This window comes from Citrobacter sp. wls619, from assembly GCF_005281345.1.
Lineage (GTDB): Bacteria > Pseudomonadota > Gammaproteobacteria > Enterobacterales > Enterobacteriaceae > Citrobacter.
This window is the reverse complement of sequence record NZ_SZXJ01000064.1, coordinates 1-57,671: the sequence shown is the minus strand read 5'-3', so window position 1 is coordinate 57,671 and position 57,671 is coordinate 1. Positions and strand designations below refer to the sequence as shown.

54 protein-coding genes and 4 tRNA genes (1 of these 58 running past the window's edge) are annotated in these 57,671 nt (G+C 53.3%); 45 read left to right on the top strand and 13 right to left on the bottom strand.

Translation table 11 applies throughout. From position 1 onward, the window contains the following. The 12 genes from rfbA to FDX19_RS13885 form a co-directional block, all read left to right on the top strand. Positions 1–273: the end of a glucose-1-phosphate thymidylyltransferase RfbA gene (gene rfbA, locus FDX19_RS13940; RefSeq protein WP_137383179.1), read on the top strand. The gene continues 609 nt to the left of window position 1, outside the view; the window shows 273 of its 882 coding nt (coding positions 610–882); the start codon falls outside the window, past its left edge; its stop codon occupies positions 271–273. Continuing rightward, positions 251–928 carry a dTDP-4-amino-4,6-dideoxy-D-galactose acyltransferase gene (gene rffC, locus FDX19_RS13935; RefSeq protein WP_137383178.1) on the top strand — a complete coding sequence of 226 codons (678 nt, stop codon included), beginning with the start codon at positions 251–253 and terminating at the stop codon, positions 926–928. Before rfbA ends, rffC begins: the two co-directional genes overlap by 23 nt. A gap of 4 nt (positions 929–932) precedes the next feature. After that, the gene (rffA, locus tag FDX19_RS13930; protein ID WP_137383177.1) at positions 933–2,063 is read left to right on the top strand and encodes a dTDP-4-amino-4,6-dideoxygalactose transaminase; all 1,131 of its coding nucleotides are present in this window, start codon (positions 933–935) and stop codon (positions 2,061–2,063) included. Position 2,064: 1 nt separating this feature from the next. Then, positions 2,065–3,315, top strand: coding sequence for a lipid III flippase WzxE (wzxE, locus tag FDX19_RS13925; RefSeq protein ID WP_137383176.1), 1,251 nt, complete (start codon positions 2,065–2,067; stop codon positions 3,313–3,315). Continuing rightward, positions 3,312–4,391, top strand: a complete 1,080-nt coding sequence (locus tag FDX19_RS13920) for a TDP-N-acetylfucosamine:lipid II N-acetylfucosaminyltransferase (protein ID WP_137383175.1) — start codon at positions 3,312–3,314, stop codon at positions 4,389–4,391. Before wzxE ends, FDX19_RS13920 begins: the two co-directional genes overlap by 4 nt. Then, positions 4,388–5,743: an ECA oligosaccharide polymerase gene (gene wzyE, locus FDX19_RS13915; RefSeq protein ID WP_137383174.1), complete on the top strand. Its 1,356-nt coding sequence runs from the start codon at positions 4,388–4,390 to the stop codon at positions 5,741–5,743. The genes FDX19_RS13920 and wzyE overlap by 4 nt, the downstream gene beginning before the upstream one ends. Beyond that, complete coding sequence (gene wecG / locus FDX19_RS13910; RefSeq protein ID WP_005133328.1) at positions 5,743–6,483, top strand: lipopolysaccharide N-acetylmannosaminouronosyltransferase; 741 nt, start codon at positions 5,743–5,745, stop codon at positions 6,481–6,483. Before wzyE ends, wecG begins: the two co-directional genes overlap by 1 nt. A 279-nt stretch (positions 6,484–6,762) precedes the next feature. Next, the gene (locus FDX19_RS13905) at positions 6,763–8,148 is read left to right on the top strand and encodes an amino acid permease (RefSeq protein WP_137383173.1); all 1,386 of its coding nucleotides are present in this window, start codon (positions 6,763–6,765) and stop codon (positions 8,146–8,148) included. Positions 8,149–8,250: 102 nt separating this feature from the next. Then, positions 8,251–8,327, top strand: a tRNA-Arg gene (locus FDX19_RS13900). A gap of 56 nt (positions 8,328–8,383) precedes the next feature. Then, positions 8,384–8,459 (top strand) — tRNA-His (locus FDX19_RS13895). A 20-nt stretch (positions 8,460–8,479) separates the two neighbouring features. Further along, positions 8,480–8,565: transfer RNA gene (locus FDX19_RS13890), tRNA-Leu, on the top strand. A gap of 41 nt (positions 8,566–8,606) precedes the next feature. After that, positions 8,607–8,683, top strand: a tRNA-Pro gene (locus FDX19_RS13885). 424 nt (positions 8,684–9,107) lie between these two features. Here FDX19_RS13885 and hemY read toward each other — a convergent pair. From hemY to hemC, 4 genes are read right to left on the bottom strand one after another with little or no spacing between them, the layout of a single operon-like run. After that, positions 9,108–10,307, bottom strand: a complete 1,200-nt coding sequence (gene hemY, locus FDX19_RS13880; protein ID WP_170974384.1) for a protoheme IX biogenesis protein HemY — start codon at positions 10,305–10,307, stop codon at positions 9,108–9,110. Positions 10,308–10,309: 2 nt separating this feature from the next. Further along, positions 10,310–11,494, bottom strand: coding sequence for a uroporphyrinogen-III C-methyltransferase (gene hemX, locus FDX19_RS13875; RefSeq protein ID WP_137383171.1), 1,185 nt, complete (start codon positions 11,492–11,494; stop codon positions 10,310–10,312). A 21-nt stretch (positions 11,495–11,515) separates the two neighbouring features. Next, on the bottom strand, positions 11,516–12,256 hold the full coding sequence (gene hemD / locus FDX19_RS13870) for a uroporphyrinogen-III synthase (protein WP_137383170.1): 741 nt from the start codon (positions 12,254–12,256) through the stop codon (positions 11,516–11,518). Then, entirely contained in the window at positions 12,253–13,194 is a 942-nt protein-coding gene (gene hemC / locus FDX19_RS13865; RefSeq protein WP_137383169.1) for a hydroxymethylbilane synthase, read from the bottom strand. The genes hemD and hemC overlap by 4 nt, the downstream gene beginning before the upstream one ends. A gap of 395 nt (positions 13,195–13,589) precedes the next feature. Between hemC and cyaA the strand changes: the two genes are divergently transcribed. Continuing rightward, positions 13,590–16,136: a class I adenylate cyclase gene (cyaA, locus tag FDX19_RS13860; RefSeq protein WP_137383196.1), complete on the top strand. Its 2,547-nt coding sequence runs from the start codon at positions 13,590–13,592 to the stop codon at positions 16,134–16,136. A gap of 75 nt (positions 16,137–16,211) precedes the next feature. Here cyaA and cyaY read toward each other — a convergent pair whose 3' ends face one another. Further along, positions 16,212–16,532, bottom strand: a complete 321-nt coding sequence (cyaY, locus tag FDX19_RS13855) for an iron donor protein CyaY (protein ID WP_137383168.1) — start codon at positions 16,530–16,532, stop codon at positions 16,212–16,214. 137 nt (positions 16,533–16,669) lie between these two features. On the opposite strand from cyaY, the gene FDX19_RS13850 reads away from it, so the two are divergent. The 8 genes from FDX19_RS13850 (at position 16,670) to corA (ending at position 23,689) form a co-directional block, all read left to right on the top strand. Beyond that, on the top strand, positions 16,670–16,873 hold the full coding sequence (locus tag FDX19_RS13850) for a lipoprotein (protein ID WP_005133315.1): 204 nt from the start codon (positions 16,670–16,672) through the stop codon (positions 16,871–16,873). Positions 16,874–16,909: 36 nt separating this feature from the next. Continuing rightward, positions 16,910–17,734 carry a diaminopimelate epimerase gene (gene dapF / locus FDX19_RS13845; RefSeq protein ID WP_040230073.1) on the top strand — a complete coding sequence of 275 codons (825 nt, stop codon included), beginning with the start codon at positions 16,910–16,912 and terminating at the stop codon, positions 17,732–17,734. Then, the gene (locus FDX19_RS13840) at positions 17,731–18,438 is read left to right on the top strand and encodes a DUF484 domain-containing protein (protein WP_137383167.1); all 708 of its coding nucleotides are present in this window, start codon (positions 17,731–17,733) and stop codon (positions 18,436–18,438) included. Before dapF ends, FDX19_RS13840 begins: the two co-directional genes overlap by 4 nt. Beyond that, the gene (xerC, locus tag FDX19_RS13835) at positions 18,435–19,337 is read left to right on the top strand and encodes a tyrosine recombinase XerC (protein WP_137383166.1); all 903 of its coding nucleotides are present in this window, start codon (positions 18,435–18,437) and stop codon (positions 19,335–19,337) included. Before FDX19_RS13840 ends, xerC begins: the two co-directional genes overlap by 4 nt. After that, a complete protein-coding gene (gene yigB / locus FDX19_RS13830) occupies positions 19,337–20,053 on the top strand; it encodes a 5-amino-6-(5-phospho-D-ribitylamino)uracil phosphatase YigB (protein ID WP_137383165.1) in 717 nt (238 codons plus the stop codon). Before xerC ends, yigB begins: the two co-directional genes overlap by 1 nt. A 64-nt stretch (positions 20,054–20,117) precedes the next feature. Then, complete coding sequence (gene uvrD, locus FDX19_RS13825; protein ID WP_137383164.1) at positions 20,118–22,280, top strand: DNA helicase II; 2,163 nt, start codon at positions 20,118–20,120, stop codon at positions 22,278–22,280. Positions 22,281–22,527: 247 nt separating this feature from the next. Then, the gene (gene ysgD, locus FDX19_RS25315; protein WP_212723238.1) at positions 22,528–22,584 is read left to right on the top strand and encodes a YsgD/CorL family protein; all 57 of its coding nucleotides are present in this window, start codon (positions 22,528–22,530) and stop codon (positions 22,582–22,584) included. Positions 22,585–22,738: 154 nt separating this feature from the next. Next, positions 22,739–23,689: a magnesium/cobalt transporter CorA gene (gene corA, locus FDX19_RS13820; RefSeq protein ID WP_003017920.1), complete on the top strand. Its 951-nt coding sequence runs from the start codon at positions 22,739–22,741 to the stop codon at positions 23,687–23,689. Positions 23,690–23,762: 73 nt separating this feature from the next. Here corA and rarD read toward each other — a convergent pair whose 3' ends face one another. Both rarD and yigI read right to left on the bottom strand, forming a co-directional pair. After that, a complete protein-coding gene (rarD, locus tag FDX19_RS13815) occupies positions 23,763–24,656 on the bottom strand; it encodes an EamA family transporter RarD (protein WP_137383163.1) in 894 nt (297 codons plus the stop codon). Positions 24,657–24,707: 51 nt separating this feature from the next. After that, positions 24,708–25,175: an acyl-CoA thioesterase YigI gene (yigI, locus tag FDX19_RS13810; RefSeq protein WP_005133301.1), complete on the bottom strand. Its 468-nt coding sequence runs from the start codon at positions 25,173–25,175 to the stop codon at positions 24,708–24,710. 165 nt (positions 25,176–25,340) lie between these two features. Between yigI and pldA the strand changes: the two genes are divergently transcribed. The 3 genes from pldA to rhtC all read left to right on the top strand — a co-directional run bounded on the left by pldA (position 25,341) and on the right by rhtC (position 28,811). Beyond that, positions 25,341–26,210 (top strand): phospholipase A, encoded by an 870-nt coding sequence (pldA, locus tag FDX19_RS13805; protein WP_137383162.1) that lies wholly within the window; start codon positions 25,341–25,343, stop codon positions 26,208–26,210. Between the two features lie 87 nt (positions 26,211–26,297). Further along, positions 26,298–28,127: an ATP-dependent DNA helicase RecQ gene (recQ, locus tag FDX19_RS13800; protein ID WP_137383161.1), complete on the top strand. Its 1,830-nt coding sequence runs from the start codon at positions 26,298–26,300 to the stop codon at positions 28,125–28,127. 63 nt (positions 28,128–28,190) lie between these two features. Continuing rightward, positions 28,191–28,811, top strand: coding sequence for a threonine export protein RhtC (gene rhtC / locus FDX19_RS13795; RefSeq protein ID WP_003828942.1), 621 nt, complete (start codon positions 28,191–28,193; stop codon positions 28,809–28,811). A 45-nt stretch (positions 28,812–28,856) separates the two neighbouring features. Here the strand turns inward: rhtC and rhtB are convergent, their stop codons facing one another. Continuing rightward, complete coding sequence (rhtB, locus tag FDX19_RS13790) at positions 28,857–29,477, bottom strand: homoserine/homoserine lactone efflux protein (RefSeq protein ID WP_137383160.1); 621 nt, start codon at positions 29,475–29,477, stop codon at positions 28,857–28,859. Positions 29,478–29,587: 110 nt separating this feature from the next. Here rhtB and pldB point away from each other — a divergent pair, with 110 nt between their 5' ends. From pldB to FDX19_RS13775, 3 genes are all read left to right on the top strand, one after another. Further along, positions 29,588–30,604, top strand: a complete 1,017-nt coding sequence (gene pldB, locus FDX19_RS13785; RefSeq protein WP_137383159.1) for a lysophospholipase L2 — start codon at positions 29,588–29,590, stop codon at positions 30,602–30,604. 15 nt (positions 30,605–30,619) lie between these two features. Further along, positions 30,620–31,420, top strand: coding sequence for a sugar/pyridoxal phosphate phosphatase YigL (yigL, locus tag FDX19_RS13780; protein WP_137383158.1), 801 nt, complete (start codon positions 30,620–30,622; stop codon positions 31,418–31,420). An 80-nt stretch (positions 31,421–31,500) separates the two neighbouring features. Continuing rightward, positions 31,501–32,400, top strand: coding sequence for a carboxylate/amino acid/amine transporter (locus FDX19_RS13775; RefSeq protein WP_137383157.1), 900 nt, complete (start codon positions 31,501–31,503; stop codon positions 32,398–32,400). On the opposite strand, the gene metR is transcribed toward FDX19_RS13775, so the two are convergent. Beyond that, entirely contained in the window at positions 32,288–33,241 is a 954-nt protein-coding gene (metR, locus tag FDX19_RS13770; RefSeq protein ID WP_137383156.1) for an HTH-type transcriptional regulator MetR, read from the bottom strand. The genes FDX19_RS13775 and metR overlap by 113 nt on opposite strands. 235 nt (positions 33,242–33,476) lie before the next feature. Here metR and metE point away from each other — a divergent pair, with 235 nt between their 5' ends. Continuing rightward, on the top strand, positions 33,477–35,738 hold the full coding sequence (gene metE / locus FDX19_RS13765; protein ID WP_137383155.1) for a 5-methyltetrahydropteroyltriglutamate--homocysteine S-methyltransferase: 2,262 nt from the start codon (positions 33,477–33,479) through the stop codon (positions 35,736–35,738). A 77-nt stretch (positions 35,739–35,815) separates the two neighbouring features. On the opposite strand, the gene FDX19_RS13760 is transcribed toward metE, so the two are convergent. Continuing rightward, on the bottom strand, positions 35,816–36,622 hold the full coding sequence (locus FDX19_RS13760; protein WP_137383154.1) for a dienelactone hydrolase family protein: 807 nt from the start codon (positions 36,620–36,622) through the stop codon (positions 35,816–35,818). A gap of 265 nt (positions 36,623–36,887) precedes the next feature. Here FDX19_RS13760 and udp point away from each other — a divergent pair, with 265 nt between their 5' ends. The 9 genes from udp (at position 36,888) to tatD (ending at position 44,829) form a co-directional block, all read left to right on the top strand. After that, positions 36,888–37,649 carry a uridine phosphorylase gene (gene udp / locus FDX19_RS13755; protein ID WP_006686084.1) on the top strand — a complete coding sequence of 254 codons (762 nt, stop codon included), beginning with the start codon at positions 36,888–36,890 and terminating at the stop codon, positions 37,647–37,649. A gap of 140 nt (positions 37,650–37,789) precedes the next feature. Further along, positions 37,790–39,220 carry a DNA recombination protein RmuC gene (gene rmuC / locus FDX19_RS13750; RefSeq protein WP_137383153.1) on the top strand — a complete coding sequence of 477 codons (1,431 nt, stop codon included), beginning with the start codon at positions 37,790–37,792 and terminating at the stop codon, positions 39,218–39,220. A 94-nt stretch (positions 39,221–39,314) separates the two neighbouring features. Then, complete coding sequence (ubiE, locus tag FDX19_RS13745) at positions 39,315–40,070, top strand: bifunctional demethylmenaquinone methyltransferase/2-methoxy-6-polyprenyl-1,4-benzoquinol methylase UbiE (protein WP_137383152.1); 756 nt, start codon at positions 39,315–39,317, stop codon at positions 40,068–40,070. A 13-nt stretch (positions 40,071–40,083) separates the two neighbouring features. Then, positions 40,084–40,689, top strand: coding sequence for a ubiquinone biosynthesis protein UbiJ (gene ubiJ, locus FDX19_RS13740; RefSeq protein ID WP_137383151.1), 606 nt, complete (start codon positions 40,084–40,086; stop codon positions 40,687–40,689). Further along, positions 40,686–42,326: a ubiquinone biosynthesis regulatory protein kinase UbiB gene (gene ubiB / locus FDX19_RS13735; RefSeq protein WP_137383150.1), complete on the top strand. Its 1,641-nt coding sequence runs from the start codon at positions 40,686–40,688 to the stop codon at positions 42,324–42,326. Before ubiJ ends, ubiB begins: the two co-directional genes overlap by 4 nt. A gap of 78 nt (positions 42,327–42,404) precedes the next feature. Beyond that, positions 42,405–42,659, top strand: coding sequence for a Sec-independent protein translocase subunit TatA (tatA, locus tag FDX19_RS13730; protein WP_003017888.1), 255 nt, complete (start codon positions 42,405–42,407; stop codon positions 42,657–42,659). Between the two features lie 3 nt (positions 42,660–42,662). Next, on the top strand, positions 42,663–43,211 hold the full coding sequence (gene tatB / locus FDX19_RS13725) for a Sec-independent protein translocase protein TatB (RefSeq protein WP_137383149.1): 549 nt from the start codon (positions 42,663–42,665) through the stop codon (positions 43,209–43,211). A 2-nt stretch (positions 43,212–43,213) separates the two neighbouring features. After that, positions 43,214–44,005, top strand: coding sequence for a Sec-independent protein translocase subunit TatC (tatC, locus tag FDX19_RS13720; RefSeq protein ID WP_137383148.1), 792 nt, complete (start codon positions 43,214–43,216; stop codon positions 44,003–44,005). Positions 44,006–44,046: 41 nt separating this feature from the next. Next, positions 44,047–44,829, top strand: coding sequence for a 3'-5' ssDNA/RNA exonuclease TatD (gene tatD / locus FDX19_RS13715; protein WP_137383147.1), 783 nt, complete (start codon positions 44,047–44,049; stop codon positions 44,827–44,829). Between the two features lie 6 nt (positions 44,830–44,835). Here tatD and rfaH read toward each other — a convergent pair whose 3' ends face one another. Then, positions 44,836–45,324 (bottom strand): transcription/translation regulatory transformer protein RfaH, encoded by a 489-nt coding sequence (gene rfaH / locus FDX19_RS13710; RefSeq protein WP_137383146.1) that lies wholly within the window; start codon positions 45,322–45,324, stop codon positions 44,836–44,838. A gap of 166 nt (positions 45,325–45,490) precedes the next feature. On the opposite strand from rfaH, the gene ubiD reads away from it, so the two are divergent. From ubiD to FDX19_RS13690, 4 genes are all read left to right on the top strand, one after another. Then, a complete protein-coding gene (gene ubiD / locus FDX19_RS13705; RefSeq protein WP_040230095.1) occupies positions 45,491–46,984 on the top strand; it encodes a 4-hydroxy-3-polyprenylbenzoate decarboxylase in 1,494 nt (497 codons plus the stop codon). A gap of 40 nt (positions 46,985–47,024) precedes the next feature. Then, the gene (gene fre, locus FDX19_RS13700; RefSeq protein WP_137383145.1) at positions 47,025–47,726 is read left to right on the top strand and encodes an NAD(P)H-flavin reductase; all 702 of its coding nucleotides are present in this window, start codon (positions 47,025–47,027) and stop codon (positions 47,724–47,726) included. 248 nt (positions 47,727–47,974) lie between these two features. Beyond that, positions 47,975–48,889 carry an ROK family protein gene (locus FDX19_RS13695; RefSeq protein ID WP_137383144.1) on the top strand — a complete coding sequence of 305 codons (915 nt, stop codon included), beginning with the start codon at positions 47,975–47,977 and terminating at the stop codon, positions 48,887–48,889. Between the two features lie 10 nt (positions 48,890–48,899). Beyond that, a complete protein-coding gene (locus FDX19_RS13690) occupies positions 48,900–49,880 on the top strand; it encodes a LacI family DNA-binding transcriptional regulator (RefSeq protein WP_137383143.1) in 981 nt (326 codons plus the stop codon). A 178-nt stretch (positions 49,881–50,058) separates the two neighbouring features. Here the strand turns inward: FDX19_RS13690 and fadA are convergent, their stop codons facing one another. After that, a complete protein-coding gene (fadA, locus tag FDX19_RS13685) occupies positions 50,059–51,222 on the bottom strand; it encodes an acetyl-CoA C-acyltransferase FadA (RefSeq protein ID WP_137383142.1) in 1,164 nt (387 codons plus the stop codon). Positions 51,223–51,231: 9 nt separating this feature from the next. Next, positions 51,232–53,421 carry a fatty acid oxidation complex subunit alpha FadB gene (fadB, locus tag FDX19_RS13680; protein WP_137383141.1) on the bottom strand — a complete coding sequence of 730 codons (2,190 nt, stop codon included), beginning with the start codon at positions 53,419–53,421 and terminating at the stop codon, positions 51,232–51,234. Positions 53,422–53,610: 189 nt separating this feature from the next. Here fadB and pepQ point away from each other — a divergent pair, with 189 nt between their 5' ends. The 4 genes from pepQ to hemG are packed head-to-tail and all read left to right on the top strand — an operon-like array spanning position 53,611 to position 57,603. Further along, on the top strand, positions 53,611–54,942 hold the full coding sequence (gene pepQ / locus FDX19_RS13675) for a Xaa-Pro dipeptidase (RefSeq protein WP_137383140.1): 1,332 nt from the start codon (positions 53,611–53,613) through the stop codon (positions 54,940–54,942). Next, positions 54,942–55,556, top strand: coding sequence for an IMPACT family protein (locus tag FDX19_RS13670; protein WP_137383139.1), 615 nt, complete (start codon positions 54,942–54,944; stop codon positions 55,554–55,556). The genes pepQ and FDX19_RS13670 overlap by 1 nt, the downstream gene beginning before the upstream one ends. A 38-nt stretch (positions 55,557–55,594) precedes the next feature. Then, entirely contained in the window at positions 55,595–57,046 is a 1,452-nt protein-coding gene (trkH, locus tag FDX19_RS13665; RefSeq protein ID WP_003017848.1) for a Trk system potassium transporter TrkH, read from the top strand. A gap of 11 nt (positions 57,047–57,057) precedes the next feature. After that, positions 57,058–57,603, top strand: a complete 546-nt coding sequence (gene hemG / locus FDX19_RS13660) for a menaquinone-dependent protoporphyrinogen IX dehydrogenase (RefSeq protein WP_137383138.1) — start codon at positions 57,058–57,060, stop codon at positions 57,601–57,603. Positions 57,604–57,671 lie beyond the last annotated feature (68 nt).

The window sequence follows — 57,671 nt, the reverse complement described above, 5'->3', positions numbered from 1 at the left end:
TACCTTGACGATGGCAATCTGACCGTTGAGCTGCTTGGCCGTGGCTTTGCCTGGCTGGATACCGGTACGCACGACAGTCTGATTGAAGCGAGCACGTTTGTGCAGACGGTAGAGAAACGTCAGGGCTTTAAAATCGCCTGCCTGGAAGAGATAGCATGGCGCAATGGCTGGCTGGATGATGACGGTGTAAGACGTGCCGCCAGTTCTCTGGCCAAGACAGGCTACGGCCAATATTTGCTGGAGCTTCTTCGTGCCCGTCCGCGCCAGTATTGAGTCTCTGGATTGGGAAAATACGTTCTTTGGCGTGAATAGCGCCATCGTACGGTTTGACCCGCACGCACCGTTCCTGACAGCAGACGTTTTACAGCGCTGGGAACGGGTGCAGGCAAAAATTCCTGCTGCAAATACGTATGAATTAGATGCTTTACAGCAGTTGGGCTTTTCACTGGTCGAAGGTGAGATGGACTTTGTTCTGCCGGTTACGTGCGCCCGTGAAAATCCCGGCGCACAGGTGGCGCAAGCTGCGGATATTCCGCTGCTGCGTCGACTGGCCGGAGAGGCGTTCGCCCAAAGTCGTTTCCGCGCACCGTGGTATCCCGTGGAGGCCAGTGCGCGTTTTTATGCACAGTGGATAGAAAACGCTGTGCTGGGCACGTTCGATCATCAGTGCCTCATTTTTCGCACACAGACAGGTGGGATTCGCGGTTATGTCTCACTACGTGACGTCAATGATACTGATGCACGTATTGGCTTACTGGCTGGTCGTGGTGCGGGTGCCGAACTCATGCAGGCTGCGCTTTGCTGGGCGCAGGCTCGCGGTAAAACAACATTGCGGGTGGCGACCCAGATGGGCAACACCGCCGCGCTTAAACGTTATATACAGAGCGGTGCCAATGTGGAAAGCACCGCGTACTGGTTATACAGGTGACAAAATGATTCCATTTAACGCACCGCCGGTGGTGGGAACCGAGCTTGAATACATGCAGTCAGCGATGAGCAGCGGCAAGCTGTGTGGCGATGGTGGTTTTACCCGTCGTTGCCAGCAATGGCTGGAGCAGCATTTTGGCAGTGAGAAAGTGCTGCTGACGCCTTCCTGTACCGCATCACTGGAGATGGCGGCATTATTGCTGGACATCCAGCCCGGCGATGAAGTCATCATGCCCAGTTATACATTCGTTTCTACCGCGAACGCATTCGTGCTGCGTGGCGCAAAAATCGTCTTTGTCGATATCCACCCGGATACCATGAACATTGATGAAACGCTGATTGAAGCGGCGATTACCGAGAAAACCCGCGCTATTGTGCCGGTGCACTACGCCGGGGTTGCCTGTGAAATGGATACCATTATGGCGTTGGCGTCACAGTACAACCTGTTCGTGGTGGAAGATGCTGCTCAGGGCGTCATGTCGACCTACAAAGGCCGTGCGCTGGGGACCATTGGGCATATTGGCTGCTTTAGCTTCCATGAGACCAAAAACTATACCGCAGGCGGCGAAGGCGGGGCGACGCTGATCAACGACCGTAAATTAATTGAACGTGCAGAAATCATCCGTGAAAAGGGGACGAATCGCAGTCAATTTTTCCGCGGTCAGGTTGATAAATATACCTGGCGTGATATTGGCTCCAGTTATTTGATGTCCGATCTCCAGGCTGCCTATCTGTGGGCGCAACTGGAAGCGGCGGAGCGTATTAATCATCAGCGCCTGGTGCTGTGGCAGAATTATTATGATGCCCTCGAACCGCTGGCGCGTGCCGGGCGTATTGATTTGCCCGTCATCCCGGAAGGTTGTGCACAGAACGCTCATATGTTTTATATCAAGCTGCGCGATATTGACGATCGCACGGCGTTGATTAACTTCCTGAAAGAAGCCGAAATTATGGCGGTATTCCATTATATTCCGCTGCATGATTGTCCGGCTGGCGATAAATTTGGCGTGTTTTCCGGGGTCGATCGTTACACCACCAAAGAGAGTGAACGTCTGCTGCGTCTGCCGCTGTTTTACAACCTGTCGCCGGTTAACCAGCGCACAGTGATTACGACCTTACTCAACTACTTCTCCTGATATGTCACTGGCTAAAGCGTCCTTGTGGACGGCTACCAGTACGCTGGTAAAAATTGGTGCGGGTTTGTTGGTGGTAAAACTGCTGGCGGTCTCTTTCGGCCCTGCGGGTGTGGGCCAGGCGGGAAACTTCCGTCAGATGGTCACCGTGCTTGGCGTGTTGGCGGGCGCTGGGATTTTCAACGGTGTCACGAAATACGTTGCGCAGCACCATGATGACCCGGCGCGGTTGCGTCAGGTGGTGGGGACTTCATCCGCAATGGTGTTGGGATTCTCTACGCTGATGGCGGCGATTTTTCTGCTGGCGGCCGCGCCAATCAGCCAGGGATTGTTTGGTCATACGCATTTTCAGGGGTTGGTACGCCTGGTTGCGCTGGTACAGATGGGAATTGCCTGGGCAAACCTGTTACTGGCGTTGATGAAAGGGTTCCGCGATGCCGCAGGTAATGCGCTATCGCTGATTATTGGTAGCCTGGTCGGCGTCGTGGCCTACTACGGCTGCTATCGGTTGGGCGGATACGAAGGTGCCTTGCTGGGCCTGGCGCTGGTACCTGCGTTGGTCGTTATCCCTGCCGCTATTATGCTGATTAAGCGCGGGGCGATCCCCCTGCATTACCTGAAGCCCTCGTGGGACAACGGCCTGGCAGGGAAACTCAGCAAGTTTACGTTGATGGCGCTGATTACCTCCGTAACGTTGCCAGTGGCATACGTGATGATGCGAAACCTATTGGCGGCGCAGTACAGCTGGGATGACGTGGGGATCTGGCAGGGGGTGAGCAGTATCTCTGATGCGTACCTGCAATTTATTACCGCTTCATTCAGTGTGTATCTGCTGCCAACGCTGTCTCGCCTGACTGAAAAGCGCGACATCACGCGTGAAGTGATCAAGTCGCTGAAATTTGTATTGCCGGCAGTTGCCGCCGCGAGTTTTACCGTCTGGCTGTTACGTGATTTTGCTATCTGGCTGCTTTTCTCCGCTAAATTCACCGCCATGCGTGATTTGTTTGCCTGGCAACTGGTGGGGGATGTACTGAAAGTGGGTGCCTACGTATTTGGCTATCTGGTGATCGCGAAGGCCTCGCTGCGGTTTTATATTCTGGCCGAAATTAGCCAGTTCATTTTGTTGACGGCATTTGCCCACTGGTTGATCCCCGCGCACGGTGCTCTGGGCGCGGCACAGGCTTATATGGCAACGTACATCGTCTATTTTTCTCTTTGTTGTGGCGTGTTTTTACTCTGGCGTAGGCGGGTATGACTGTACTGATTCACGTTCTGGGATCGGATATCCCTCACCATAATCAAACCGTGCTGCGGTTCTTCAACGACGCGTTGGCTGCAACAAGCGAGCACGCGCGCGTGTTTATGGTTGCCGGTCAGGATACGGGATTTAGCGAGAGCTGCCCGGCATTATCACTGCGTTTCTACGGCGGAAAAAAGGCGCTGGCTGAAGCCGTTATCGCCAAAGCTAAGATGGATCGCCAGCAGCGTTTCTTCTTTCACGGGCAGTTCAATACTAGCCTGTGGCTGGCATTGCTGAGCGGGGGGATTAAACCTGAGCAGTTTTACTGGCATATTTGGGGTGCCGATCTGTATGAAGTCTCCAGTGGGCTGAAATTCCGTCTGTTTTACCCGATTCGTCGAATGGCGCAAAACCGCGTGGGTTGTGTCTTTGCCACGCGAGGCGATCTGAGCTATTTCGCTGAGCTGCATCCGCGTGTACGCGGGGAATTGCTCTATTTCCCAACCCGTATGGATCCGTCGCTGAACAATATGAGCAATGAGCGCCAGCGAAGCGGGAAAATGACGATCCTGGTCGGAAACTCTGGCGATCGCAGTAATGAGCATGTAGCCGCGCTACGCGCTGTTCATCAGCAGTTTGGTGATACGGTGAACGTGATTGTGCCAATGGGTTACCCGGCAAATAATGCAGGCTATATTGATGAAGTGCGCCAGGCGGGTCTGGCGTTATTTAGCGCCGATAATCTGCAAATTCTCAGTGAAAAGCTGGAGTTTGATGACTATCTGGCGCTACTGCGTCAGTGCGATCTGGGTTACTTTATTTTTGCCCGTCAACAGGGGATTGGCACATTGTGTCTGCTGATTCAGGCGGGGATCCCGTGCGTGCTCAACCGTGAAAACCCATTCTGGCAGGATATGGCAGAGCAAAACATCCCGGTTCTGTTTACGACAGATGTACTCAATGAAGGCATCGTACGCGAGGCGCAGCGCCAGCTGGCATCGGTTGATAAAAGTGCAATTACTTTCTTTAGCCCGAATTATCTGCAACCGTGGCATAACGCGCTGCGCATTGCCTCAGGAGAAACCGTATGAGTCTGATGCAATTCAGCGGTCTGCTGGTGGTGTGGCTGCTCTCAACTTTGTTTATCGCCACGCTGACCTGGTTTGAATTCCGACGCGTGCGGTTTAACTTCAATGTTTTCTTCTCATTGCTGTTTTTATTGACCTTTTTCTTTGGTTTTCCGTTGACCAGCGTGCTGGTATTTCGCTTTGATGTGGCGGTGGCCCCGCCGGAAATTCTGCTGCAGGCGTTGCTGTCCGCTGCCTGCTTCTACGCAGTGTACTATGTGACCTACAAAACACGCCTGCGGAAACGGAGCCCGGAGAGAACGCGCAAACCGCTGTTTACCATCAATCGCGTTGAAGCCCATTTGACCTGGATTATCCTGATGGCGATTGCGCTGGTGAGCGTGGGCATTTTCTTTATGCACAACGGTTTCCTGCTGTTCAGGCTGCAATCCTATAGCCAGATTTTCTCCAGTGAAGTCTCCGGGGTGGCTCTGAAACGCTTCTTCTACTTCTTCATTCCGGCGATGCTGGTGGTCTACTTCCTGCGTCAGGACAGCAAAGCGTGGCTGTTCTTCCTGGTGAGTACCGTTGCATTTGGGTTGCTGACGTACATGATTGTTGGCGGAACCCGCGCCAATATTATTATCGCGTTTGCCATTTTCCTGTTTATCGGCATTATTCGCGGCTGGATTTCGCTGTGGATGCTGGCTGCCGCGGGGGTACTGGGTATTGTCGGGATGTTCTGGCTGGCGCTGAAGCGCTACGGGATGAACGTCAGCGGTGATGAGGCGTTCTATACTTTCCTGTACCTCACGCGCGATACCTTCTCGCCGTGGGAGAATTTGGCGCTATTGCTGCAAAATTACCACAATATTGAGTTTCAGGGGCTGGCGCCGATCGTCCGTGATTTCTACGTCTTTATACCGTCCTGGCTGTGGCCGGGCCGACCGAGCATTGTGCTCAATTCCGCGAACTATTTTACCTGGGAAGTGCTGAACAACCACTCGGGCCTGGCTATCTCCCCGACGCTGATTGGTTCGCTGGTGGTGATGGGCGGTGCCTTGTTTATACCGTTAGGTGCGATTGTGGTCGGCCTAATTATTAAATGGTTCGACTGGTTGTATGAATTAGGTAACCGGGAAACTAATCGCTATAAGTCAGCGATTTTGCATAGTTTCTGTTTCGGCGCCATTTTTAATATGATCGTTTTGGCACGTGAAGGGTTAGATTCGTTTGTCTCGCGAGTGGTCTTTTTCCTCGTGATTTTCGGCGTCTGTCTGTTGGTGGCAAAATTGTTGTACTGGCTGTTTGATAGTGCGGGACTCATCCATAAACGAATAAAGTCGGTGCCCCGGACACAGGTTGAAGGATCGTAATGACAGATAACACAACTGCGCCGCTGTATTCACTGCGCGGATTAGAACTGATTGGCTGGCGCGATATGCAGCATGCGCTGAATTACCTGTTTGCTGAGGGACGCCTCAGGCAGGGGACGCTGGTAGCAATTAACGCCGAGAAAATGTTGACTGCGGAGGATAACCCAGAGGTTCGGACGTTGATCGAGGCCGCTGAGTTTAAATATGCGGATGGGATCAGCGTGGTGCGTTCCGTGTGCAAAAAATTCCCGCAGGCGCAGGTATCACGTGTGGCGGGGGCCGATCTCTGGGAAGCGCTGATGGCTCGCGCCGGGAAGGAAGGAACGCCCGTATTCCTTGTTGGCGGTAAGCCTGATGTTCTGACACAAACAGAGGCAAAATTGCGCGCACAATGGCACGTCAATATTGTTGGCAGTCAGGACGGCTATTTTACCGCCGATCAGCGTCAGGCGCTGTTTGAGCGTATTCATGCCAGCGGCGCACAGCTTGTTACCGTGGCGATGGGGTCGCCGAAACAAGAAATTTTTATGCGCGATTGTCGCCAGGTCCATCCACATGCGCTGTATATGGGCGTGGGTGGCACCTACGATGTGTTTACCGGCCACGTAAAGCGTGCGCCCAAATTCTGGCAGAGCCTGGGATTGGAGTGGCTGTATCGCTTGCTGCTGCAACCGAGTCGTATCACCCGCCAACTTCGTTTATTACGTTATCTCCGCTGGCACTATACCGGCAATCTCTGACATCACCTCTGCGTTGTTCAGTAGCGCGTTATGCTAAACGCGCTACTTATTCACAACATAATCGCTGCTTTCTCGCACAATCTATTCATTTTTTGAATGCTTTAATTGCCATTTAGGCGATTTTAAGAAACCATTCGCAACAATCATTGCAGTGCCGTGGTGTTTTTGGCGCCAACCGTAAAGCGGTCGGTGCTGAATGGCCTGTTATGGCAAAAAAACGATGTACCCATAACGATAACCGGTAATACCGGAAACAATGCAAACACGACAAGAGGATCTATGGCAGAGAATAAATCTGAGCTACAGCGTGGGCTGGAGGCTCGTCATATCGAATTGATAGCCCTTGGGGGGACCATTGGTGTCGGACTGTTTATGGGGGCTGCCAGTACCCTGAAATGGGCGGGACCGTCGGTTTTGCTGGCGTATATCGTCGCTGGGCTGTTTGTCTTTTTCATCATGCGCTCTATGGGTGAGATGCTGTTCCTGGAGCCGGTCACCGGCTCATTCGCCGTTTACGCTCACCGTTATATGAGCCCCTTCTTTGGCTATCTTACCGCATGGTCATATTGGTTCATGTGGATGGCGGTGGGGATCTCGGAGATTACCGCTATTGGGGTCTACGTGCAGTTCTGGTTCCCGGAAATGGCGCAATGGATACCCGCGTTGATTGCGGTGGGCCTGGTGGCGCTGGCAAACCTGGCAGCAGTTCGCTTGTATGGTGAAATCGAATTCTGGTTTGCCATGATTAAAGTGACCACCATCATTGTGATGATTGTCATTGGCGTAGGGGTTATTTTCTTCGGCTTTGGTAACGGTGGTCAGGCGATTGGCTTTGGCAATTTGACCGAACATGGCGGCTTCTTCGCGGGTGGCTGGAAAGGGTTCCTGACAGCGCTGTGTATTGTGGTTGCTTCCTATCAGGGCGTGGAGCTGATCGGCATCACGGCAGGTGAAGCTAAAAACCCGCAGGTCACGCTACGTAGCGCAGTAGGTAAGGTCCTGTGGCGTATCCTGATTTTCTACGTGGGGGCGATTTTTGTTATCGTCACTATCTTCCCGTGGAATGAGATTGGCAGTAACGGCAGCCCGTTCGTTCTCACTTTTGCCAGGATTGGTATTACGGCAGCCGCTGGGATTATCAACTTTGTGGTCCTGACGGCCGCGCTGTCTGGCTGTAACAGCGGGATGTACAGCTGTGGTCGTATGCTCTATGCGCTGGCAAAGAATCGCCAGTTGCCTGCCGCCGTCGGAAAAGTCTCTCGTCACGGCGTGCCGGTCGCTGGCGTGGCGATCTCTATCGCCATCTTGCTGATTGGCTCGTGCCTGAACTACATCATTCCCAATCCGCAGCGGGTGTTCGTTTATGTCTATAGCGCCAGCGTGCTGCCGGGCATGGTGCCGTGGTTTGTTATCCTGATTAGCCAGTTGCGTTTCCGTCAGGCCCATAAGGAAGCGATAGCCAGCCATCCGTTCCGTTCCATTCTGTTCCCGTGGGCGAATTATTTGACGATGGCATTCCTGATTTGCGTATTAATTGGGATGTACTTTAATGAAGATACCCGGATGTCGCTTTTTGTTGGCATTGGTTTCTTGCTGGCAGTAACGCTCATTTATAAGGTTTTTGGCCTGAATCGCCATGGTGTAGCCCAAAAACTGGAGGAATAAGCGACAAAACGCACAAAGCGTGACCAAACGATAATTTATTTTAAAAAAGCACTAGACAGCAGACCGAGACCTCCGTAATATCCAGCCCCGCAACGGCGCTAAGCGCCCGTAGCTCAGCTGGATAGAGCGCTGCCCTCCGGAGGCAGAGGTCTCAGGTTCGAATCCTGTCGGGCGCACCATTAAGTTAGGTGCCGGAGCTGCGGTGGTTTTAATACCGCGTAAAAGATTTGCAGTGGTGGCTATAGCTCAGTTGGTAGAGCCCTGGATTGTGATTCCAGTTGTCGTGGGTTCGAATCCCATTAGCCACCCCATTAATTTAAAGTTGTGAAATGCGAAGGTGGCGGAATTGGTAGACGCGCTAGCTTCAGGTGTTAGTGTCCTTAGGATGTGGGGGTTCGAGTCCCCCCCCTCGCACCACGACTTAAAGAATTGAACTAAAAATTCAAAAAGCAGTAAAACGGCGAGTAGCGCAGCTTGGTAGCGCAACTGGTTTGGGACCAGTGGGTCGGAGGTTCGAATCCTCTCTCGCCGACCAATTTTGAACCCCGCTTCGGCGGGGTTTTTTGTTTTCTGTTCCTCACTTTTGTACCTCTTCTCCCCCAAATGTCATGAAGTCCTAAAAAGCCGCAATCCCTGGTTTTTACAGTGCAATCACCGCATACGCTGTGTAATAATATGCGGGTAGATGCTCATTCCATCTCTTATGTTCGCCATCAGGTCTCATAAACTCAGGAATGATGCAGAGCCGTTTACGGTGCTTATCGTCCACTGACAGATGTCGCTTTAGCTTCATCAAACACCATGGACATAACGTTGAGTGAAGCACCCATTTATGTTGTCATACAGACCTGTTTAGCGCCTGCTCCTTACCGAGCGGGCGTTTTTTTATGCATATCCGTCCGGAATGATTTTGTGTAGATGATTGCCCGGCAGGCGAAGCGCCACCGGGCAAGAGGGAATTACTGCGGGGGATTGTTGTTCTGCAAGGTCAACATCAGGCCATCACGACGCATTGTTGCAGCCTCTTCCGGCTGATGCAGTCTGTCCAGCGCGTCAGCAAGCCAGGCGTAGTCGTATGCATCCGGGCGTTGTTTAAGCGCGGCACGGAAGGCGAGCGTAGCTTCCTGCCATTCACCGTGCTTCATCAATGACTGACCAAGCGTACTCCACAGCAGTGGGCGGTCGCCCACCACTTTAATTTGCTGGCGCAGTACTTTTTCAATCTGTTCCGGGTTGTTGGTTTTCAGACGAGGGATCGGCAGCACCAGGCGGTCGTCATACTGACGTTTCAGACCATCGATGATGATTTGCTGTGCCGTATCGTGATCGTCACACTCAATCAGATGTTCTGCCATTGCCACCTGCAGGGCAACCTGATGACGAGTCTTACGGCTCTGGTTTTTCCACCATGCGCGTAATCCCTCGCTGCCCTGATCGGCGCGAACCTGATCCATCAGACCCACCCATGCCTGCTGTTCCAGCATCGCACGGTGTTCTTCGTCACCTACATGCGCTTTCGCCATTGATGGAATGATATCCAGCAAAGAACTCCACGCGCCGGTGCGAATGTAAGCCTGTTCCGCCAGGCGCAAGACTTCCGGATGGCGTGGCGTCACTTCCAGCAGTTTGTCTACGCTGTGGCGTGCGGCATGGTTTTCATTACGGGCCAGCTGCAAACGAACGCGGGCGATTTCGACTGGGATCGTATCATTTCCGGCGAGTTCAGCTGCGCGTTCAAGGTGTTGATTAGCGCGAGCTTCATCACCACGCTGCTGAGCCGCTTCTGCCGCCAGAAGGTAATTCACCACCGGCTGTTCTGCGTGATCGGCATTTTTTGACATCAGCTTTTCAACCTGCTGATAGTCGCCTTCTGCCAGTTTAAGCAGCGCCTGCTCGGTCTGCTTACGCGCACGACGGCGTTTACGCCCCACAAACCAGCCGCGGGTATGCGCACCAGTACGGAATATACGGCGCAGCAGCCACTCAATCGCAAAAAGAATGACCATCGCGACGATCAGAATGATCACCAGACCCGTCACGCTGGTTTCGATGTTGTAGTTATCCGTCTGGATCAGAACATAACCCTGATGACCAGCAATCATCGGACCAACGACGATCCCGGCGATCAACAGTACAAAGAGTAATAATACTTTTAGCATCATTATTCTCCCTGCGGCGCGGTTGCCGGAGCATCTGCCTGAGGTACTGGTGCAGGTGCGGCTTCAGCCGGTGATGTGGATGGCTGGGCCAGCAAATTACGCACGCGAGTCTGCATTAGCTTCTCAAGAATAACCTGGCTCTGCAGTGTTTCCGGTACGTCCATGCTGATGCTTTGCTGGCTCAGCTGATCGACCTCTTCGAGGAACGCTTTTGTCGCCGCATCGTCAGTGTCGTAATAGGCGCGAACCCACGTGGAGACATTTTCCAGCGCCTGGCGGTATGTTTCTTCCTGATGGCGAGGTACGGCTTGCGCCGCCACGAGCAGGCGTGAACGGATGTTCTCACGGAGGTAAACATCCTGGTTTGGCGCCAGTAGCGGGACGGCGGTTTCATCACGACGGCGAATGGTGATAAAGCTGTCCATAAAGTTCTGCCAGCTTTTTTGTAGATTGACGCGCCATTCGCTAATGGAGCTGGAAAGCTCGCTGCTGTCCGAATCCATCGGTGAATCATCGGTATCGTTATCAGCCAGACGCAGGTTATCAATTTGGTTAGCGAGCTGGTTTACCTTGAGGATAATGCCGTCATAGTCGACCTGAGTTACCGCAGAGAGGCTGGCGATATCGTCGGTAATCGCGCGACGAGCGGCAATTAAACTGGGGTCATTCATGTCAGCCAGGCTGGCGTCTGCGCTTTTCAGCAACGCTGCGGCGGTGGTAACGTCCTGATCGCTCCATAATTTACGCCCCGCCAGTTTCACCAGAAAATCGGCCTGCGCCAGCAGCCAGGTTTTGGCATCGCTTCCGGAGATAGTGGCGATTTTTTGCTGAACCTCATCAAGCTGTTTGGCCAGTGCAGTCTGCTGGCGATTGGCTTCATCCAACTGCGTTGCCTGCTGCTTAATAATGCCTTCCAGCTCGGCCTTTTGGGTTTCTTGCGCTTTTTGCAACGCCATGAGCTGGTTTGCCAGCGCATCACTGGTTGCTGTCTGCGTAGTGGCCTGCTGTTTCCCCCAGCCATACAGCCCCACGCCTGCCGCCAGCGCAATAGCAATCGCCACAGCGCTTAGAATCAGTGCGGTACTGTTCTTACTCTTTTTTTCAGTGTTGTTGACTGGCTGTGATGTGGTGTCCACGGCCTCCCTGGTCTCTTCAACCACGGCGGAGGTTTTTTCTTGTTCCGTCATTATGGCATCCCATTATGAGAGTTATTGTAATGCGCGTAGTAGCGCATCGTTGTCGGCGTTATCAGCGACCTTAATATCTTGCCAGCCCAGTTCCCGGGCGAGGTTCGCCAGACGCTCACTGACGACCAGCAGCCGACAGCGTAGTAACCAGTGCTCACGATACCACTGCGGAATAAGCGCCCAGAGCTGCTGTAGCATCTCTCCGCTGGTGACAACCACCGTCTTCACCCCGCGTGATTGCCAGCGCATCGCTTCCTCCGCGCCATCGTAATGTTTTGCACTGCGTTGATAACATTCACAAAAATCGATATCAGCTCCGCGTGCAGTCAGGGTTTCACCTATCAGCTCGCGGCCACCGTTGCCGCGTAATATCAGCGCGCGTTTTCCCGCAATATTTTGTAATTCAGGTAATTGTAGCAAGACTTCGCTAATTTCCCGATCCAACGGATAGTGAATATTGCACCCGCTCACGGTGTGCAACGCCAGCGCCGTTGTACGGCCGATGGCAAAATAGTGCGGGAGAGTGGACCAACTTACCCCTTGCCGCTGAAGTTGAGCATCGGCAAAGGTCACGGCGTGCTGTGAGAGGGCAAAAACCAGATCGTTTTCGGTGAGCGCTGAAAGCCGGGAGGCAAGCGTTGGCAGTTCCCGGCCCGGCGCGAACTCAATAAGCGGAAAGCTCCAGGCCACCTGCCCCAGTGTGCGCAGACGGCTCACTAACTCTTCCCCAGCGGGAGATGGGCGGGTGACCAGAATACTCATGCGGGGGCATCTCCGTTATAAACTTCCGCCAGAATGGCGCGTGCACCGTTTTCCAGCAGCTCTTCTGCCAGAGATATACCCATTTTTTCCGCATCCTGCGCTGCGCCACGACGTTCTCCACATACCATCTGTGAACCATCTGGCGCACCGACTAACGCGCGTAGCCAAATCTCACCGTTGATGAGTTCCGCATAGCTGCCGATAGGAACCTGGCATCCCCCTTCCAGGCGGGTGTTCATGGCACGTTCTGCTTTTACGCGCAGGGCGGTTTCTTCATGGTTGAGTGGCGCTAACAGTGCCTGAGTGCGCTGATCGTCGAGTCGACATTCGATACCCACAGCGCCTTGTCCGACCGCAGGCAGAGACACTTCTGGTGCCAGTGCTGCGCGGATTCGCGACTCCAGCCCTAAGCGTTTTAATCCAGCGACGGCCAGAATAATGGCGTCGTAGTCGCCGTTGTCCAGTTTGCCGAGGCGAGTACCTACGTTGCCGCGCAGCGAGCGGATGATGAGATCCGGGCGCTGTTTTGCCAATTGGCACTGGCGACGTAAGCTGGACGTGCCAACGATGCTACCTGCTGGCAGCTCATCCAGCGTGTTGTATTTATTTGAGACGAAAGCATCACGCGGATCTTCACGCTCGCAAATAGTGACCAGCCCAAGACCCTCAGGAAATTCGACCGGCACATCCTTCATGGAATGCACGGCGATATCTGCGCGTTTTTCCAGCAGTGCGACTTCCAGCTCTTTAACAAACAAACCTTTACCCCCGACTTTTGCCAGTGGGGTATCCAGAATCACGTCGCCACGGGTCACCATGGGAACCAGTTCAACGACCAGACCGGGGTGGTTTGCCATTAAGGCGTCTTTGACATAATGTGCCTGCCAGAGCGCAAGGGGGCTTTGGCGTGTGGCAATTCTCAAAACATTGTCTAACATGCTTGTTACCGTCATTATCAATCATTGACCATCCTAACATCCTTATCAAAGGGATGTCAGCGTTACGCTCAAACGTAAGTGAGAGGAAAAGGCGCTGCATCATCACTGGCAGTGATTAATGACGAGAAACCTCCCGACCGTATGAAGGAATTTACACGTAACGAACGGTGCTACACTTGTATGTAGCGCATCTTTCTTTACGGTCAATGAGCAAGGTGTTAAATTGATCACGTTTTAGACCATTTTTTCGGCTGTACTCCCTAAAAAAATAGGGGTGAAAAAACGGTAACGGTTATTTTTGACATACGGTTTATCCGAATTGCTGAAGACTGTTGATGAGCGCTTGCGCCGCAGCAATCGACAACATGATGGATAGCAACATCAGGCGATACGTCTTGTACCTCTATATTGAGACTCTGAAACAGAGACTGGATGCTATAAATCAACTGCGTGTGGATCGCGCGCTTGCTGCCATGGGACCTGCCTTCCAGCAGGTATACAGTCTGCTGCCGACATTATTGCACTACCACCACCCACTGATGCCGGGTTACCTCGATGGTAACGTTCCCAAGGGCATATGCTTTTACACGCCTGATGAAACCCAACGCCACTACCTGAATGAGCTGGAACTGTACCGCGGTATGTCACCGCAGGACCCTCCAAAGGGCGAACTGCCGATCACCGGCGTTTACTCTATGGGCAGCACCTCTTCCGTAGGGCAAAGCTGTTCCTCTGACCTCGATATCTGGGTCTGCCATCAATCCTGGCTGGATAGCGAAGAGCGGCAGTTGCTGCAACGTAAATGCAGCCTGCTGGAAAGTTGGGCCGCCTCGCTGGGCGTGGAAGTCAGTTTCTTCCTGATTGATGAAAACCGTTTCCGTCACAATGAAAGCGGCAGTCTGGGTGGTGAAGACTGTGGCTCGACGCAGCATATCCTGCTGCTTGATGAATTCTATCGCACCGCTGTGCGCCTCGCAGGTAAACGTATTTTGTGGAATATGGTGCCTGGCGATGAAGAAGAGCATTACGACGATTACGTCATGACGCTCTACGCGCAGGGTGTGTTAACGCCAAACGAATGGCTGGATCTGGGTGGACTCAGTTCGCTTTCCGCCGAAGAGTACTTTGGCGCCAGCCTCTGGCAGTTGTACAAGAGTATCGATTCCCCGTACAAAGCGGTGCTGAAAACGCTGCTGCTGGAGGCCTATTCCTGGGAATACCCCAATCCACGCCTGTTGGCGAAAGATATTAAACAGCGCCTGCACGACGGCGAGATTGTCTCTTTTGGTCTCGACCCATACTGCATGATGCTGGAGCGCGTTACCGAGTACCTCACTGCGATTGAGGACCCAACGCGTCTTGATTTAGTACGTCGATGTTTCTACTTAAAAGTCTGTGAGAAACTGAGCCGTGAACGCGCCTGCGTGGGCTGGCGTCGTGAAGTGTTAAGTCAGTTAGTACAAGAGTGGGGTTGGGATGAAGCCCGCCTGACGATGCTGGATAACCGTGCCAACTGGAAAATTGACCAGGTACGCGAAGCGCACAACGAACTGCTCGACGCAATGATGCAGAGCTATCGTAATTTGATCCGTTTTGCGCGCCGTAACAATCTTAGCGTCAGCGCCAGTCCGCAGGATATTGGCGTGCTGACCCGCAAGCTGTATGCCGCATTTGAAGCCTTGCCCGGCAAAGTGACGCTGGTGAACCCGCAAATCTCACCGGATCTCTCAGAACCCAATCTGACCTTTATCCACGTGCCGCCAGGTCGCGCCAACCGTTCGGGTTGGTATCTCTACAACCGCGCGCCTAACATGGATTCGATCATCAGCCATCAGCCGCTGGAATATAACCGCTATCTCAATAAGCTGGTGGCGTGGGCGTGGTTTAACGGCCTGCTGACATCGCGTACGCATTTGTTTATTAAGGGTAACGGTATTGTCGACTTGCCGAAGCTGCAGGAAATGGTCGCCGATGTCTCGCACCACTTCCCGCTGCGTCTGCCAGCACCAACGCCGAAAGCGTTGTACAGTCCGTGCGAAATTCGCCATCTGGCGATTATCGTCAACCTCGAATATGACCCGACGGCGGCGTTCCGCAATCAGGTCGTGCATTTTGATTTCCGTAAGCTCGATGTCTTCAGCTTTGGCGAAGAGCAAAATTGTCTGGTGGGTAGCGTAGACCTGCTGTATCGCAACTCGTGGAATGAAGTGCGAACCCTGCACTTCAACGGCGAGCAGGCGATGATTGAAGCGTTAAAAACGATTCTGGGCAAAATGCACCAGGATGCCGCGCCGCCGGATAGCGTCGAGGTCTTCTGCTATAGCCAGCATCTGCGCGGTTTAATTCGCACCCGTGTGCAGCAACTGGTGTCTGAGTGTATCGAATTACGCCTCTCCAGCACTCGTCAGGAAACCGGACGCTTCAAAGCGCTGCGCGTTTCCGGGCAGACGTGGGGACTGTTCTTCGAGCGCCTGAACGTTTCGGTACAGAAGCTGGAAAACGCGATTGAATTCTATGGCGCGATTTCACATAACAAACTGCACGGGCTTTCCGTTCAGGTTGAGACTAACCATGTGAAACTGCCGTCGGTGGTAGACGGTTTTGCCAGCGAAGGGATTATTCAGTTCTTTTTCGAAGAAACGGGTGATGAGCAGGGCTTTAATATCTACATTCTGGACGAGAGTAATCGGGCCGAGGTGTATCACCACTGCGAAGGTAGCAAAGAGGAACTGGTACGCGATGTCAGCCGTTTCTACTCATCATCGCACGATCGCTTTACCTACGGCTCCAGCTTCATCAACTTTAACTTGCCGCAGTTCTATCAGATTGTGAAAACAGACGGGCGCGCGCAGGTAATCCCGTTCCGTACCCAGCCAATTAGCGCCGTTCCGCCAGTCAGTCAGGACAGCGAAACGCCGCTGTTACAGCAGTATTTCTCGTGAGTTAACTTGCCCGGATGCGCGACGCTTACCGGGCCAAAGTAGGCCGGATAAGCGAAGCGCATCCGGCACTAAAACTTAACGGAAACTTACCTCTTCACCCGCTTGTTGCGTTGCCGCCTGTTCCAGCAGATCCCAGAAGGTTTCACCGCTGCGGTCGCAAACCCACTCGTCGCCTTTCAGGTCAAAATGGTAACCGCCCTGTTTAGTGGCCAACCATACCTGGTGCAGCGGCTCCTGACGGTTAATGATAATTTTGCTGCCATTTTCGAAGCTGATGGTCAGTACGCCACCGTTGATCTCACAATCGATATCGCTGTCGCCGTCCCAGTCGTCCAGACGCTCTTCAATGGTCATCCACAGGGTGTCGGCAAGGCGATGAAATTCACTGTCGTTCATTTTTTTATCCTGTTTTTCGTGATGGCCGCAGTATAACGCGGAATAAATCACGTTGCAGTTTTTAGCCAAACTCTTGCTTTTACGCCTTCTCCTGCGATGATAGAAAACAGAAAGCATGAACTTACAGGCAATCCATAATGAAAAACGTGTTTCAGGCACTCGCTGTACTTTTTACACTGTTCAGCCTGACGGGCTGTGGTCTGAAGGGACCTCTCTATTTCCCGCCAGCAGACAAAAACGCGCCGCCTCCGACGAAGAGCATTCAGTCGCCAGCACAATCTACGACGCCGGATAAAAACGATCGTGGAATCAGTGATGGGCCTTCTCAGGTGAATTACTGACGGTAAGTTTCTGTACCCGCGTGAACGGAGTAAACAATGCAATTCTCTAAAATGCATGGCCTTGGCAACGATTTTATGGTCGTCGACGCGGTAACGCAGAATGTCTTTTTCTCACCCGAGCTGATCCGTCGCTTGTCTGACCGGCATCTGGGTGTTGGGTTCGATCAACTGCTGGTCGTCGAGCCGCCGTACGATCCGGAGCTGGATTTCCATTACCGCATTTTTAATGCTGATGGCAGCGAAGTCTCGCAGTGTGGCAATGGCGCTCGTTGCTTTGCCCGTTTTGTGCGCCTGAAAGGGTTGACGAATAAGCGTGATATTCGTGTCAGTACCGCGAATGGCCGCATGGTATTAAGCGTAACGGACGATGAGCTGGTGCGGGTCAACATGGGGGAACCCAACTTCGAACCCTCGCAGGTCCCTTTTCGTGCCAATAAAGCAGAGAAGACCTATATTATGCGAGTGGCCGAGCAGACAGTATTGTGCGGCGTGGTTTCAATGGGGAATCCGCATTGCGTGATTCAGGTTGATGATGTTGATACGGCCACGGTGGAAACACTGGGACCGGTTCTGGAAAGCCATGAACGCTTCCCTGAACGCGCCAATATCGGCTTTATGCAAGTGGTCAAGCGTGAGCATATCCGACTGCGTGTTTATGAGCGTGGCGCGGGTGAAACGCAGGCTTGCGGCAGCGGCGCGTGTGCGGCTGTCGCTGTCGGTATTCAGCAGGGCCTGCTGGCAGATGAAGTGAGGGTGGAATTACCGGGCGGTCGACTTGATATCGCCTGGAAAGGTCCGGGTCATCCGTTATATATGACTGGCCCGGCGGCACATGTCTACGACGGATTTATTCACTTATGAAGCAACCAGGGGAAGAACTACAGGAAACGCTCATGGAACTGGACGACCGGGCGGTCGTCGATTATCTGCAACGTAATCCTGAGTTTTTTATCCGTAATGCTCAAGCGGTTGAAGCGATGCGCGTCCCGCATCCGGTGCGGGGCACGGTCTCTTTAGTTGAATGGCATATGGCGCGGGCGCGCAATCATATCAACGTGCTGGAAGAGAACATGGCGTTGTTGATGGAACAAGCGAATGCCAACGAAAGCCTGTTCTATCGACTGTTAAATCTGCAAGGACGACTGGTGTCCGCGAACAGTCTCGACGACATGCTGATGCGACTTCATCGCTGGGCGCGTGAGTTAGGGCTGGCGGGAGCGACGGTTCGTCTGTTTCCGGATCGCTGGCGACTTGGCGCGCCCTCGAAATTCACCCATCTGGCATTAAGCCGCCAGGCTTTCGAACCGCTGCGCATTCAGCGTCTGGGTCAGTCACAGCACTACCTTGGACCACTCCACGGCCCGGAATTGTTAGTCATGATGCCGGAAGCGAAAGCCATCGGCTCGGTGGCAATGTCGATGTTGGGGCCAGATGGCTCTCTTGGTGTCATGTTGTTCAGTAGCCGTGATGCCAATCATTACCAGCAGGGGCAGGGCACGCAGTTATTGCAGGAAATCTCGCTGATGTTGCCGGAACTGCTGGAGCGTTGGATTGAACGCGTATGACCGATTCACCCCTTTCTCAGGATGTGGCGCGCTTTTTGCGCTATCTGGGCGTTGAGCGCCAGCTTAGCCCGATCACATTGCTAAATTATCAGCGTCAGCTTGATGCCATCATTGCGTTAGCCGGTGAAACCGGTCTGCAAAGCTGGCAGCAGTGTGACGCTTCGATGGTGCGTAGTTTTGCCGTACGCAGCCGACGTAAAGGTCTGGGGCCGGCGAGTCTGGCGTTGCGCCTGTCTGCACTGCGCAGTTTCTTCGACTGGATGGTTAATCAGGGCGAGCTGAACGCTAATCCGGCAAAAAGTGTTTCCGCGCCGAAAGCGCCGCGCCATTTACCCAAAAATATCGACGTTGATGATGTTAATCGCCTGCTGGATATCGATCTCAACGATCCCCTCGCCGTGCGAGACCGGGCGATGTTGGAAGTGATGTACGGTGCAGGGCTGCGTCTGTCTGAACTGGTGGGGCTGGATATTAAACATCTCGATCTTGATACTGGCGAAGTATGGGTGATGGGCAAGGGCAGTAAAGAACGCCGTCTGCCGATTGGCCGCAATGCGGTGGCGTGGATTGAGCACTGGTTGGATCTGCGCGGACTGTTTGGCAGCGATGACGATGCGCTGTTCCTGTCAAAACTGGGCAAACGTATCTCGGCGCGCAATGTGCAGAAACGCTTTGCGGAATGGGGTATCAAGCAGGGGCTGAACAGCCACGTACATCCCCACAAATTGCGCCACTCTTTTGCGACGCATATGCTGGAGTCGAGCGGCGATCTGCGCGGAGTGCAGGAGTTATTGGGCCATGCCAATCTCTCCACGACCCAAATCTATACCCATCTTGACTTTCAACACCTGGCTTCAGTGTACGATGCGGCGCATCCACGCGCCAAACGGGGGAAATAATGCGTTTTTACCGGCCTTTGGGGCGCATTTCTGCGCTCACCTTTGACCTTGATGATACCCTTTACGATAACCGTCCCGTTATCACACGCACCGAGCAGGAAGCGCTCGCGTTTGTACAGAACTACCATCCCGCGCTGCGTGCGTTGCAAAATAGCGACCTGCAGCGCTTACGCCAGGCCGTTCGCGACGCCGAGCCGGAAATCTACCACGATGTTACCCAATGGCGTCACCGCGCCGTAGAGCGCGCTATGCTGGAGGCGGGGTTGTCAGAGGCAGAAGCCAGAATGGGGGCGAACGCGGCGATGATGAATTTTGCCAAATGGCGTAGCCGTATTGATGTCCCACAGGCGACGCATGACACGCTGAAGGCGCTGGCCCGTAAATGGCCGCTGGTGGCGATCACCAACGGTAATGCGCAACCGGAGCTGTTCGGCCTGGGTGATTATTTTGAGTTTGTGCTGCGCGCGGGTCCGGATGGGCGATCAAAACCGTTCAGCGACATGTACTCGCTGGCCGCGGAAAAACTGAATCTGCCTGTGGGGGAAATCCTGCATGTGGGTGATGATCTGACGACAGACGTTGCCGGTGCCATTCGTTGCGGCATGCAGGTTTGCTGGATCAAACCGGAAAATGCCGACCTGATGCAAACCGCTGACAGCCGTTTACTTCCGCATATTGAAATTTCACAGTTGGCATCTCTGACCTCGCTGATATAATCACCAACAACTCTGTATAAATTCCCAGGGGTCCGGTGGGGCCCTGTTGATTCCGGCGGTGCCAATGGACGTTTCTTACCTGCTCGATAGCCTCAATGACGAACAGCGCCAGGCTGTGGCCGCGCCACGCAGCAACATGCTGGTTCTGGCGGGCGCGGGGAGTGGTAAAACGCGTGTGCTGGTGCACCGTATCGCCTGGTTACTGACGGTTGAGAACAACTCGCCGTACTCCATTATGGCGGTGACGTTTACCAACAAAGCGGCGGCGGAAATGCGTCACCGTATTGGTCAGATCATGGGCACCAGCCAGGGCGGTATGTGGGTGGGGACGTTCCACGGTCTGGCGCACCGTCTGCTGCGCGCGCACCACATGGATGCGAATCTGCCACAGGATTTCCAGATCCTCGACAGCGAAGACCAGTTGCGTCTGCTTAAGCGCCTGATCAAAGCAATGAATCTGGATGAGAAGCAGTGGCCACCGCGTCAGGCGATGTGGTTCATCAACAGCCAGAAAGATGAAGGGCTACGCCCGCACCATTTACAGAGCTATGGCAACCCGGTTGAGCAAACCTGGCAGAAGGTCTATCAGGCCTACCAGGAAGCGTGTGACCGCGCGGGGCTGGTGGATTTCGCCGAGCTGCTGCTGCGCGCCCATGAACTGTGGCTTAACAAGCCACATATCCTGCAGCATTACCGCGAACGCTTTACCAATATCCTGGTCGACGAATTCCAGGATACCAACAACATTCAGTACGCGTGGATCCGCCTGCTGGCGGGCGACAGCGGTAAAGTGATGATCGTGGGTGATGACGATCAGTCGATCTACGGCTGGCGCGGCGCACAGGTGGAAAACATCCAGCGCTTCCTCACTGACTTCCCCGGCGCAGAAACCATCCGTCTGGAGCAGAACTACCGTTCGACCAACAACATCCTCAGCGCGGCCAACGCCCTGATTGAAAACAACAACGGGCGTCTGGGTAAAAAGCTGTGGACTGACGGGGTCGACGGCGAACCGATCTCTCTGTACTGCGCGTTCAACGAGCTCGATGAAGCGCGCTTTGTGGTCAACCGTATCAAGACCTGGCAGGACAACGGCGGAGCGCTGGAACAATGCGCCATTCTGTATCGCAGCAACGCCCAGTCGCGCGTACTGGAAGAGGCGCTGTTACAGGCCAGCATGCCGTACCGTATTTACGGCGGTATGCGCTTCTTTGAACGCCAGGAAATCAAAGATGCGCTCTCTTACCTGCGTCTGATCGCTAACCGCAACGATGATGCTGCGTTTGAACGCGTGGTGAATACACCGACGCGCGGTATTGGCGATCGTACACTGGATGTGGTGCGCCAGACCTCGCGTGACCGCCAGCTAACGCTGTGGCAGGCCTGTCGTGAGCTGCTGCAGGAAAAAGCCCTTGCCGGTCGTGCTGCCAGCGCGCTACAGCGTTTTATGGAGCTTATTGAGGCACTGGCGCAGGAGACCGCCGATATGCCACTGCACGTGCAGACTGACCGGGTGATTAAAGACTCCGGCTTGCGCATGATGTACGAACAGGAGAAAGGCGAGAAGGGCCAGACACGTATCGAAAACTTAGACGAACTGGTCACGGCAACGCGCCAGTTCAGCTACAACGAAGAAGATGAAGATTTAATGCCGCTGCAGGCGTTTCTGTCTCACGCCGCGCTGGAAGCGGGTGAAGGGCAGGCGGATACCTGGCAGGACGCGGTCCAACTGATGACCCTGCACTCGGCGAAAGGCCTGGAGTTCCCGCAGGTCTTTATTGTCGGGATGGAAGAAGGCATGTTCCCCAGCCAGATGTCGCTGGACGAAGGCGGTCGTCTGGAAGAAGAACGTCGTCTGGCCTATGTCGGCGTGACTCGCGCGATGCAAAAGCTGACGCTGACCTACGCCGAAACGCGCCGCCTGTACGGCAAAGAGGTTTACCATCGCCCATCGCGCTTTATCGGCGAACTGCCGGAAGCGTGCGTGGAAGAGGTTCGCCTTCGCGCCACTGTCAGCCGCCCGGTCAGCCATCAACGGATGGGCACGCCAATGGCGGAGAACGACACCGGTTATAAGCTCGGTCAGCGCGTGCGCCACGCCAAGTTTGGTGAAGGCACCATCGTCAACCTCGAAGGCAGCGGCGAGCACAGTCGCCTGCAGGTGGCGTTCCAGGGGCAGGGCATTAAATGGTTGGTGGCGGCCTACGCCAGACTGGAAACGGTGTGATCGCCTGATGTCGCTGCGCTTATCCGGCCTACAGACCGGGTAACATTTTTATTCGTAGGCCGGATAAGGCGAAGCCGCCATCCGGCTATCTGTCGGTTAATATTCTGAAATCATAGATAAATAATTCCCCTCTGCTAACCTTTCTGTATAAGGGGAAATTATTACTTTTTCGCCATCCGTTGCGTGTTGACGTCAAAATTTTGCTGGCGTAACATGCGCGCACGATTACGCTAAGAGGACATTCGCCTTGGACACACCCAGTAGATACTGGCTCATTATCCTGTCATCCAGGATCAACTCCTAAGGCTATCCCTTTTTGCTGATAGCCTTCGCGGTTGTCAGCGACCTTCTGTTTTTTCCCGTCGCGCTGAGTCAGGCTGTTTAATGGTCTGAAACCCAATTTGTTTCTGTGTGCCCTCCGAACTGTCCGATAATTTTTTGCATTGGGAGTCCCGGTCATGCTGAGCGCATTTCAACTGGAAAACAATCGTTTAACTCGCCTTGAGGCGGACGAGATCGAGCACCTGGCCAGTTCGGTTTGGGTCGATTTAGTCGAGCCGGATGACGAAGAACGAAACCGTGTGCAAAAGGACTTGGGCCAGAATCTGGCTACGCGCCCTGAACTGGAAGACATCGAAGCATCCGCACGTTTTTTTGAAGACGAAGACGGTTTGCACATCCACTCCTTCTTCTTTTATGAAGACGCCGACGATCACGCGGGCAACTCAACCGTCGCATTTACCATTCGCGAAGGTCGCCTGTTTACCCTGCGCGAGCGCGAACTGCCGGCTTTTCGCCTGTACCGCATGCGTGCGCGCAATCAGGCGATGGTGGATGGCAACGCCTACGAGCTGCTGCTCGACCTGTTCGAAACCAAAATCGAACAGCTGGCGGATGAAATAGAAAATATCTACAGCGATCTGGAAAAACTCAGCCGTGTGATCATGGAAGGGCGTCAGGGCGATGAATATGACGAAGCGCTGTCGACGCTGGCGGAGCTGGAAGATATCGGCTGGAAGGTACGCTTGTGTCTGATGGATACCCAGCGCGCACTGAACTTCCTGGTGCGTAAAGCGCGTCTGCCGGGCAGTCAGCTGGAGCAGGCGCGTGAGATCCTGCGCGATATCGAGTCCCTGTTGCCGCATAACGAATCACTGTTCCAGAAGGTTAACTTCCTGATGCAGGCGGCGATGGGCTTTATCAACATCGAGCAGAACCGCATCATCAAGATCTTCTCGGTGGTTTCTGTCGTATTCCTGCCGCCGACGCTGGTGGCTTCCAGCTATGGCATGAACTTTGAGTTTATGCCAGAGCTGCACTGGAGCTTCGGTTATCCTGGCGCGATTGTCTTTATGATGCTCGCGGGTCTGGCGCCGTATCTGTACTTTAAGCGCAAGAACTGGCTGTAATAACTGTACTTTATCCGGCCTACAGCGATGTGCTTTTGTAGGCCGGATAAGCGAAGCGCCATCCGGCACTCCCCTAGCTCCGACGAACCCGTCGTTGCGTATAAATCGCATCCATCACGAAAATTGCCAGCGCCACCCAGATAAAGGCGAAGGTGACCATTTTATCCGCTCCCGGCACTTCACCGTAGAACGTTACTGCCAGCAGGAACATCAGCGTTGGCCCGATATACTGGAAAAAGCCCAGCGTGGACAGACGTAGACGGGTTGCCGCACCGGTAAAGCACAGCAGCGGGATTGTGGTCACGACACCCGCAGCAATCAGCAGCAGATTAAGCGACATGGGGTTCTGACCCATATGGCTGGTCGGGCTGTCTGCGATACCAAACAGATAGATGGCCGCAACGGGCAAGAGCCACAGGGTTTCGATCAGCATGCCGGTTTGCGCTTCGACGGCGATTTTCTTGCGCACCAGACCATAGAAAGCAAAGCTGAACGCCAGCCCCAAGGCGATTATTGGCAGGGAGCCAAAGGTCCATAGCTGCACCAGCACGCCACAAGCGGCTAATAAGACCGCAAGCCACTGCATACGACGGAAGCGTTCTCCGAGGAAAATCATCCCCAACACGATATTCACCAGCGGGTTAATAAAGTAACCGAGGCTGGCTTCCAGCATATGGTGGTTATTGACCGCCCAGATAAAGAGCAGCCAGTTTCCGCCGATTAGGACCGCCGAGAGCGCCAGCAGAAAAATCTTCTTTGGCGTTTGCAGCAGCGTTTTGACACCTGACCATTGGCGACTAACGCTCATCAGCGCCACCATAAAGAAAAATGACCAGATGACGCGGTGCGTCAGGATCTCATCCGCCGGGACGTAATAAATCAGTTTGAAGTAGGCGGGAGCGATACCCCAAATAAAATAGGCAGCAAGAGCGAGTAACACGCCCTGCCGCGTTTGTTTAGCATCCATTGGGAGAACTCATTACAGAAAAGTAACCGTAGTTTACCTTTTTTCAGGCGCTTACCCCACCATATAAGTGGCAGTTGCACTGGCGATATAAAGCTGTTCTTCGTTATGCAGTTCCACGCGTGCGACAGCCACTTTATTGCCTGCTCGCAGCAGACTGCTGGTGGCCGTAAAGCGGTTCCCTCTGCCTGGCCGCAGGTAATCAACGCGCAGATCGATGGTGCCCATTCGTGACATGCGCTGGCGTAGCTCGTCCTCGCTGATGGTCTCGTGGCGGGTTAGCGTACTGCCAACGCACACCAGTCCGGCGGCAACGTCCAGCGCTGAGGCGATCACCCCGCCGTGCAGGATGCTTTGTGCCCAGTTACCCACCATCATCGGTTGGTTATTAAACGCTAATTGCGCAAATTCTTTTTCATAACGTTCCAGTTCCAGCCCCAATGCCCGATTAAACGGCATATGATAGACAAACATTTCACCCACTAATTTAAGGGCTTGCTCAGCAGTAAGAACAGCAGACATACGATCCCGACACCTTATTGGTTAATGAAATGTTGATATTATGCTTATTATTTGTTGTTTTCTACTTTAGGACGGGATAACTAACGAGGAACTAGCTAAGTATGTAGAATACTTGGCAGATAATTATACAATTCATCAATATTTTGGTTCAGGAGAACACTACCGATGCGGGCGATTCTGGGTTGGTTACTACCAGCAGTCATGCTGCCGTTGACCGCGTATGCGCAGGAAGCGACAGTGAAAGAGATTCATGATGCACCAGCAGTGAGAGGCAGTATCATCGCCAATATGCTGCAAGAACACGATAATCCTTTCACGCTGTACCCCTATGACACCAACTATCTCATCTACACCAATACCAGCGATATGAACAAAGAGGCGATCAGCAGCTATAACTGGTCGGATAATGCGCGCAAAGATGAGGTTAAGTTTCAGCTAAGCCTGGCATTTCCGCTTTGGCGCGGGATTTTGGGCCCGAATTCAGTGCTCGGTGGTTCATATACTCAGAAATCCTGGTGGCAGCTTTCTAATAGTGAAGAGTCTTCACCGTTTCGTGAAACTAACTACGAGCCGCAGCTGTTCCTTGGATTCGCCACCGACTATCGCTTTGCTGGCTGGACGCTGCGTGATGTCGAAATGGGCTATAACCATGATTCGAATGGGCGATCCGATCCCACCTCGCGCAGTTGGAACCGTCTGTACACTCGTCTGATGGCTGAAAATGGCAACTGGCTGGTGGAGGTTAAACCGTGGTACGTCATCGGTAGCACCGACGATAACCCCGACATCACCAAATACATGGGCTACTACCAGCTGAAAATGGGCTATCACCTCGGTGATGCCGTCATCAGCGTGAAAGGCCAGTACAACTGGAATACCGGTTACGGTGGTGCTGAAATCGGCGCGAGCTACCCGATCACGAAGCATGTTCGCTTCTACACCCAGGTCTATAGCGGCTACGGCGAATCGCTGATCGACTACAATTTCAATCAGACGCGTGTGGGTGTGGGTGTGATGCTCAACGATATCTTCTGATAGGTTTGATAGCATTTTAATCATTGCAGTTTCTCTCTCAGGCGCTGAAAATAGCGCCTGTTTTTCTTTCAGGCTAATGGGGTTAATGTGGCGCAGGCGGAAGTGTTGAATCTGGAAATGGGCGCTAAACAGGTTTTGCAGGAAACCTTTGGCTACCAACAGTTTCGCCCAGGTCAGGAAGAAATCATCGATACTGTGCTTTCTGGTCGCGACTGCCTGGTCGTCATGCCGACCGGTGGTGGGAAATCCCTGTGCTATCAAATCCCCGCATTATTGCTGAACGGGCTCACCGTTGTTGTTTCGCCGCTTATTTCCCTGATGAAAGATCAGGTCGACCAATTATTAGCAAACGGCGTGGCGGCGGCGTGTCTGAACTCTACCCAAAGTCGTGAACAGCAGCTTGAGGTCATGGCTGGTTGTCGCAGCGGGCAAATTCGCTTGCTGTACATTGCGCCTGAACGTTTGATGCTGGATAACTTCCTCGAACATCTGGCGCACTGGAATCCGGTATTGCTGGCCGTTGATGAAGCGCACTGCATCTCGCAATGGGGGCACGATTTCCGCCCGGAATACGCCGCGTTGGGCCAATTGCGCCAGCGTTTTCCGACGCTGCCATTCGTAGCGCTGACCGCGACCGCGGATGACACCACCCGCCTGGATATTGTGCGTCTGCTGGGGCTCAACGACCCGCTCATTCAGATCAGCAGCTTTGACCGGCCGAATATTCGCTACATGCTGATGGAGAAGTTTAAGCCGCTCGATCAGCTGATGCGCTACGTGCAAGAGCAGCGCGGTAAGTCCGGCATTATCTATTGCAACAGCCGTGCGAAGGTCGAAGACACCGCCGCGCGTTTGCAAAGCCGCGGCATCAGCGCGGGGGCCTATCATGCCGGGCTGGAAAACGCCGTACGCGCTGAAGTGCAGGAGAAATTCCAGCGCGATGACCTGCAAATCGTGGTGGCGACCGTGGCGTTCGGGATGGGAATCAACAAACCTAACGTACGCTTTGTGGTGCATTTTGATATCCCGCGTAACATCGAATCCTATTACCAGGAAACCGGCCGTGCCGGACGTGACGGCCTGCCGGCGGAAGCGATGCTGTTTTACGATCCGGCTGATATGGCATGGCTGCGCCGTTGCCTGGAAGAGAAACCCGCCGGACAGTTACTGGATATTGAACGGCATAAACTCAATGCGATGGGAGCGTTTGCCGAGGCGCAAACCTGTCGTCGTCTGGTATTGCTGAATTATTTTGGCGAAGGGCGGCAGGAGCCGTGCGGCAACTGCGATATTTGCCTCGATCCGCCAAAACAGTACGATGGCTTAATGGATGCGCGCAAAGCGCTGTCGACTATCTACCGTGTCAACCAACGCTTTGGTATGGGGTATGTCGTGGAAGTTTTGCGCGGAGCCAATAACCAGCGTATTCGCGAACTGGCCCATGACAAGCTGCCGGTCTATGGCATTGGTCGTGAACAGAGCCATGAACATTGGGTGAGCGTCATTCGCCAGCTTATTCATCTTGGGCTGGTGACGCAGAATATTGCTCATCACTCCGCGTTACAGTTAACCGAAGCCGCGCGTCCGGTGTTGCGCGGTGATGTTGCGTTACAGCTTGCGGTGCCGCGTATCGTGGCGCTGAAACCGCGCGTGATGCAGAAATCCTTCGGCGGCAACTATGACCGCAAGCTCTTCGCCAAATTGCGTAAGCTGCGTAAAGCGATTGCCGATGAAGAAAATATCCCGCCGTACGTGGTTTTCAATGATGCGACGCTGATAGAAATGGCCGAGCAGATGCCGGTTTCTCCGAGCGAAATGTTAAGCGTCAACGGCGTGGGCATGCGTAAACTTGAGCGTTTCGGCAAAGAGTTTATGGCGCTTATTCGTGCACACGTTGATGGCGACGACGAAGAGTAGTCAGCCGGGCAAAAAAGTGCCAGGATGGTGACTCACTGAACTATTCCCCCGCGAGTCATTTTTATGTTAACGCTATTTTTCACCGTTGCGTTGGTGCATATCGTTGCACTGATGAGTCCCGGTCCCGATTTTTTCTTTGTCTCTCAAACGGCGGTGAGCCGTTCGCGTAAAGAAGCGATGATGGGTGTGCTGGGTATTACCTGTGGCGTCATGGTATGGGCTGGCGTGGCACTGCTCGGTTTACACCTGATCATCGAAAAAATGGCCTGGCTGCATACCATTATTATGGTCGGCGGGGGGCTGTATCTGTGCTGGATGGGCTACCAGATGCTGCGCGGCGCGTTTAAAAAACAGGACGTTGCTGCTCCCACTCCGCAGGTTGAGCTGGCGCAGAGCGGACGCAGCTTTTTAAAAGGTCTGCTCACCAACCTGGCGAACCCTAAAGCCATTATCTACTTTGGCTCCGTGTTCTCATTGTTCGTTGGCGATAACGTAGGAACGGGCGCACGTTGGGGGATCTTTGCCCTCATTATCGTGGAAACGCTGGCATGGTTTACCGTAGTCGCCAGCCTGTTTGCGCTACCGAAAATGCGCCGCGGTTATCAGCGTCTGGCAAAGTGGATCGATGGATTTGCCGGTGCGCTATTCGCAGGTTTCGGCATTCACCTGATTATTTCGCGTTAATTTACCTGCAGGCCGGATAAGCGGTAGCGTCATCCGGCACTGATCTCAGGCATGCCGTGCTGATGCCAGCAGGGCGCCTATCAGCATAAACAGTGAACCAAACACCTTGTTCAGCGCCTTCATTTGCTTTGGCCCCTTAATCCAGCCGGCAATACGGGTGGCCAGCGTCGCGTAACCGATCATCACAATGATATCGACCACGATGGTCGTCACGCCCAACACCACATACTGCATGAGCTGAGGCTCCTGTGGCAGGATAAACTGTGGGAACAGCGCGGCAAGAAAAACAATGCTTTTGGGGTTGGTCAGATTAACAAAGACCGCACGTTTGAACAGGCGGCTGCGTGTTTGCGTGTTCGCCATGGTGTTCAGATCGATAGCGCCCGCTGCCCGCCATTGCTGAATGCCCAACCAAATCAAATAGGCCGCTCCCGCCCACTTCAGCACTTCAAACGCGATGACTGAGCGTGAGAACAGTGTCCCCAGCCCAACGCCAACCAGTACGATATGAATGCCAAGCCCGGTCTGCAAACCGGCAATCGACGCGCTGGCGCCGCGATAGCCGTGACTGATGGCGGTTGTCATGGTGTTGATTGCGCCAGAGCCCGGAGACAAGCTCAAAATAATAGAGGTCAGCAGGTAGGCGAACCACCATTCAAAGGTCATGAGAAACTCCCGGATTGTCTATTTTTATGCCACAATACGCTACTGCCGTTGCGTTGTATCAGGCTCGGCGAAAAAAACGATTTTACTTGGTCAGCGAGGCTGGATACCCGATGTTTCAGCAGCAAAAAGACTGGGAAACAAGAGAAAACGCGTTTGCCGCTTTTTCCATGGGGCCACTGACAGATTTCTGGCACCAGCGGGAGGAAGCGGAGTTTACGGGTGTAGATGATGTTCCCGTACATTTTGTTCGCTTTCGTGCCGAAAAAAACGATCGCGTCATCGTTGTCTGTCCTGGGCGCATTGAAAGCTATGTGAAATACGCTGAGCTGGCGTATGACCTGTTTCATTCTGGTTTTGACGTACTCATTATCGATCACCGTGGTCAGGGGCGCTCCGGGCGGATGTTATCGGACCCACATCGTGGTCATGTCGATAACTTTAATGACTATGTCGATGATTTAGCCGCCTTCTGGCAGCAGGAAGTGCAGCCGGGCCCATGGCGAAAACGCTATATACTGGCGCATTCCATGGGGGGCGCGATTGCCACGCTGTTCCTGCAGCGCCATCCCAATCAATGTGATGCCATTGCGCTTTGTGCGCCCATGTTTGGTATTGTGATGCGTTTTCCCGACTGGATGGTGCGCCACATTCTTGACTGGGCCGAAGGGCATCCGCGCATCCGTGAAGGCTATGCGATGGGGACCGGTCGCTGGCGGGCGCTGCCATTCGGTATGAATGCGCTCACCCATAGTCGACAGCGCTATCGGCGTAACCTACGCTTCTACGCAGATGATCCACGGTTACGTGTGGGTGGCCCTACCTATCACTGGGTGCGTGAAGGTATTCAGGCGGGCGAACAGGTTCTGGCCGGAGCGGGTGATGACGCAACGCCAGCGCTGCTTATTCAGGCCGAAGAAGAGCGTGTGGTGGATAACCGCATGCACGATCGTTTTTGTGAACTCCGCGCTGCAGCAGGCCATCCGGTAGAAGGAGGTCAGCCGCTTGTCATAAAAGGCGCGTACCATGAGATCCTTTTCGAAAAGGACGCAATGCGCTCAGTCGCGCTTAACGCCATTGTTGATTTTTTCAACAGGCATAACTCATCCAGCGGAACTCGCTTTTCCTAGAGGTTTAATTTTCTTATGTATCAGGTTGTTGCGTCTGATTTAGACGGTACGCTGCTTTCTCCCGACCATACTTTGTCCCCTTATGCCAAAGAGACGCTGAAACTTCTGACGGCTCGCGGTGTTCACTTCGTGTTTGCCACCGGTCGTCATCATGTTGATGTGGGGCAAATTCGCGATAACCTCGGCATTAAAACCTACATGATCACGTCCAACGGTGCCCGCGTGCACGATCCTGACGGAAATCTGGTGTTTTCCCACAACCTGGATCGCGACATTGCCAGCGATCTGTTTGGTGTTGTGAACGCCAACCCGGATATCGTGACGAACGTTTACCGCGACGATGAGTGGTTCATGAACCGCCACCGCCCGGAAGAAATGCGTTTCTTTAAAGAGGCGGTATTCAATTATTCACTGTTTGAACCTGCGCTGCTGGAGCCGGAAGGCGTCAGCAAAGTGTTTTTCACCACCGATTCTCACGAAAGATTGCTGCCGCTGGAACAGGCAATTAACGCCCGCTGGGGCGATCGCGTGAACGTCAGTTTCTCCACACTGACGTGCCTGGAAGTGATGGCGGGTGGCGTGTCGAAAGGCCATGCGCTGGAAGCGGTGGCGAAAGCGATGGGCTATAGCCTGAAGGACTGTATTGCCTTCGGCGACGGTATGAACGATGCGGAAATGCTCTCCATGGCAGGCAAAGGCTGTATCATGGGCAACGCGCATCAACGCCTGAAGGATCTGCATCCGGAACTGGACGTCATTGGCCTCAATGCCGACGATGCCGTGCCGCATTATCTGCGTGAGCTTTATCTGCAGTAACGTTGTTGTTCGTTAGTTAACCAGTTGTCAACCGTATTCTTCGCTACAATGGGTGTACCTTTTGTTAAGAGACATCCATTGTGGCGTTACTCATCATTACCACAATTTTGTGGGCCTTTTCCTTTAGCCTGTTTGGCGAGTACCTTGCCGGTCATGTCGATAGCTATTTTGCGGTGCTGGTGCGCGTTGGGCTGGCGGCTCTGGTGTTTTTACCGTTTTTGCGTACCCGTGGGCACAGCGTAAAAACAATCGCGCTGTATATGCTGGTGGGCGCCATGCAGCTTGGCATCATGTATATGCTGAGTTTTCACGCCTATCTGTATCTGACGGTTTCAGAGTTGCTGCTCTTTACCGTGCTGACACCGTTGTACATTACGCTAATTTATGACCTGATGAGCGGGCGCCGTTTACGTTGGAGCTATGCGTTCAGCGCGTTGCTGGCGGTAATTGGCGCAGGGATTATCCGTTACGATCAGGTGACCAGCCACTTCTGGACCGGCCTGCTGCTGGTACAGCTTTCTAACATTAGCTTTGCCATTGGTATGGTGGGTTACAAACGCCTGATGGAAACGCGCCCGATGCCACAGCACAACGCCTTTGCCTGGTTTTACATGGGCGCCTTTATGGTGGCGGTCGTGGCCTGGTTCATGCTGGGCAATGCGCAGAAAATGCCTGCAACTACGCTACAGTGGGGAATTCTGGTGTTTCTTGGCGTGGCGGCGTCCGGCATTGGTTACTTTATGTGGAACTACGGCGCGACCCAGGTGGATGCCGGTACGTTGGGCATTATGAACAATATGCATGTGCCGGCGGGGCTGCTGGTCAATCTGGCTATCTGGCACCAACAACCGCACTGGCCAAGCTTTATCATTGGCGCGGCTGTGATAGTGGCTTCACTGTGGGTACATCGTAAGTGGGTCGTTCCGCACTCCGCACAAACGGCAGGTGGTCACAGGCGTGATTCCGCGCTGAACGAATAAACGCTTCTGTTACCGGCTGGCGCTGTTCTCCGTCGCGCACGGCGGCGTACAGTCGGCTCCACAGCCCATCGCCCAGGGTTTTGGTTACAACCAGACCCTGGCGTTCAAAACTCTCTACTACCCAGTGCGGCAAAGCCGCGATACCCATTTTTGCGGCAACCATCTGAATCAGCAGCAGTGTGTTATCCACACTCTTCAGCGATGGGCTAACGCCCGCAGGCTGCAGGAAATGCCGCCAGACATCCAGTCGACTCCGTTGCACCGGGTAAATCAGCAGCGTCTCGCTGGCCAAATCTTCCGGTGTGATTTGCGTTTTGCTGGCCAGCGGATGGTCGGGGGCCAGGATCAGGCGTACTTCAAAATCGAACATCGGTGAATAGTGCAATCCGCTGCGCGGCAGAATATCGGATGTCATCACCAGATCCAGCTCATCCTGCTGTAACGCTGGTTGCGGATCGAACGTCACGCCGGATTTAAAGTCCATCTCCACCTGCGGCCAGTTGGCACGAAAATTCTCCAACGCGGGCGTCAGCCACTGGATACAGCTGTGGCATTCAATCGCGATACGCAGCCGGGTTTGCTGCGGTTCGTTGCAGGCCTGCAGCGCACGACCAATTTGCGGCAACACCTGATTGGCTAACTGCAGCAGGATTTCTCCCTGCGGCGTAAAGCGCAGAGGCTGGCTTTTACGGATAAAAAGCCGAAAGCCAAGGCGCTGCTCCAGATCGCTGAACTGGTGAGAAAGGGCGGATTGGGTCTGATGCAACGTCGCCGCTGCGGCTGCCAGAGAACCACTGTTCCGCAACGCCTGGAGCGTTTTCAGGTGTTTAATCTCGATCATGAAAGTCCTTCACTTCGGCATGAACAAATTGCGCTTGAGGAATATACAGTAACCGCCAATTATGGATGTGTAAACATCTGGACGGCTAAAATCCTTCGTCTTTTAAATTTATGGTGCGTTGGCTGCGTTTCTCCACCCCGGTCACTTACTTCAGTAAGCTCCCGGGGATGAATAAACTTGCCGCCTTCCCTAAATTCAAAATCCATAGGATTTACATATAATTAGAGGAAGAAAAATGACAATATTGAATCACACCCTCGGTTTCCCTCGCGTTGGCCTGCGTCGCGAGTTGAAAAAAGCGCAAGAAAGCTACTGGGCGGGAAATTCTTCCCGTGAAGATTTGCTGACCGTTGGCCGCGAGCTGCGTGCCCGCCACTGGGATCAGCAGAAGCAGGCGGGCGTTGACCTGCTGCCGGTGGGCGATTTTGCCTGGTACGATCACGTGTTGACCACCAGCCTGCTTCTGGGTAACGTTCCGGCTCGTCATCAAAATAAAGATGGCTCCGTTGATATTGACACCTTATTCCGTATTGGCCGTGGCCGCGCACCGACGGGTGAACCAGCGGCGGCGGCAGAAATGACCAAATGGTTTAATACCAACTACCACTACATGGTGCCGGAGTTCACCAAAGGTCAGCAGTTCAAACTGACCTGGACGCAACTGCTGGATGAAGTGGACGAAGCGCTGGCACTCGGCCACAAGGTAAAACCCGTACTGCTTGGCCCGGTAACTTACCTCTGGCTGGGGAAAGTGAAGGGCGAACAGTTTGACCGCCTGAGCCTGTTGAACGACATTCTACCGGTATACCAGCAGGTACTGGCTGAGTTGGCGAAACGCGGTATTGAGTGGGTGCAAATTGATGAGCCAGCGCTGGTGCTGGAACTGCCTCAGGCGTGGCTGAATGCCTTCAAACCGGCATACGATGCGCTGACCGGCCAGGTGAAGCTACTGCTGACCACCTACTTCGAAGGCGTAACGCCGAACCTGGCGACCATTACCGCGCTGCCGGTGCAGGGGCTGCACGTTGACTTCGTGCACGGTAAAGATGATGTCGCCGAGCTGCACAAACGTCTGCCTGCCGACTGGCTGCTGTCAGCGGGTCTGGTAAATGGTCGTAACGTCTGGCGCGCCGATCTCAGCGAAAAATACGCCCAAATTAAAGATATCGTCGGGAAACGATCGCTGTGGGTGGCTTCTTCATGCTCTTTGCTGCACAGCCCAATTGACCTGAGCGTTGAAACCCGCCTGGATGCCGAAGTGAAGAGTTGGTTTGCCTTCGCGCTGCAAAAATGCGGTGAGCTGGCGCTACTGCGTGATGCGCTGAACAGCGGCGATACCGCGGCGCTGGTTGAATGGAGTGCACCGATTCAGGCGCGTCGCCACTCCACCCGTGTACACAACGCCGCAGTGGAAAAACGTCTGGCGGCGATCACCGCCCAGGACAGCCAGCGCGCCAACGCTTACCCGGTTCGCGCCGAGGCGCAACGTGCCCGCTTTAATCTGCCGGCATGGCCGACCACCACGATCGGCTCATTCCCGCAAACCACCGAAATTCGCGGTCTGCGTCTGGACTTTAAAAAGGGCAACCTGGATGCCGGCAACTACCGTACAGGGATCGCAGAACATATCAAACAGGCGATTGTTGAGCAGGAACGTCTGGGCCTCGACGTACTGGTACACGGTGAAGCTGAACGTAACGACATGGTCGAATACTTTGGCGAACATCTGGACGGCTTCGTCTTTACCCAGAATGGCTGGGTGCAGAGCTACGGCTCACGCTGTGTGAAACCACCGGTTGTGATTGGCGACGTCAGCCGCCCGGAAGCGATTACCGTTGAGTGGGCTAAATACGCGCAGTCTCTGACTGACAAACCGGTTAAAGGCATGCTGACCGGACCGGTGACTATTCTTTGCTGGTCGTTCCCGCGTGAAGATGTGACCCGTGAAACGATCGCGAAACAGATTGCGTTGGCGTTGCGTGATGAAGTGGCAGATCTGGAAGCGGCGGGTATCGGTATTATCCAGATTGATGAACCTGCACTGCGTGAAGGCCTGCCGCTGCGCCGCAGTGACTGGGCGGCATATCTGGAATGGGGCGTGGAAGCCTTCCGCATCAACGCAGCGGTGGCGAGGGATGAAACTCAGATCCACACCCATATGTGTTACTGCGAGTTTAACGACATCATGGATTCCATTGCTGCGCTGGATGCGGACGTGATCACCATTGAAACCTCGCGTTCCGACATGGAGTTACTGGAGTCGTTTGAAGAGTTCGATTACCCGAACGAAATCGGGCCGGGCGTCTATGATATTCACTCACCCAACGTCCCGAGTGTGGAGTGGATTGAAGCCCTGCTGAAGAAAGCGCAACAGCGTATTCCGGCTGAGCGTCTGTGGGTGAACCCGGACTGTGGCCTGAAAACGCGCGGCTGGCCGGAAACGCGTGCGGCGTTGGCTAACATGGTCAAAGCTGCGCAGAATTTGCGTCAGGCTTAACGAAACGTAGGCCCGGTAAGCGAAGCCGCTCCGGGCAATAGGTCGGGTAGCGGTTTTGCCTTACCCGACCGACTCGATTATCTCTTCTCACCGTATTGCGCAAACCACTCCAGCATTCTCTGCCAGCCATCTTTCGCGGACTCTTCGTGATAGCTTGGGCGATAATCGGCATTAAACGCATGGCCAGCATCGGGATAGACGACGATTTCCGCTTTAGCATTGGCGGCTCGTAATGCCTGACGCATGGTTTCCACGCTGTCCTGTGGAATACTGGTATCCTGACCGCCATACAGTCCCAAAACGGGAGCGTTCAGATCGGTGGCAATATCGACAGGGTGTTTGGGGGAGTTCAGCGTTTTATCGCCAACCAATTTGCCATACCACGCCACCGCCGCTTTTAGCTGTGGATTGTGTGCGGCATACAGCCAGGTAATACGTCCACCCCAGCAAAAACCCGTCATCATTAATTGATGCACATCGCCGCCGTTGCGGGAGGCCCAACTGGCAACATGGTCCAGATCCGCCAAAACCTGTGAGTCGGGAACTTTCGCCACCAGGCCGCTTAGAAGCGTCGGGATATCGGCAAAGTCACTGGGATCGCCCTCGCGAAAATAGAGTTCGGGTGCAATAGCCAGATAACCTTCCAGCGCCAGTCGACGGCAAACATCACGAATGTGCTCATGAATACCAAAAATTTCCTGCACAACAATGACGATGGGCAGCGGACCATCGGTCTGTTGCGGTCGTGCGTGATACGCAGGCATATCATCGCCTTGTGATGGAATTGATGTCACTCCGGCGATAATCGCGTTATCCGGGGTGTGAACCGTCGTGGACGACGGTGGGGATACAGCAGGTGCAAAACCAGATTGTCGTGTTGTCATGGTATTCTCCGTACCCTTAAATATTGTGCAAAATAGCGCATTGTTAACTATAGACACATGCAACGAACCACATTGCCTCAAACGGTCTATCTTTTGTGCAAGGCTTCCTTACATTGCGCCATTAATGTGATGGCTATCACTATTTCACGGTAAATCAATGCAATTGATTTCCGTCATAGTGATGACTGTCACGAAAAGATGTTTATGCCTTCGGTAAAGTGTGTTTTTGCTTCTTCTGACAAAACCGATTCACAGAGGAGTTTTTATGTCTAAGTCTGATGTTTTTCATCTCGGCCTCACTAAGAACGATTTACAAGGGGCCCAGCTCGCTATCGTCCCTGGCGACCCGGAGCGTGTGGAAAAGATCGCCGCGCTGATGGATAAGCCGGTCAAGCTGGCATCTCATCGCGAGTTCACTACCTGGCGTGCTGAACTGGATGGTAAAGCCGTGATCGTTTGCTCTACCGGTATCGGCGGCCCGTCCACCTCCATCGCCGTAGAAGAACTGGCGCAACTGGGCATCCGTACCTTCCTGCGTATCGGTACGACTGGCGCTATTCAGCCGCATATCAACGTGGGTGATGTACTGGTGACTACCGCCTCTGTCCGTCTGGACGGTGCGAGTCTGCACTTTGCGCCAATGGAATTCCCGGCTGTTGCAGACTTCGAGTGCACCACCGCGCTGGTGGAAGCGGCGAAATCTATCGGTGCGACCACCCACGTAGGCGTTACCGCGTCTTCAGACACCTTCTACCCGGGCCAGGAGCGTTATGACACCTTCTCTGGTCGCGTAGTGAGCCGTTTCAAAGGCTCTATGGAAGAGTGGCAGTCGATGGGCGTCATGAACTATGAAATGGAATCTGCGACGCTGCTGACCATGTGCGCAAGCCAGGGTCTGCGTGCCGGTATGGTTGCTGGCGTTATCGTCAACCGTACTCAGCAAGAGATCCCGAATGCAGAAACGATGAAGCAAACGGAAAGCCACGCGGTGAAAATCGTGGTAGAAGCCGCGCGCCGTTTACTGTAATTCACCCTTCTTTGCTAAAAGGCCGACGTGTTCGGCCTTTTTATTTTGCGTAGTACCTCGCAGGAAATTCCTTTTAAACTGGACGTTTATACAGCACAATTCTATTTTGTGCGGGTAAGTCGTTGCTGTAAGGGGGCGTTGTGGATATTTCAATTATGATGAGTGCCGTGCTGGCATTAGCCGCAGGGCTGCTGGTGGGCTGGCTGGCGACAAAAGCGCGCGCCGATCAGATCCGCGCAGACCTCATCGAAGAACGACGAGAACTGGATATTGCCCTCAGTGCAGCCCGGCAACAGCTCTCGCAGGAAGCCCACTGGCGTGACGAATGCGAACTGCTGAATAACGAACTCCGCAGCCTGCAGAGTATCAATACCTCACTGGAGGCCGATCTCCGGGAAGTCACCACCCGTCTGGAAGCAACGCAACAGCATGCGGAAGATAAAATTCGCCAGATGATCAACAGCGAACAGCGCCTGAGCGAACAGTTCGAGAATCTGGCGAACCGCATTTTCGAACACAGTAACCGTCGCGTCGATGAGCAAAATCGCCAAAGCCTGAACAGCCTGCTTACACCATTACGCGAACAGCTGGACGGTTTTCGCCGCCAGGTTCAGGATAGCTTTGGTAAAGAGGCGCAAGAGCGCCATACCCTGGCACACGAAATTCGTAATCTCCAGCAACTGAACGCGCAGATGGCGCAGGAAGCCGTTAACCTGACGCGAGCATTAAAAGGTGATAACAAAACACAGGGCAACTGGGGAGAGGTGGTACTTTCGCGGGTACTTGAAGCCTCTGGTCTGCGGGAAGGCTATGAATACGAAACCCAGGTTAGCATCGAGAATGATGCGCGCTCACGGATGCAACCAGACGTTATTGTCCGGCTACCGCAAGGTAAAGACGTCGTGATTGACGCGAAAATGACGCTGGTGGCTTATGAGCGCTATTTTAATGCAGAAGATGAATACACCCGGGAGGGGGCGCTGCAGGAGCATATCGCCTCCGTACGAAATCATATTCGTCTGCTGGGCCGCAAAGACTACCAGCAGTTGCCGGGGTTACGTACGCTGGACTATGTGCTGATGTTTATCCCCGTTGAACCCGCTTTTTTGCTGGCGCTGGACAGGCAGCCCGAACTGATTACCGAAGCACTCAGAAATAACATTATGCTGGTCAGCCCGACGACGTTGTTGGTGGCATTACGTACTATCGCTAACCTGTGGCGCTATGAGCATCAAAGCCGCAATGCGCAACAAATTGCGGATCGGGCCAGTAAACTTTATGACAAGATGCGCCTGTTTGTGGATGATATGTCGGCAATCGGCCAAAGCCTGGATAAAGCCCAGGATAACTACCGACAGGCAATGAAGAAGCTCTCTTCGGGGCGTGGAAATGTCTTATCGCAGGCGGAAGCCTTCCGCGGCTTAGGTGTGGAAATTAAGCGTGAGATTAATCCTGAGTTGGCTGAACATGCCACAAGTCAGGATGAAGAGTACCGTTTGCGCTCGGTCTCCGGGGCGCAACAAGAAGAGACATACGCCGATAATGCGGCGGTAAATCAGCAATCGAGCTAGCCCATTTGGGGTAGCTGAACCCGGCAGAAGGGTAGGGCAAATGGGCCCAATCTGTTACACTTCTCGAACATTTTTTGGATGAGCAGGCACTGAGATGGTGGATAATTCACAAGAAACGACGCACTTTGGCTTTCAGACCGTCGCTAAAGAGCAGAAAGCTGACATGGTGGCCCACGTTTTTCATTCTGTGGCGTCTAAATATGACGTTATGAATGACTTAATGTCATTTGGCATTCATCGTTTGTGGAAGCGGTTCACCATTGACTGTAGTGGCGTGCGTCGTGGACAAACCATTCTGGATTTAGCGGGCGGTACGGGCGATCTGACGGCGAAATTTTCTCGCATGGTTGGTGAAACCGGTAAGGTTATTCTGGCAGATATCAATGACTCAATGCTCAAAATGGGCCGCGAAAAGCTGCGCAATATTGGCGTGATTGGTAACGTTGAATATGTCCAGGCAAATGCTGAGGCGCTGCCGTTCCCTGACAATACCTTTGATTGCATCACCATTTCTTTCGGCCTGCGTAACGTTACGGATAAAGAGAAAGCGCTACGCTCGATGTATCGTGTGTTGAAACCTGGTGGGCGCTTACTGGTGCTGGAATTCTCCAAACCGATCATCGAACCGCTGAGCAAAGCGTATGATGCGTACTCTTTCCATATTTTGCCGCGTATTGGTTCGATGGTTGCGAGCGATGCAGATAGCTACCGCTATTTGGCTGAGTCTATCCGCATGCATCCCGATCAGGACACGTTAAAAGCAATGATGCAAGATGCCGGGTTTGAAAGTGTTGATTACTACAACCTGACGGCAGGTGTTGTTGCGCTGCATCGTGGTTACAAGTTCTGACAGGAGATCGGGGATGCCTTTAAAACCCTTAGTGACCGCTGGCGTTGAAAATCTGCTCAACACCTTTCTGTATCGTTCACCTGCGCTAAAATCAGCCCGAACGCGTTTGCAGAGCAAGGTACTGCGTGTTGATCTCAAAGGATTTTCTACGCCGTTAGTCCTGGTGTTCAGTGAACGCCAGGTCGATGTGCTGGGGGCATGGGAAGGCGAAGCAGATTGCACCGTGATCACACATGCCAGCGTGTTACCCAAATTACGCGACCGGCAGCAGCTCACCACGCTTATTCGTAGCGGCGAACTGGAAGTGCAGGGCGATATTCAGGTGGTGCAGAACTTTGTGGCTCTGGCTGACCTGGCGGAATTTGACCCTGCAGAGCTATTAGCACCTTATACCGGTGATATCGTCGCGGAAGGTGTTAGCAAAGTCCTGCGCGGTGGCGCGAAGTTCCTGCGTCATGGCATTCAACGTCAGCAACGTTATGTTGCCGAAGCGATCACTGAAGAATGGCGTATGGCCCCTGGCCCGCTTGAAGTTGCATGGTTTGCGGAAGAAACGGCAGCGGTTGAGCGTGCGGTCGAATCTCTGGCCAGACGGCTGGAAAAACTGGAGGCCAAATGACGCCAGGAGAAGTACGGCGCCTTTATTTCATCATTCGCACTTTTTTAAGCTACGGTCTTGATGAACTCATCCCCAAAATGCGTATTACGCTGCCGCTCCGTTTGTGGCGTTACACATTGTTTTGGATGCCAAACCGACATAAAGATAAGCCGCTGGGTGAAAGGCTGAGACTGGCTTTGCAGGAATTGGGGCCGGTGTGGATCAAATTTGGTCAAATGCTCTCCACCCGTCGCGATCTGTTTCCGCCGCACATCGCCGATCAGTTGGCCCTGTTGCAGGATCGGGTTGCTCCATTCGATGGACAACGAGCAAAAGAACAAATTGAAGAAGCAATGGGTGGGCTACCTGTTGAAGAGTGGTTTGATGATTTTGAGATCACACCACTGGCATCTGCGTCTATTGCTCAGGTGCATACCGCGCGACTGAAGTCGAATGGCAAAGAGGTGGTGATCAAGGTTATTCGTCCGGATATTCTGCCGGTAATCAAAGCCGATTTAAAACTGATCTATCGCCTTGCTCGCTGGGTTCCTCGCCTGTTGCCGGACGGTCGTCGTCTGCGGCCAACAGAGGTGGTCCGTGAATATGAAAAAACATTGATCGACGAGCTGAACCTGCTGCGTGAGTCGGCAAACGCCATTCAACTGCGACGCAATTTTGAAGACAGCCCGATGCTGTACATCCCGGAAGTGTATTCCGACTATTGCAGTCAGAACATGATGGTGATGGAGCGTATTTACGGTATCCCTGTTTCGGATGTTGCAACGCTAGAGAAGAACGGCACCAACATGAAACTGTTGGCCGAGCGTGGTGTTCAGGTCTTCTTTACCCAGGTATTTCGCGACAGTTTTTTCCATGCCGATATGCATCCTGGTAACATTTTCGTCAGCTATGAGCACCCTGAAAACCCGAAATACATTGGTATTGATTGCGGGATCGTGGGCTCATTAAATAAAGAAGATAAGCGCTATCTGGCTGAAAACTTTATTGCGTTTTTTAATCGCGATTACCGTAAGGTTGCCGAGCTACATGTCGATTCTGGTTGGGTACCCCCCGATACCAATGTTGAAGAATTTGAATTTGCCATTCGTACCGTGTGTGAGCCGATCTTCGAAAAGCCGCTGGCAGAGATCTCCTTTGGTCACGTGCTGTTGAATCTGTTCAATACGGCGCGTCGGTTTAATATGGAAGTCCAGCCTCAACTGGTGTTGTTACAGAAGACGCTGCTGTACGTTGAGGGTGTTGGTCGACAGCTCTATCCTCAGTTAGATCTGTGGAAAACGGCCAAGCCTTTCCTTGAATCCTGGATCAAAGATCAGGTTGGTATTCCGGCGCTTGTCAGGGCATTTAAAGAAAAAGCACCGTTCTGGGTCGAAAAAATGCCAGAAATACCTGAACTGGTGTATGACAGTTTGCGCCAGGGCAAATATTTACAGCACAGTGTTGATAAGATTGCGCGCGAGCTTCATGCGAATCACGTACGTCAGGGACAATCCCGTTATTTATTGGGTATTGGCGCAACGTTGCTGTTAAGTGGGACATTCCTGCTGGTAAGCCGTCCTGAGTGGGGGCTTATGCCTGGCTGGTTAATCGCGGGTGGTGTTATCGCGTGGCTGATCGGCTGGCGCAAAATGCGCTGATTTTTTCATCGCCCAAGGCAGGTCGTGTAACGTATACTACGGCCTTATTAATTCATCATCTATGACAGAGGAACATGTATGGGTGGTATCAGTATTTGGCAGTTGTTGATCATTGCCGTCATCGTTGTACTGCTATTTGGCACCAAGAAACTCGGCTCCATCGGTTCCGACCTTGGCGCGTCTATTAAAGGCTTCAAGAAAGCGATGGGTGATGATGAACCTAAGCAGGATAAAACCAGCCAGGACGCTGATTTTACCGCTAAATCCATCACCGATAAGCAGGGTGAAGTGAAGAAAGAAGACGCCAAAAGCCAAGATAAAGAGCAGGTATAATCCGTGTTTGATATCGGTTTTAGCGAACTGTTATTGGTGTTCGTTATCGGCCTCATCGTACTGGGGCCACAACGATTGCCAGTGGCAGTAAAAACGGTCGCGGGCTGGGTCCGTGCGCTGCGCTCTCTTGCAACTACCGTGCAGAATGAACTGACCCAGGAGCTTAAGCTTCAGGAGTTTCAGGACAGCCTGAAGAAAGTAGAGAAAGCGAGCCTGACAAATTTAACGCCGGAGCTGAAAGCATCGATGGATGAGCTGCGCGAAGCGGCTGAGTCGATGAAGCGTTCTTACAGCGTGCACGATCCTGAGAAAGCGAGCGATGAAGCGCACACTATCCATAACCCGGTGGTGAAAGGAAGTGACGCGCAGCACGAGGGGGTTACCCCTGCTACTGCTGAAGGACAGGCCAGTTCGCCGGAGCAAAAACCGGAATCCACGGGTGCTGACGCGCCGGAGTTAAAGGAAACTGCTTCCGTTACGTCGATGGACGCGGAAAAGAAACCTGCTGCACCTGCTGTCGAATCCTCACCCTCGTCGAGTGATAAACCGTAAACATGTCTGTAGAAGATACTCAACCGCTCATCACGCATCTTATTGAGCTGCGTAAGCGACTCCTGAACTGCATTATTGCGGTTATGGTGATCTTTCTGGCGTTGGTTTATTTTGCCAACGACATTTACCATATGGTTGCGGCACCGCTGATTAAGCAGATGCCTCAGGGTGCAACGATGATCGCCACCGATGTGGCTTCACCGTTCTTTACCCCGATAAAGCTAACCTTTATGGTGTCGCTGATCCTGTCGGCACCTGTGATCCTGTACCAGGTATGGGCATTCATTGCGCCTGCTTTGTATAAGCATGAACGCCGCCTTGTTGTGCCGCTGCTGGTCTCAAGTTCGCTGTTGTTCTATATCGGGATGGCATTCGCCTATTTTGTCGTCTTCCCGCTGGCGTTTGGCTTCCTTGCCAACACAGCTCCGCAAGGCGTGCAGGTTTCGACAGACATTGCCAGTTATCTCAGCTTTGTCATGGCGCTGTTTATGGCGTTTGGTGTCTCTTTTGAGGTTCCTGTCGCCATCGTGCTGCTATGCTGGATGGGTATTACGACGCCAGATGATTTACGTAAGAAACGTCCTTACGTAGTTGTCGGGGCATTTGTCGTAGGGATGTTACTGACTCCACCAGATGTCTTCTCGCAAACGCTGTTGGCGATACCGATGTACTGCCTGTTCGAGGTGGGTGTGTTCTTCTCTCGTTTCTATGTCGGTAAGCGACGTACGCGAGATGAGGACAACGAGGCTGAAGAAGCAAAAGAAGCCGACGCCACCGAGAAAACCGAAGAGTAAATTCAGCCGCCCGTCAGGGCGGTTGTCATATGGGAGGAAGCATGTTTGATATTGGCGTTAATCTAACCAGTTCACAATTTGCGAAAGACAGGGATGAGGTTGTAGCACGCGCTTTTGCTGCCGGTGTAAACGGCATGCTTCTGACCGGAACAAACCTGCATGAAAGCCAGCAGGCGCTAAAGCTGGCACAGCATTATCCACATTGCTGGTCCACTGCAGGCGTCCATCCGCATGACAGTAGCCAATGGCAATCCTCAACAGAGGCGGAAATTATTGCTCTGGCGAACCAGTCCGAAGTGGTCGCCATTGGTGAATGCGGCCTGGATTTCAATCGTAATTACTCCACTCCACAGGAACAGGAACGGGCTTTTGAGGCGCAATTGCGTATTGCCGCCGAATTGCAGATGCCTGTTTTCATGCATTGTCGGGATGCCCACGAACGTTTTCTGACGCTGCTGGAACCCTGGCTGGACAGCCTTCCCGGCGCAGTGCTGCACTGTTTCACTGGCTCGCGCCAGGAGATGCAGGACTGCGTGGACAGAGGGCTTTATATCGGGATTACCGGATGGGTCTGCGATGAGCGTCGGGGTATGGAACTACGGGAGCTACTGCCTTTTATCCCGGTGGAAAGGCTACTGATAGAAACAGACGCGCCCTATTTACTCCCACGCGATCTGGCCGTGAAGCCGACTTCCCGGCGCAATGAACCTGCGCACCTGCCGCATATTCTTGAGCGTATTGCGCACTGGCGCGGGGAAGACCCTCAGTGGCTATCAACGGCGATTGATGCCAACGTCAGAACGTTATTCGAAGTGACTTTCTGAGTCTGTTTATATCTTTCGAAAGCCGGTGTTTTTCACGCTCTGCTTAACCTCTTTATTCAACAGGTTAAGCAGGAGCATGGAACGCGCTTCGCCGTCGGGTTCGGTGAAAATCGCCTTCAACCCTTCAAATGCCCCTTCAGTGATAATTACGCTGTCGCCAGGATGTGGCGTTTCCGGGTCAACAATCCCCTCGGGCTTGTAGATAGAAAGCTGGTGAATGACGGGAGAGGGGACAGTGGCTGGCGTTGCCCCAAAACGTACAAAATGGCTGACGCCACGTGTCGCATTGATGGTCGTGGTGTGGATCACTTCCGGATCGAATTCGACAAACATGTAATTAGGGAAAAGTGGCTCACTGACTGTGGTACGTTTACCACGCACCATTTTTTCCAGGGTGATCATTGGCGTCAGACAGTTTACTGCTTGTCTTTCCAGGTGTTCCTGGGCACGCTGAAGTTGCCCGCGTTTGCAGTACAGTAAATACCAGGCTTGCATAATAACTCTTATCCGCTTGTTCTGAGCGCAAGCATAGCAAAAGTCATTATACACTTCATCTTTCAAGCCTCATCGGTGTTGGTTGCCAGAGTTCACGCTAATTTAACAAAAATACAGCATCACAATGATGAACGCCGTATAATGAGGCGCTTACACAGAGGCCATAATGGACGCCATGAAATATCACGATTTACGCGACTTCCTGACGCAGCTTGAACAGCAGGGCGAGCTCAAACGCATTACGCTTCCAGTGGATCCCCATCTGGAGATCACTGAAATTGCCGATCGCACCTTGCGTGCTGGTGGACCTGCGCTGCTGTTTGAGAATCCAAAAGGCTATTCAATGCCGGTACTGTGCAATCTGTTTGGCACTCCGAAGCGTGTCGCCATGGGGATGGGGCAAGAAGATGTCTCAGCACTACGGGAAGTTGGTAAGCTGTTGGCATTTTTGAAAGAGCCGGAGCCGCCGAAAGGATTCCGCGATCTGTTTGATAAGCTGCCGCAGTTCAAGCAGGTGCTGAACATGCCGACTAAGCGGTTGCGCGGTGCGCCTTGCCAGCAAAAAATTTCTTCAGGCGATGACGTTGATTTAAACCGTATACCGATCATGACCTGCTGGCCGGAAGATGCCGCGCCGCTAATTACATGGGGACTCACCGTCACGCGTGGTCCGCATAAAGAGCGACAGAATTTGGGTATTTATCGCCAACAGTTGATTGGCAAAAATAAGCTCATTATGCGTTGGCTTTCACATCGTGGCGGCGCGCTGGATTATCAGGAGTGGTGCGCTGCACACCCTGGTGAGCGTTTCCCTGTCTCCGTTGCGTTAGGGGCAGACCCGGCGACCATCCTGGGCGCTGTGACCCCTGTGCCTGATACATTATCAGAGTACGCCTTCGCCGGGCTTCTGCGTGGCACTAAGACTGAAGTTGTCAAATGTATCTCCAACGATCTCGAAGTACCCGCCAGCGCTGAAATTGTTCTGGAAGGCTATATCGAGCCGGGTGAACTGGCACCGGAAGGACCGTATGGCGATCATACGGGTTATTACAATGAAGTGGATAGCTTCCCGGTTTTCACCGTCACCCACATTACCCAGCGTGAAGATGCGATTTATCACTCCACCTACACCGGACGTCCACCAGATGAACCAGCGGTGCTCGGTGTGGCGCTGAATGAAGTCTTTGTCCCTATTCTGCAAAAGCAGTTCCCGGAAATCGTCGACTTTTATCTGCCGCCGGAAGGTTGTTCTTATCGACTGGCCGTGGTGACGATGAAAAAACAGTACGCCGGCCATGCCAAACGCGTCATGATGGGCGTTTGGTCATTTTTGCGTCAGTTTATGTACACCAAATTTGTTATTGTCTGCGATGATGATGTCAACGCACGTGACTGGAACGATGTGATTTGGGCAATTACTACCCGTATGGACCCGGCCCGGGACACGGTACTGGTAGAGAATACGCCGATTGATTACCTGGACTTTGCCTCGCCGGTTTCCGGCCTTGGTTCAAAAATGGGGCTGGATGCCACAAATAAATGGCCGGGTGAAACCCAACGAGAGTGGGGACGCCCGATTAAAAAAGATCCTGAAGTGACTGCGCGTATTGACGCAATTTGGGATGAATTAGCCATCTTTAATGACGGCAAAAGCGCCTGAGGCGCGATCGTTTTGCCTATTGATCCGACAGAGAGAGCGCATGACAACCTTAAGCTGTAAAGTGACCTCGGTAGAAGCTATCACTGACACCGTATATCGCGTACGTTTAGTGCCGGACGCGGCGTTTTCCTTTCGTGCTGGTCAGTATTTAATGGTCGTGATGGACGAACGTGATAAACGCCCGTTCTCCATGGCATCTACGCCGGATGAGCACGGGTTCATTGAGCTGCACGTGGGTGCTTCTGAGCTAAATCTTTATGCCATGGCTGTTATGGACCGAATTCTGAAAGATCGGGAAATTAAGGTCGATATCCCGCACGGTGAAGCCTGGCTGCGTGATGATGAGAATCGTCCGCTGATCCTGATTGCTGGCGGCACAGGGTTCTCATACGTACGCTCGATTTTGCTGACAGCACTGGCGCGCAATCCAAACCGGGATATCACTATTTACTGGGGCGGACGAGAAGAGAAACATCTCTACGATCTCTCTGAACTGGAGGCACTGTCAGTTAATCATCCAAACCTGCGTGTTGAGCCGGTAGTGGAACAGCCTGAAACGGGCTGGCGTGGTCGTACGGGAACCGTATTAACGGCGGTGTTACAGGATTACGGCACTCTGGCGGAACATGATATTTATATCGCCGGGCGTTTCGAGATGGCTAAAATCGCGCGCGACCTGTTCTGCAATGAACGTCAGGCACGTGAAGATCGTCTGTTTGGCGACGCGTTCGCGTTTATTTAAGCGATATGCGCCGGAACCCCGCCGGCGCATTGATAAATTCCCCACCTTCCACATAACGGTTGCTGGCCCAGCATCTTTGCATATCTCCTGCTTTACAAAACCGTATTATTTTTAGTAAACAAAATTACTTTCCTATTTATTTGCAGACATCACAGCGTTTTGTGACATCTCACAATTTGTTTAGTAAACAAATTAGGCACTCTATGCAGCATCATAACTGCGAGATGCCAATGAGAGGAGAGGTCACCATGAGGCTTGGACTGGATATAGGCGGGACTAAAATTGAAGCGGTGGTAATTGATAAAGCGGGTGAGATTATTTACCGCGAACGATGCGCTACACCCAGGCAAAGCTACGGCGATTTTTTCCAGGCCGTGACGGATATGATTGCTAAGGCTATGCAGACTGTTAACCAACCTTTGTCGGTCGGTATCGGGGTCCCTGGAGCCGTAGACAGCAAGGGATTCATTAAAAATTCCAACATTCTGGTGCTAAATCAACAGGCTTTTACCCGTGACCTTGAACACGCATTAGGGATGCCTGTGCCCGTCACTAACGATGCTAACTGCTTTACACTGTCAGAGGCTATGGACGGCAGTGGACGCGGACACAGTGTGGTATTTGGCGTAATTCTCGGTACTGGCTGCGGAGGCGGATTGTGTATTGATAACCGTTTGATCTCCGGTCCTAATGCCTGCGCTGGAGAGTGGGGGCATAATGCATTGCCACGTTACCATGAGTCCCGGGATGGTGAGGTGGTTACCTGCTATTGCGGGCAACAGAACTGTATTGAAAGTTTTATCTCTGGTAGTGGTCTGGAACGCCAGTACATCAATCACACTCATCAACATGTCAGCGTTCCTCACATCATGCAGCAGGTAGAATTGGGTGATGCAGACGCTTGCCTGTTATGGGAGCGTTACTGTGATCAACTGGCGCGCGCGTTGGCGAGCATTGTGAATACGCTCGACCCTGATGTTATTGTGCTGGGTGGCGGGGTATCTAATATCGATATACTGTATTCAGGCTTGCAGGCGCGCGTGGCACAGTACGTATTTGGTAAACAGTGCCGTACACCGATTATTCAGGCCCGCCACGGCGACAGCAGCGGTGTACGTGGTGCAGCATGGCTGGGGGCACAACGGGCCACCGTGTCGAGTTAATGAGAGTGAAATGACGAAACCTGTACGAATCAGAGATATTGCCGAAGCCTGCGGCGTCTCAGTTGGCGCTGTATCCCGCGCACTAAAAGGTCAGCCCGGGTTGCGTGAAGATACCCGATTGCGCATTATTTCTGTGGCGCAACAGCAAGGTTATGATTTTTCCCGCCTGCGCAGTGACAAGCTCAAGCGAGTCCTGTTTTTGTTGCATCGACAACACAATATTAGCCGGGCATTGCCATTTTACTCACAGCTGTTACTGGGGATTGATGATGCCTGCCGTGATCAGGGTATTGCGCTGAGCTTTCTCTCTATCGGTCCGGGCGATGCGGTAAGTGAGCAGGTGATGCTGCACCAGCCGGATGCGCTGATCTGTGCCGGATTTTTTGAGCCTGAATTGCTTGGGTTGCTGCAACAGATGAAATTGCCGCTGGTGCTGGTGGATCTGTGGGCTCCAGGTTTGCCCTGCGTCAATCCGGACAATACCCAGGGCGGCTATCTGGCGACAAAACACTTGATCGAACAGGGGCGTAGCCGTATCGCTTTTCTTGCCAGTACTCTCTCACACTACAGCATTCGTCAGCGTGAAAAGGGTTATCGCCAGGCACTGTATGATGCCCGTCTGCTGATGCCGCCAGAGTATGAAGCCATCGCACCGCCGCTGCTGGATACCGAACAATCGTTGGTCGAGGCGGTTAATGAACTGCTCAGGCTGCCGGAACCGCCCGATGCCATTTTTGCTTATAACGATGCGGCGGCGATGGTTGTTCAGCGGGTGTGTGCGCAGCAGGGGATTCGTATTCCGGAAGATCTTGCGCTGGTAGGATTTGATGATATTGATGCTGCGGCCTGGTCACATCCGCCGCTGACTACGATTGCGGTTGATAAGCAGCAACTAGGGCGCGAAGCACTGCGTTTACTGCTGGCAGGCAAGCCGGAAGAGAATCTGTTGCTGCCGGTACAGTTGGTGGTACGTGGTAGTTCAGGGAAATAAAAAACCCGCCCCTGACAGGCGGGAAGAACGGCAACTAAACTTTTCCCCGTCATAATTCACACTGCCTCTTTGTTGGCTGCCTTTGCTCACCCCGGTCACATAGTTATCTATGCTCCCGGGGATTCGCTCAGTTGCCGCCGCGATGCAGCGCGAATTATTTAGGGGAATTTATCTTTGATTACACTCGCTCAAATACTGTCGCGATACCCTGACCTAACCCGATACACATCGTCGCCAGACCAAACTGCACGTCTTTGCGTTCCATCAGGTTGAGCAGGGTGGTACTGATACGCGCACCAGAGCATCCCAGTGGGTGACCCAGTGCGATCGCCCCGCCGTTGAGGTTGATCTTCTCGTCGATCTGCTCCATCAGCCCCAGATCTTTAATGCACGGCAGGATCTGGGCGGCAAAGGCTTCATTCATCTCAAACAAGCCGATGTCGCTGGTGGAGAGTCCCGCTTTTTTCAGCGCCAGCTTTGAGGCAGGAACCGGACCATAACCCATGATTGAGGGGTCACAGCCGACGACGGCCATCGAGCGAATACGGGCACGCGGTGTCAGACCCAGTTCACGAGCGCGGCTTTCGCGCATGACCAGCATCGCGGCAGCACCATCGGAGAGCGCGGAAGAGGTACCCGCGGTGACGGTACCGCTGACCGGATCGAATGCCGGGCGTAGGGTGGACAGCGCTTCGACAGTAGTTTCCGGACGGATAACCTCATCATAGTTAAACTGTTTCAACACGCCGTCGGCATCATGACCGCCAGTCGGGATGATCTCGTTTTTAAAGGCGCCAGACTGCGTTGCAGCCCAGGCGCGAGCATGTGAGCGTGCAGCGAAGGCATCCTGCATTTCACGGCTGATACCGTGCATACGAGAGAGCATTTCTGCCGTCAGCCCCATCATTCCCGCGGCTTTCGCTACGTTACGGCTCATACCTGGGTGGAAATCAACGCCGTGGCTCATCGGCACATGGCCCATATGTTCCACGCCGCCCACCAGGCACGCCTGCGCATCGCCAGTCATAATCATGCGTGCCGCATCGTGCAGCGCCTGCATCGACGAACCACACAGACGGTTGACCGTAACCGCAGGAACGGAGTGTGGGACTTCTGCCAGCAGTGCGGCGTTACGGGCGATATTGAAACCCTGCTCCAGCGTCTGCTGCACACAACCCCAGTAAATATCATCAAGCGCGGTGGGTTCCAGCGCGGGATTACGCGCCAGCAGGCTACGCATCAGGTGTGCGGAGAGATCTTCTGCCCGCACGTTGCGAAACGCGCCCCCTTTCGAACGGCCCATCGGGGTACGGATCGCATCAACAATTACAACCTGTTCCATTGTGACTCCTTAAGCCGTTTTCAGGTCGCCAACCGGGCGGGCAGGCTCAACCGGGGGATAATACGGTTCGTTATGGCGTGCTTTATCGCGCAGACCAGCTGGTACTTCGTACAGCGGACCCAGGTGCTGATACTGCTGCGCCATATCGAGATACTTCGCACTGCCAAGTGTATCCAGCCAGCGGAACGCACCACCGTGGAACGGAGGGAAGCCCAGGCCATAAACCAGTGCCATATCGGCTTCTGCCGGGCTGGCAATGATGCCTTCTTCCAGGCAACGCACCACTTCGTTGACCATTGGGATCATCATACGAGCGATGATCTCTTCGTCGCTGAAGTCGCGCTTCGGCTGGCTGACGTCTGCCAGTAAGCCCTCAACGGCGGCGTCTTCTTCTTTCTTCGGCTTGCCCTTGTTGTCTTCTTTATAACGCCAGAATCCAAGACCGTTTTTCTGTCCGAAACGGTTAGCATCAAATAGGGCATCAATCGCGTCGCGATAATCTTTCTGCATACGCTGCGGGAAGCCCGCGGACATTACAGCCTGAGCGTGATGTGCGGTATCAATACCCACCACGTCCAGCAGATAAGCCGGGCCCATTGGCCAGCCAAACTGTTTCTCCATCACTTTGTCGACCTTGCGGAAATCCGCTCCGTCGCGCAGTAACTGGCTGAAACCGGCAAAGTAAGGGAACAGCACGCGGTTGACGAAGAAGCCTGGGCAGTCGTTAACCACAATCGGCGTTTTGCCCATCTGACTTGCCCACGCGACAACCTTGGCGATGGTTTCATCCGAGCTTTTCTCGCCGCGAATGATTTCAACCAGCGGCATACGGTGTACTGGGTTAAAGAAGTGCATACCGCAGAAGTTTTCCGGGCGTTTGAGAACGCTGGCCAGCTCGTTAATTGGGATCGTGGACGTATTCGACGCCAGTACCGTATCCGGGCGCACCTTATCTTCGGTTTCCGCCAGCACAGCTTTTTTCACTTTCGGGTTTTCGACTACCGCTTCAACTACCACATCTACACGCTCGAAACCGCTATAGTCGAGAGTTGGCTGAATAGTGGAAATGACGCCGGCCATTTTCAGACCGTCAATTTTGCCGCGCTCGAGCTGTTTGTTCAGCAGCTTGGCCGCTTCGGTCATGCCCAGCGTTAATGACTTGTCGTTGATGTCTTTCATGACAACCGGCACGCCTTTCCAGGCAGACTGGTAAGCGATGCCGCCGCCCATAATGCCTGCACCCAGCACCGCTGCTTGCTTTGGTGCTTCAATATTTTTGGTGAGCTTTTTGGCTTTGGCTTTCACGAACTGATCGTTAAGGAAAATCCCAACCAGGGCGCGGGCTTCACTGGTGTGCGCCAGTGGAACAAAGCTCTTATTTTCCAGGTTCAGCGCTTCTTCACGACCAAAACGGGCCGCTGCTTCAATGGTCTTTACTGCGGTAATCGGTGCAGGATAATGTTTACCGGCCGTCTGTGCCACCATGCCTTTGGCGATGGTAAAGCTCATGGCTGCTTCAATTTTGCTGAGTTTCAGAGGTTCCAGTTTCGGCTGGCGTTTCGCTTTCCAGTCGAGGTCGCCGTTGATTGCCTGACGTAATACGGCGATCGCGCCATCAAGCAGTTTGTCTTGTTTCACCACGCCATCAACCAGGCCGATTTTCAGCGCTTGCTCAGCGCCAACATCTTTACCTGCAGCAATGATTTCCAGCGCGCTATCCGCACCCAGCATACGTGGCATACGCACGGAACCGCCAAAGCCCGGCATAATACCCAGTTTGGTTTCCGGCAGACCAATGCGCAGATCTGGTGTTGCCAGACGATAATCAGTTGCCAGCACGCACTCACAGCCTCCGCCCAGCGCGTAACCGTTTACCGCAGAGATAGTCGGAACAGGCAGATCTTCCAGGCGATTAAAGACGCTATTGGCAAAATGCAGCCACTGGCTCAACTGCTCTTCGGGAACGAGGAACAGTGAAAGAAATTCGGTGATATCGGCACCGACAATAAAAGCCGCTTTATTAGAGCGCAGGAGCAGCCCTTTTAAATTTGGTTGTTTTTCCAGCACATCAAGCGCATGGCCCAGGCTGGCAACGGTGGCCGTGTCGAGTTTATTGACCGAACCAGGGGCATCGAACACCAGTTCGGCGATGCCATCTTCCAGCCAGTCAAGGTACAGGGTGTCGCCTTTGTAAAGCATGTCAGTCTCCTGAATCCGCAAGGTGATCTGGTCATACCAGATGAAGCGAAGTGTGTGTTTTATGTTAAAGAAATGCAAATAAATGATTAAAGAAATGACGATTCGATCACGCTCGGCAGAAATCACGCAGTCATAAAGCGATGTGCTAAGATGCGGAGACTTGAGGTCAAAAAAACAGAAGGATAGAAAATGGAATCACTGGCCGCGCTCTATAAAAATCATATTGTTACCTTACAAGAACGTACGCGTGATGCACTGGCGCGCTTCAAGCTGGATGCGTTACTTATTCATTCTGGCGAACTTGTTAACGTTTTTCTCGACGACCATCCGTATCCGTTTAAGGTCAACCCGCAGTTTAAAGCCTGGGTTCCCGTAACGCAGGTTCCCAACTGCTGGTTGCTGGTGGATGGCGTGAACAAGCCGAAACTGTGGTTTTATTTGCCGGTTGATTACTGGCACAACGTAGAGCCGCTGCCGACTTCCTTCTGGACGGAAGAAATTGAGATCATTGCGCTGCCTAAAGCGGAGGGTATTGGTAGCCAACTGCCTGCTGCACGCGGCAATATCGGTTATATCGGTCCGGTTCCGGAACGTGCGCTGCAACTGGACATCGCGGCCAGCAACATCAACCCGAAAGGGGTGATCGACTACCTGCACTATTACCGAGCCTATAAAACAGATTACGAACTGGCCTGTATGCGTGAAGCGCAGAAAATGGCGGTGAGTGGGCACCGTGCCGCGGAAGAAGCGTTCCGTTCCGGGATGAGCGAGTTTGATATCAACCTCGCCTACCTGACCGCGACCGGTCACCGCGATACCGACGTGCCGTACAGCAATATCGTGGCGCTTAACGAGCATGCTTCGGTGCTGCATTATACCAAACTGGATCATCAGGCACCGTCCGAAATCCGCAGCTTCCTGCTGGATGCGGGAGCGGAATATAACGGTTATGCAGCAGACCTGACGCGTACCTGGTCGGCGAAAAGCGACAACGACTATGCACAGCTGGTGAAAGACGTTAACGACGAAGAGCTGGCGTTGATTGCTACCATGAAAGCAGGCACCAGCTACGTGGATTATCACATTCAGTTCCATCAGCGTATTGCGAAGCTACTGCGTAAGCATCAAATCATCACCGACATGAGTGAAGAGGCGATGGTGGAAAATGATCTCACCGGACCGTTTATGCCGCACGGTATCGGCCACCCGCTAGGTCTGCAGGTGCATGATGTTGCCGGTTTCATGCAGGATGACACGGGCACGCACCTTGCCGCGCCGTCGAAGTACCCTTACCTGCGTTGCACCCGTGTGCTGCAGCCGGGCATGGTTCTGACCATCGAGCCGGGTATCTACTTCATTGAATCGCTGCTCGCCCCGTGGCGTGAAGGGAAATTCAGCAAGCACTTCAACTGGCAGAAAATTGAAGCGCTGAAGCCGTTCGGCGGGATTCGTATTGAAGACAACGTGGTTGTCCACGAGAGCAATATTGAAAACATGACGCGGGATTTGAAACTGGCGTAATGGACAGTTGGTTAATCCCTGCGGCGCCGGTGAGCGTCGTTGAAGAAATCAAAAAAAGCCGCTTCATTACATTGCTCGCCCATACGGACGGTGTAGAAGCGGCGAAAGCATTTGTTGAGTCAGTCAGAGCGGACCACCCGGATGCCCGTCATCATTGTGTGGCGTGGGTGGCGGGTGCGCCGAATGACTCGCAGCAGCTGGGGTTTTCAGACGATGGTGAACCGGCGGGTACGGCGGGCAAGCCGATGCTCGCGCAACTGATGGGGAGCGGCGTTGGTGAGATTACCGCGGTGGTGGTGCGTTACTACGGCGGTATCCTTCTTGGTACCGGTGGGCTGGTAAAGGCCTACGGTGGCGGTGTGAATCAGGCGCTGCGTCAGTTGACGACACAGCGCAAGACGCCATTAACCGAATATACTTTGCAGTGTGAGTACGGCCAACTGGCAGGCATTGAAACACTGTTGGGGCAGTTTGACGGTAAAATCGTTTTCAGTGATTACCAGGCATTCGTTCTGCTTCGGGTAGCGCTTCCTTATGCGAAAGTGGATGAATTTTCAGCAAAGCTGGCGGATTTTAGTCGTGGTTCATTGCAATTGTTATCGATTGCAGAATAATCCCCACCTCATTTTAAAGAACTAAGGAAGCGGCAGAGATGCATTTTCGCGCCATCACCCGAATCGTTGGACTACTGGTCATCTTATTTTCGGGGACGATGATCATCCCCGGACTGGTAGCACTTATCTACCGTGATGGTGCGGGTCGTGCATTTACGCAAACTTTCTTTGTTGCCCTGGCGATCGGCTCCATGCTGTGGTGGCCGAACCGTAAGGAGAAGGGCGAACTGAAATCCCGTGAAGGGTTTCTGATCGTCGTCTTATTCTGGACTGTGCTGGGTAGCGTGGGTGCGCTACCGTTCATTTTTGCAGAGAGTCCGAACCTGACGATCACCGACGCTTTTTTTGAATCCTTTTCCGGTTTAACCACCACGGGGGCGACGACGCTGGTGGGTCTGGATTCACTGCCGCATGCCATTCTCTTTTATCGTCAGATGCTGCAATGGTTTGGTGGTATGGGGATCATCGTCCTGGCGGTGGCTATCTTGCCTATCCTTGGCGTGGGTGGGATGCAGCTTTATCGTGCAGAAATGCCGGGGCCGCTGAAAGATAACAAAATGCGCCCACGTATTGCCGAAACGGCGAAAACCTTGTGGCTCATCTATGTGCTATTGACGGTTGCGTGTGCGCTGGCGCTGTGGTTTGCCGGGATGCCTGCCTTTGACGCTATCGGCCATAGCTTCGCCACTATTGCTATCGGCGGCTTTTCAACACACGACGCCAGTGTGGGCTATTTTGACAGTCCTACCATCAACACCATTATCGCTATCTTCTTGCTGATCTCCGGTTGTAACTACGGCCTGCACTTCTCTCTATTAAGTGGGCGCAGCCTGAAGGTTTATTGGCGCGACCCTGAATTCCGCATGTTTATCGGGGTGCAACTAACGCTGGTGGCCGTCTGTACACTGGTGCTGTGGATACACAATACATACGGTTCGGCGCTTACGACAATCAACCAGGCATTTTTCCAGGTCGTATCGATGGCGACCACAGCCGGGTTTACCACGGACAGTATTGCTCGCTGGCCGTTGTTCCTGCCGGTGCTGCTACTGTGTTCTGCGTTTATTGGTGGCTGTGCCGGGTCAACGGGCGGTGGTTTGAAGGTAATTCGTATCCTGTTACTGTTCAAACAGGGTAACCGCGAACTGAAGCGACTGGTTCACCCCAATGCGGTCTATAGCATTAAGTTGGGCAACCGAGCGTTACCGGAACGAATCCTTGAAGCGGTATGGGGCTTCTTTTCTGCCTATGCGCTGGTCTTTATTATCAGTATGCTGGCAATTATTGCGACCGGTGTGGATGACTTCTCTGCGTTTGCCTCCGTAGTGGCGACGCTGAATAACCTCGGGCCTGGTCTGGGGGTTGTTGCCGACAATTTTGCCAGCATGAACCCGGTGGCGAAATGGATCCTGATTGCCAACATGCTGTTTGGTCGTCTGGAAGTCTTTACTCTGCTGGTGCTCTTTACCCCTACTTTCTGGCGTGAATAATGGAGTAACACGTGAAAACACTGATTCTTTTTTCTTCCCGGGACGGACAAACGCGCGAAATCGCTGAGTATCTGGCTTCTGAACTTAAAGAGCTGGGTGTCTGGGCAGATGTCATGAATTTGCATCGTACCGAAGAGCCGGAGTGGAAAAACTATGACAGCGTGGTGATTGGCGCATCAATTCGCTATGGCCATTACCATTCGGCATTTCAGGAATTTGTGAAAAAGCATGCCACGCAGCTGAATACGATGCCGAGTGCGTTTTACTCTGTAAACCTGGTTGCCCGTAAACCGGAGAAACGCACACCACAAACCAATAGCTATGCGCGTAAGTTTCTGATGAGCTCGCCGTGGCGACCCGATCGCAGCGCGGTGATCGCGGGTGCTTTGTTGTATCCCCGCTATCGCTGGTATGACCGCGTCATGATCCAACTGATTATGAAGATGTCAGGTGGTGAAACGGATACGAAGAAAGAAGTGATCTATACCGACTGGGAACAGGTGGCGGGATTTGCCCGGGAAATAGCCCAATTAACCAACAAAACGTTGTCAAAATAAACGGAAAGAATAAAAAATACGCACTCAGTAAATAATTTCAAATTTCCCCTTGTCAGCCTGAAATAACT

Coding starts and splice junctions, on each gene's coding strand:
- FDX19_RS13905 (WP_137383173.1), top strand. CDS start 6,763: ATGGCAGAGAATAAATCTGAGCTACAGCGTGGGCTGGAGGCTCGTCAT.
- FDX19_RS13670 (WP_137383139.1), top strand. CDS start 54,942: ATGGACAGTTGGTTAATCCCTGCGGCGCCGGTGAGCGTCGTTGAAGAA.
- metR (WP_137383156.1), bottom strand. CDS start 33,241: ATGATCGAGATTAAACACCTGAAAACGCTCCAGGCGTTGCGGAACAGT.
- pepQ (WP_137383140.1), top strand. CDS start 53,611: ATGGAATCACTGGCCGCGCTCTATAAAAATCATATTGTTACCTTACAA.
- hemD (WP_137383170.1), bottom strand. CDS start 12,256: ATGAGTATTCTGGTCACCCGCCCATCTCCCGCTGGGGAAGAGTTAGTG.
- hemC (WP_137383169.1), bottom strand. CDS start 13,194: ATGTTAGACAATGTTTTGAGAATTGCCACACGCCAAAGCCCCCTTGCG.
- FDX19_RS13690 (WP_137383143.1), top strand. CDS start 48,900: ATGACGAAACCTGTACGAATCAGAGATATTGCCGAAGCCTGCGGCGTC.
- pldB (WP_137383159.1), top strand. CDS start 29,588: ATGTTTCAGCAGCAAAAAGACTGGGAAACAAGAGAAAACGCGTTTGCC.
- wzyE (WP_137383174.1), top strand. CDS start 4,388: ATGAGTCTGATGCAATTCAGCGGTCTGCTGGTGGTGTGGCTGCTCTCA.
- metE (WP_137383155.1), top strand. CDS start 33,477: ATGACAATATTGAATCACACCCTCGGTTTCCCTCGCGTTGGCCTGCGT.
- tatA (WP_003017888.1), top strand. CDS start 42,405: ATGGGTGGTATCAGTATTTGGCAGTTGTTGATCATTGCCGTCATCGTT.
- dapF (WP_040230073.1), top strand. CDS start 16,910: ATGCAATTCTCTAAAATGCATGGCCTTGGCAACGATTTTATGGTCGTC.
- rhtB (WP_137383160.1), bottom strand. CDS start 29,477: ATGACCTTTGAATGGTGGTTCGCCTACCTGCTGACCTCTATTATTTTG.
- cyaY (WP_137383168.1), bottom strand. CDS start 16,532: ATGAACGACAGTGAATTTCATCGCCTTGCCGACACCCTGTGGATGACC.
- pldA (WP_137383162.1), top strand. CDS start 25,341: ATGCGGGCGATTCTGGGTTGGTTACTACCAGCAGTCATGCTGCCGTTG.
- corA (WP_003017920.1), top strand. CDS start 22,739: ATGCTGAGCGCATTTCAACTGGAAAACAATCGTTTAACTCGCCTTGAG.
- ubiJ (WP_137383151.1), top strand. CDS start 40,084: ATGCCTTTAAAACCCTTAGTGACCGCTGGCGTTGAAAATCTGCTCAAC.
- yigB (WP_137383165.1), top strand. CDS start 19,337: ATGCGTTTTTACCGGCCTTTGGGGCGCATTTCTGCGCTCACCTTTGAC.
- wecG (WP_005133328.1), top strand. CDS start 5,743: ATGACAGATAACACAACTGCGCCGCTGTATTCACTGCGCGGATTAGAA.
- fadB (WP_137383141.1), bottom strand. CDS start 53,421: ATGCTTTACAAAGGCGACACCCTGTACCTTGACTGGCTGGAAGATGGC.
- fadA (WP_137383142.1), bottom strand. CDS start 51,222: ATGGAACAGGTTGTAATTGTTGATGCGATCCGTACCCCGATGGGCCGT.
- yigL (WP_137383158.1), top strand. CDS start 30,620: ATGTATCAGGTTGTTGCGTCTGATTTAGACGGTACGCTGCTTTCTCCC.
- rffA (WP_137383177.1), top strand. CDS start 933: ATGATTCCATTTAACGCACCGCCGGTGGTGGGAACCGAGCTTGAATAC.
- FDX19_RS13760 (WP_137383154.1), bottom strand. CDS start 36,622: ATGACAACACGACAATCTGGTTTTGCACCTGCTGTATCCCCACCGTCG.
- yigI (WP_005133301.1), bottom strand. CDS start 25,175: ATGTCTGCTGTTCTTACTGCTGAGCAAGCCCTTAAATTAGTGGGTGAA.
- FDX19_RS13840 (WP_137383167.1), top strand. CDS start 17,731: ATGAAGCAACCAGGGGAAGAACTACAGGAAACGCTCATGGAACTGGAC.
- wzxE (WP_137383176.1), top strand. CDS start 2,065: ATGTCACTGGCTAAAGCGTCCTTGTGGACGGCTACCAGTACGCTGGTA.
- hemX (WP_137383171.1), bottom strand. CDS start 11,494: ATGACGGAACAAGAAAAAACCTCCGCCGTGGTTGAAGAGACCAGGGAG.
- ubiB (WP_137383150.1), top strand. CDS start 40,686: ATGACGCCAGGAGAAGTACGGCGCCTTTATTTCATCATTCGCACTTTT.
- FDX19_RS13695 (WP_137383144.1), top strand. CDS start 47,975: ATGAGGCTTGGACTGGATATAGGCGGGACTAAAATTGAAGCGGTGGTA.
- ubiD (WP_040230095.1), top strand. CDS start 45,491: ATGGACGCCATGAAATATCACGATTTACGCGACTTCCTGACGCAGCTT.
- trkH (WP_003017848.1), top strand. CDS start 55,595: ATGCATTTTCGCGCCATCACCCGAATCGTTGGACTACTGGTCATCTTA.
- rhtC (WP_003828942.1), top strand. CDS start 28,191: ATGTTAACGCTATTTTTCACCGTTGCGTTGGTGCATATCGTTGCACTG.
- hemY (WP_170974384.1), bottom strand. CDS start 10,307: ATGCTAAAAGTATTATTACTCTTTGTACTGTTGATCGCCGGGATCGTC.
- tatC (WP_137383148.1), top strand. CDS start 43,214: ATGTCTGTAGAAGATACTCAACCGCTCATCACGCATCTTATTGAGCTG.
- udp (WP_006686084.1), top strand. CDS start 36,888: ATGTCTAAGTCTGATGTTTTTCATCTCGGCCTCACTAAGAACGATTTA.
- ubiE (WP_137383152.1), top strand. CDS start 39,315: ATGGTGGATAATTCACAAGAAACGACGCACTTTGGCTTTCAGACCGTC.
- FDX19_RS13850 (WP_005133315.1), top strand. CDS start 16,670: ATGAAAAACGTGTTTCAGGCACTCGCTGTACTTTTTACACTGTTCAGC.
- fre (WP_137383145.1), top strand. CDS start 47,025: ATGACAACCTTAAGCTGTAAAGTGACCTCGGTAGAAGCTATCACTGAC.
- FDX19_RS13920 (WP_137383175.1), top strand. CDS start 3,312: ATGACTGTACTGATTCACGTTCTGGGATCGGATATCCCTCACCATAAT.
- uvrD (WP_137383164.1), top strand. CDS start 20,118: ATGGACGTTTCTTACCTGCTCGATAGCCTCAATGACGAACAGCGCCAG.
- xerC (WP_137383166.1), top strand. CDS start 18,435: ATGACCGATTCACCCCTTTCTCAGGATGTGGCGCGCTTTTTGCGCTAT.
- rfaH (WP_137383146.1), bottom strand. CDS start 45,324: ATGCAAGCCTGGTATTTACTGTACTGCAAACGCGGGCAACTTCAGCGT.
- tatD (WP_137383147.1), top strand. CDS start 44,047: ATGTTTGATATTGGCGTTAATCTAACCAGTTCACAATTTGCGAAAGAC.
- rarD (WP_137383163.1), bottom strand. CDS start 24,656: ATGGATGCTAAACAAACGCGGCAGGGCGTGTTACTCGCTCTTGCTGCC.